Consider the following 48,681-nt stretch of genomic DNA (forward strand, 5'->3'; position numbering starts at 1 on the left):
TGTCAACGATGACCCGACGCAGCTGTCAACGATCACCCGGTGGGTCCCACAGCCAACACTGTCAACGATCTCCTGACGCTAGACACCCCCGTCTCCGCAAAATGTCGAGGGCCCCACACGTCATGTGGGGCCCTCGTTCGTGTCGGGGGTACCCCCGCGATATTTACATTGGTAAAGTCCGTGGCACTCGCAGTCCGGTGCTCCCGCCCACGGGCGTCAGCCACCTCGATCCGGTGCTGATCCCGCCTCCGCGAGCTGATTCCCGAGGGGGACATCATGCCACGACGCTCCGCACGAACACTTCTCACGTTGTCCGTCTCCGCGCTGTTGCTGGCCACGGCCGCACCCGCGGCGGCCGCACCCCCGGAGGGACCCACCCCGGAACAACAGGCCCAGACGAAACCCCCGACCGTGGGCGGCGTCGAATCCCTCGGAAGGGGAACGGGCGCCCAGGGCAAGGTCCTGGCGGAAACCGACCGGATCGTGGTGAAGTTCAAGGACCACGTCCCCGAGGCGCAGAAGGAAGAGGTCCTGACCGAGGTGGAGACGGCCACCGAGATCGAGGACCCGGAGATCGTCAAGACCACGGGCAACGCCGAGCAGGTCGTGGAATCCGACACGATGCTCGACAAGGCGGAGCAGCAGGCGGTGGTCGAGACCCTCGAGAAGGACCCTGCCGTCGAGTCGGCGGAGCCGGACCTGATCGTGGTCAACGGGCTCGCGGCGCACGCGGCGTCCGCCCCGAACGATCGCTACTGGAACTACCAGTGGGGTCCCCGCAACATCGGCGTGCCCTCCGCGTGGTCGCACGGTACCGGTAACGGTGTGGTGATCGGGATCGCGGACACGGGCCAGATCAACCACCCGGATCTCAATCAGCGCACGGTGCGCGGGTACGACTTCCTCTCGGACCTGTACCACTCGCGGGACGGCAACGGGCGGGACGGCAACCCCCAGGACGAGGGCGACTGGAGCCCCGGGCGGCCCAACTGGTGGCACGGTTCGCACGTGGCCGGGATCGCCGCGGCCCACACCAACAACCGCACGGGTATCGCCGGGGTGGCCCCGGACGCCCGGATCCAGCACGCCCGCGTCCTGGGCGCGGACGGTCGCGGGTATGTCTCGGACATCGCGGACGGCGTGATGTGGTCCGCGGGCATCGCCATCCCGGGGGTCCCGCGCAACACGACCCCCGCCAAGGTCGTGAACCTCTCCGAGGCCTGGGACGCCCCCACGTGCGCGCCGGTCATGCAGAACGCAGTCAACCGGATGCACAAGATCGGGGTCCCGCTCGTGGTCGCGGCCGGTAACGCGGGCAAGAGCGCCAATCTCGCCGCCCCCGCCAACTGTGGCGGCGCGATCGTGGTCGCCGCGACGTCGTCCCACAACAGGATCACCGGCTATTCGAACTGGGGGCCCATGGTGGACGTCGCGGCCCCGGGCGGGGACACCAACGCGCCCATCTGGTCCACGGTCAACACGGGGAAGTTCAGCCTGGGCGCGCCTTCGTACGGGGACCTGAGCGGGACGTCCATGGCGGCGCCGCACGTGTCCGGGGTGATCGCGCTGATGAAGGAGCGCAACCCGAACATCGGCGTGGAGGCCATCCGCAAGACCCTGCGGGACACCGGCGTGAACGTGAACGGTTACCGCAAGGTGGACGCGGTGCGCGCCGCCCGCGCGGTGGCGCCCACCACGCGCGGGGCGATCGCCACGTACTACAAGTCCAAGGGAGGGGCGGGGGTCTACGGCAATCCGACCACCGGGGAGCGGGACACGGGCGTGGGTGGCGTCGTGCAGCACTTCGTGAAGAACGGGCGCACCACCAAGCTCTACTGGTCCTCCCGCACCGGGGTGCGCGAGGTCCGCACGTGGACGGGCATCGGCTCGCGCCACGAGGGCCTGGGCGGTGCCCGCGCGGTGGGCATCCCGTTCAACAACGAGCAGCGCACCGCCACCGGAGGCTATTACCAGAGCTTCGTGGACCCGCGTTCGGGCAAGACCACCAAGATCCTGTGGAGCGCTCGCACCGGTGCGCAGCCGATCGTCGAGAGCTCGGGCATCGGGCGGGTCTGGGTCCGCAACGGGTACGAGACCAAGGCGGGGTACCCGATCACCCCGGAGGTCCGCACGTCCACCGGCGCCTACCAGCGGTTCCAGAACATCAGGACGGGCGAGCGCACGCAGTACACCTGGACCCCGCGCGGGGGTGTCAAGGTCACCCGCATCAAGTGACCGCCCGGCGGTGAACCACCCGCTGCATTCCTGGCCCGAAAAGGCACGCCACCGACCGGCAGCGTGCCTTTTCGGGCCTCGGATGTTCTCGGGCGGTTCGTGTGCGGGGTACGACGGCGCTGCGGTACCCGCGCGCGGACGTCACCGAGCGGCGTCGTCCCCCACGCGGGTCAGTTCCGTGGGGGTGGAGCGGCGCATGAAGCACGTGAGCACGAGGACGATCGCCGCGATCACCGTGGCGGTGACGAAGGCCGCGTGGACGCCGGGGATGGAATCGGTCACGGTGGTGCCGTCCGCCCGCTGGTGGATCACGGTGCCGGCCTGCAGGACTCCCACGAGCAACGCCGTGCCCGCGCCGCCGGCCACCTGTTGCAACGTGGACAGCGTCGCGGAACCGTGCGAGTACAACTGCGGCGGCAGCGGGTTCAACCCGGAGGTGAACGCGGGCGTGAAGATCAGCGCGAGCCCCACGGACATGGAGATCTGCAGGGTCACGATCCACCACACGGGGGTGTCGGACTGCAACCGGGAGAAGCCGAACATCACGAGGGTCAGCAGTGCGGCGCCGGGAACGGCCAGGGGGCGGGGGCCGAACGCGTCGAACAACCGGCCCACGAGCGGGCCCAGCAGACCCATGACGAGCCCACCGGGCAGCAGGATCAGACCGGTCTGCAGTGTGTCCAGACCGCGGCCGGTCTGCAGGTACAGGGGCAGCACGATCACACCGCCGAACAACGCCATCATGCCGAGCGCGAGCACCGCCACGGAGACCGTGAAGTCCCGGTGCCGGAACGTGCGCAGGTCCAGGAACGGCTGGTCCTTGCGCTGCAACCGGATCTGTCGCCACACGAACAGGGCCACGAGGACCACGCCCAGCGCGAGCACGGTGGCACCGCCGGCGGTCGTGGAAAGCCAGCCGGACTCGGCGCCGCCGTGGGAACCGGCGGCCCCCACCACGGACAGGCCCTGGACCAGGGAACCGAAGCCCAGCACGGACAGCACCACGGACAGCAGGTCCAGTGTGAGGCTCCCGCGCTCGCTCACGTCCCGCAACCGCAGCAGGCCGATCACCAGGGCCAGCAGGACGATGGGCAGTACGAACCAGAACACCGTGCGCCACGGGAAGTGCGCCAGGATCAACCCGGATAGCGTGGGACCCAGGGCGGGGGCCACCGAGATCACGATGGACACGTTGCCCATCACCACCCCGCGGCGCTGCTGGGGGACGAGCATGAGGATGGTGGTCATCAGCAGCGGGAGCATGATCGCCGAGCCGAAGGCCTGAATCACGCGCGCGGCGATCAGCACCCCGAAACTCGGGGACAGTGCGGCCAGCAGGGTCCCGGCCGCGAAACTGCCCATGGCCAGGGCGAAGACCGCGCGGGTACTGAAGCGTTGTAGCAGGAACCCGGTGGTGGGGATCACCACGGCCATCGTGAGCATGAAGGACGTGGTCACCCACTGCACTGTGGCGGCGTCCACGTGCAGGTCTCCCATGATGTGGGGCAGCGCCACGTTCAGGACGGTCTCGTTGAGGATCACCACGAACGCGGCCACGAGCAGCACCGCAATGGTCCCGGTGGTGCCCTGGGGGGCGAGCGTGCGTGGTTCGGCCGGAGCGGCAGAGGACATGGAGAGGTTCCCAGCGTTGGAGCGGACGGGGTCGGGCGGGCCTTCCGGGGCCGGGCCCCTGTAAGGGTAACGGTCACAGACGAGCGCGTGCACATGGGCATCGGGAGCGCTCCGCCAGGCCCGCGGCACGCCCGCGGGTGGTGTACTGGTCGGTCCGTCGAGCACTCGAGCGCGACACCGGCCGGACGTCCACGTCGGATTCATGCCCGGCCCGAACGGGGGTCACCCTTCGTTATCCTGAAGGACGTGGTGATTCAGCAACGCGTGGTGGTGGTGGGAGCGGGCCCCAGAGGCCTGTCCGTGGTGGAACGACTCGCGGCGCACTCCGCGGCCCACGGGATCCGCGTCCACGTGGACCTGGTGGATCCCTTCCCTCCCGGACCGGGGCACGTGTGGCGCACCGACCAGTCGGAGCTGTTCCTCATGAACACCCCTTCTCTTTTCCCCACCGTGATCGCCGCCGACGGCGCGTTGGCCGTCCCCGCGCTGGAGCCCCTGCGTGGGATGAGCTTCGAGCGGTGGCGCCGCGGCGTCGTCGCCGGGGAGATCACCCCGGTGAGCCCGCTCACGGACGAGCAACGCGATGAACTCGCGCGGCTGACCCCGCAGGGGTACCCGCCGCGCGCCACGTACGGGCGCTACCTCGCGTGGGTCTTCGCGACCCTGCGGGAGAACCTGCCGCGCACCGTGGAGCTCACGGTGCACCGCGGCGAGGCCGTGGACGCGTGGGTCAGGACGGACGGGCGTCACCGCTACGCCGTGGAACTCGCGGGCGGTGTGGTGCTGCCCGCGGACGCTGTCGTGCTTGCGCTCGGCCACCTGGACGCGCACCTGCGTCCGTCCCAGAAGGAACTCGTGGACGGCGCCGCCGAACACGGGCTCACGTACTGGCCGCCCACCGTGCCCGCGGACGCCGCGTGGCCCGATCTACCGCACGGCGAGACGGTGCTCGTGCGGGGCATGGGCCTGAACTTCTGCGACGCGCTCGCCCAGCTCACCGAGGGGCGGGGAGGCCGCTTCACGCCCGATCTGGACAACCCTGAACGGTTGGTGTACCACCCCTCCGGACGGGAACCGAAGATCGTGGCGGGCTCGCGTCGCGGAACGCCGTACCGGGCGAAGCCGCGGCTCCGGGGGTACTACGCGGCGTCGTTGCAGACCCGCTTCTTCACCGTGGACGCGGTGCGCGAACTCGCGGCCACGAGCCCCGGCGAGCTGTCCTTCGACCGGCAACTCGGACCCCTGATCCGCAAGGACGCCGTGTGGAACTACTACGTGGTGCTCGCGCGCACGGCACCGGACGCGTTCCTGGGGAACCCGCGGGCCTTCCTGGACCGGCTGGACGAGATCCTCACGGATCGCACGGACGTGAACTGGGCGCGCAAGAGCGATGCGCTGATCTCGGACTCGGTGGTCCCCGGGCGGCAACTGCAGCAGGCCCGGCTCGCTCGGCCCTTCGAGGACGTGAGCTTCGCGAGCCACGACGAGTACGCGGCCGCCGTGGTGCACTACCTGGACCGGGACGTCCACGGGTCCCTGCAGGGTGAGGACGATCCCGTCAAAATGGCGATCGCGTCCCTCAATGCCGCGCGCAGCGTGCTCAAGTGCGTCCTTGCGGAGATCGGCATCTCGGACTCGTCCTGGGTCCACGAGCTGCAGCGCGAGTTCGAACCCTTCGTGGAGGGGCTGGCCTCCGGACCGCCCGTGCTGCGGATCCAGCAGCTCGCCGCGCTGACCCGCGCAGGGATCGTGCGGTTCCTGGGCCCCGAACCCCGCTTCGTCGTGGACCGCTCCGAGGGTTACTTCGTGGCCGCGTCCCCGTGGGTCGAGGCGGCACCCGTGCGCTCACGGTGGATGATCGAGGCCATGTCCCCGAGCAACGACGTCCACCGCAACATCTCCCCGCTGCTCACGCACATGCACGAGCGCGGCCTGGTGCGCGCGAAACTCATGGAGACGCGCGACGGCGCGAGCCCCGAGACGAGCACGGGTCTGGACGTCTCGCGCGAGCGTCCGCGGGGTGCCCACGACGACGACGCCGCGGCCGGCTCGTTCGTCTACCGCGCCGTGGGGGACAAGGACGCGGTGGAACCCGGCATCCACGTGATCGGTCTGCAACTGTCCTCGGTGCAGTGGGGTGTGTCGATCGCGGCCGAGGCCGGTGCACCGGCCCACCTGGGTGCCCGGACCATCGCGGACGCGGACGCCATCGCCCGGGAGATCCTGGGGGAGCCGCGCGCGCGGCAGTGATCCGGTCCGGGCGCGAGCGGCTCAGCCCAGGACCGTGCGGGCGGTGCGTTCGTCGGTGACGAGGTGGGACACGTACCCGGCCCGCAGTGCCGCGCGTAGGACCGGGGTCTTCGCCGCGCCGCCGGCCACGCAGATCCGGATCTCCTTGTGCCGCAGGGAGTCCAGGGGGATGGCCACGGTGCGGGCGTCGAGCTCGGGCACGGCGGGGTTGCCGGCGTCGTCAATGAAGTGCGAACACAGGTCACCCACCGCGCGCTGCGCGACCCCTTCCCGCTCCTCGGTGGTCAGGTAGTCGCGTGCGAGCAGGGGTGCGTCCCGTCCGGCGGAGCCCACGGTGAACACCGCCACCCGGGCGCTGCGGCCCAGGTCCAGGACGTACTCGATGTGCCGGTCCTGCGCCACGAGGCGTTTGACCTCGGGGCTGTCGAAGAGCGCCGGGAGGGGCAGCGTGTGGGGGTAGGCGTTGAACGCGGTGCAGAACATCCGCACGGTCTCGAAGTGCCCCGCCGCCGGTGAGGCCAGGCTGCTGCCGCCTTTGAGCTGGACCATGTGCACGCCGCTACGCGGTTGGGGGGTCAGCGCCTGGGCCACGGCGCGCATGGTGCGACCCCACGTGATCCCCACGAGATCGCCGTCGGCCACATTCTCCTCGAGCATGCGCGCCCCGGCGACACCCAGGTTGTGCAGCAACTCGTGCTCGGTCTCCGCATCGGCCACCACGGTGGCCTGGGCGAGCCCGAACGCGGAGCACAGCTCGCGCCCCACGTCCGTGGACACCGTGCGGGGGTCCCGGATCTCGATGCTCACGAACCCGCGCTCGCGCGCGTGCTGCAGCAGTTTGGACACCGTGGGGCGAGACATGGCCAGTGTCCGGGCCACCTCCGCCTGGGACAGGCCGCGTTCGTGGTAGAGCCGGGCCGCCTCCAGGGACTGGACGTCCCGCGCGGTCAGGTCCACGACGGCGCTCCGGTCACCGGCCGTGCAGCCACGTCACAGCCCCATGATCACGCCGACGAGCGCGGCGTTGAGCATGTTCGTGAGGAACCCACCGAGCAGGGCGAACAAGCCCAGCTGGGCCACGTCCGCGCGTCGGTCCGGGGCCAGCCCGCCGATGGAACCGATCTGGATCGCGATCGAGGACAGGTTGGCGAAGCCCGCGAGCGCGAACGTGGTGATCAGCACGGACTGGGGATCCAGGTTGGGGATCTCCGGGCCGAACGCGGTGTAGCCCACGAACTCGTTGAGGATGGTCTTCTGGCCGATGAAGTTGCCCACCTGTGCGGCGTCGTGCCACGGCACGCCCAGGGCCCACGCGAGCGGCGCGAAGATGATCCCGAAGAGCCCCTCGAGGGACCAGCCCTCGAAACCGAAGAGTGAGCCGACCCAGCCGAGCACGGCGGAGACCAAGGCGATCAGCGCGATGAACGCGATCAGCAGGCAGCCCACGATCACGGCGATCCGGCCGCCGCTGATGGCGCCGTTGCCGATCGCGTCGATCAGGTTCTTGGACTCGGTGTCCCGGACCTTCAGCGTGTTCACGGAGGCCACGGAGGTCTCGGTCTCGGGCATGAGGGCCTTGGCCACGAGCAGGGAACCGGGGGCGTTCATCACAGACGCGGCGAGCAAATAGGGCAGCGGTGCGCCCAGCAGGGAGTACCCCACGAGGGTCGATCCGGCCACGGCGGCGAACCCACCGGTCATACAAGCGAACAGTTCGGAGCGGGTGAGCTTGCTCAGGTACGGCTTGATCATGAGCGGTGCCTCGCTCTGGCCCAGGAAGATCACGGTGGACGCGAACACGGACTCGATCTTGGACGTGCCCATGATCTTGTTCAGCGTCGTGCCCAACACGTGCACGAAGATCTGGATGACCCGCAGGTAGTACAACGCACCGATCACAGCACCCAGGAAGATGATCACGGGCAGCACACTGAGCGCGAACACGAACCCGTTGTTGTCACTGAGCAGCCCGCCGAAAACGAACTGCGTGCCCTCGTTCGTGAATCCGATCAGTCCCTGGACCAGACCGGAGAACCATTTCAGGGCCTCGTAGCCCGGACCCCACTTGAGGATCAGCAGCGCCACGCCCACCTGCAACAGCAGTCCCACCGCCAGGGTGCGCCACTTGATCGCGGTGCGGTGGCGGGATAGGAGAATGATGATGCCCAGGATGAGGACGATCCCCACCAGGCCCTGGAAACGGTCCACGGTGACCCCAGCTTTCGACTTCCGGCGCCGCGACGGGATCCGCCGCGGCGCGAACATTTGTCAAAACTATAATTGACAAATTTTCCGATACGCCGCCTAGGATTGCAGGACAGGTCGTGTCCTGGGACGCCCGGCGCCGACACGACACCGTGCCGCAGCTACACGAGGGAGTGATCACGGTGGTTGAAGCGTTCGACGCCGTCGACGTCATCCGCATGAAACGGAACCGCGAGACGCTGTCCCCCGAGGCCATCGACTGGGTGATCGACGCCTACACGCGCGGCGTGGTCGCGGACGAGCAGATGTCCGCGCTGGCCATGGCGATCTTCCTCAACGGGATGGACCGAACGGAGATCTCGCACTGGACCCAGGCCATGATCGATTCGGGCGAGCGCATGAACTTCGGGGAGCTGTCCCGCCCCACGGCGGACAAGCACTCCACGGGTGGCGTGGGGGACAAGATCACGCTGCCGCTCGCCCCGCTCGTCGCGAGCTTCGGGGTGGCCGTCCCGCAGCTGTCCGGGCGGGGGCTCGGGCACACCGGTGGGACCCTGGACAAGATGGAGGCCATCCCCGGGTGGCGTGCGGATCTGAGCAACGCCGAGATGATGGACATCCTGGACACCGTGGGCGCGGTGATCTGCGCCGCCGGAACCGGCCTGGCCCCCGCGGACAAGAAGCTCTACGCGCTGCGTGACACCACCTCCACCGTGGAGTGCATCCCGCTGATCGCCTCCTCGATCATGTCCAAGAAGATCGCCGAGGGCACCGGAGCCCTGGTCCTGGACGTCAAGACCGGCCCGGGCGCATTCATGAAGGCGGAGGAGGACGCCCGCGAACTCGCGCGCACCATGGTTGAGCTCGGCAAGGACCACGGCGTGGACACCGTGGCCCTGCTCACCGACATGTCCCGCCCGCTGGGGCGCACCGTGGGCAACGCCCTGGAGGTGCGCGAATCGGTCGAGGTGCTGGCCGGGGGTGGCCCGAGCGACGTCGTGCGCCTGACCGTGGCGTTGGCCCGCGAGATGCTCGCGGCGGCCGGCGTGCACGACGCGGACGTCGAGGAGGCCCTGCGCGACGGCCGCGCGATGGACACGTGGAAGCGCATGGTCGCCGCCCAGGGCGGGGACCCGGACGCCCAGCTGCCGCAGGCGGAGCACACGCAGGACGTGCTGGCCGAGACCTCGGGCGTGCTCATCGAGATGGACGCGATGTCCGTGGGCGTGGCGTCCTGGCGACTGGGTGCTGGCCGCGCCCGGCAGGGCGACCCCGTCCAGGCCGGCGCCGGCGTGGAGATCCACGCGGTGCCCGGCGAGCGCGTGAGTAAGGGCCAGAAGCTGTTCACCCTGCACACCGACACCCCCGACCGCTTCGAGCGCGCGCTCGAGTCCCTCCACGGCGGCGCCACGATCGACCCCGATGCCGCCGAGGGCACAGGGGCGCGCGACGACGTCGTGCTGGACCGCATCGCCTGACCCACCGTCCGACCGCAACGACGACGCTCGGGGACCGGGCGTCGTCGCCCCACCGTGGTGCATTGTCACCGCGCCGCACCACCCCCGCGAGGAGAACCGCATGATCACCCGTGAAGAACTTGCCGCCATGGTCGACCACACCCTGCTCAAGCCCGAGTCCACGGCCGATCAGGTCGCCGAGCTCGCCCGGGAGGCGGGTGAACTCGGGACGTACTCCATCTGTGTCTCCCCGTCCCGGCTGGACGTGGACCTGCCCGAGGGGGTCAAGCTCGCGACCGTGTGCGGCTTCCCGTCCGGCGCGCACCCCGCCCAGGTCAAGGCCGCGGAGGCAGCCGTGTCCGTGGCGAACGGCGCGGACGAGGTGGACATGGTCATCAACCTGGGCCTCGCCGTCGCGGGGGACTGGGACGGCGTGCGCGACGACATCGAGGCCGTGCGCGCGGCGTGCCCCGCGCCCGCGGTGCTCAAGGTGATCATCGAGTCCGCGGCCCTGACCGACGATCAGATCGTGGCCGCGTGCCGCGAGGCCGAGGCCGCCGGCGCGGACTTCGTCAAGACGTCCACGGGCTTCCACCCCGCGGGCGGGGCGTCGGTCGAGGCGGTGCGCCTCATGGCCGAGACCGTGGGCGGGCGCCTGGGCGTGAAGGCCTCCGGCGGGATCCGCACGACCGAGGCCGCGCTGGCCATGATCGACGCCGGCGCCACGCGCCTCGGGCTGTCCGGGACCCGTGCGGTGCTCGAGGGGCTCGATTCCTGATGAGCGACCAGCTGCTCGCGCGGGTGCGGCAGTGGGTCGAGCACGACCCCGATCCCGCGACCCGCGACGAACTCACCGAGCTGTCGAACGCCGCCGCCTCCGGTGACGAGCCCGCGCTCGCCGAGCTTGACTCGCGCTTCTCCGGACCGCTCGTGTTCGGCACCGCCGGGCTGCGCGCTGCCGTGGGCGCGGGGGAATCGCGGATGAACCGCGCGGTCGTGATCCGCGCGAGCGCAGGGCTCGCCTCCTTCCTCACGGAGCGCGTGGGGCCCGCGCCCCTGGTCGTGGTCGGGTGCGATGCGCGCCACGGTTCCGAGGACTTCGCCGCCGACGCCGCTGCGGTCTTCTCCGCCGCCGGATGCCGGGCCGTGCGGTTGCCGTCCCGGCTGCCCACCCCGCTCGTGGCCTACGCCGTGCGACAACTGGGCGCGGACGCCGGCGTCATGGTCACCGCGTCCCACAACCCGCCCGCGGACAACGGGTACAAGGTCTACCTGGGTGGTCGCGCGGTGGGCTCCGACGACGAGCGCGGCGTGCAGATCGTGCCCCCGGACGACGCCCTGATCGCTGAGCACATGGCTGCCGCCCCTCCTGCAGATCGCGTTCCCCGGGACTCCTCGCGTGTTTCAGCCGCCGACGCCGATCTGGTCGCCAGCTACATCGAACGCGCCGGGTGCCTGCGCGACCCCGAGGCCCGTTCCGAGATCTCCATCGCGCTGACCCCCATGCACGGCGTGGGCCTGGACACCGCGCTCGCCGTACTGCGTGGCGCCGGTTTCGAGCGGGTCTCCGTGGTGGCCGAACAGGCCGAGCCGGATCCCGACTTCCCGACCGTGGCCTTTCCCAATCCGGAAGAACCCGGGGCCATGGACCTGCTCGTGGCACTCGCAGCGGACCAGGACGCGGACGTCGCGATCGCCCTGGACCCGGACGCGGACCGCTGCGCCGTCGCCATCCCCACGGGCGCGGGCACGGGCGATCCCGCACGTGACTGGCGGCGACTGAGCGGCGACGAGCTCGGCGCGTTGCTGGGGGAGAACGCCGCAGCGGATCCCGATCGCGCGGGGGACACCCTCGCGTGCTCGATCGTCTCCGGGCGGTTGCTCGGGCGGATCGCCGAGCACCACGGGCTCTCGTTCCGTCAGACCCTCACGGGGTTCAAGTGGATCGCCCGCACCCCCGGGCTGCGTTTCGGGTACGAGGAAGCCATCGGCTATTGCACCGATCCCAGCGCCGTGCGTGACAAGGACGGGATTTCCACGGCCGTGCGGGTGGCCTCCTACGTGGCCGCTCTCAAGGACCGGGGCGCCACGGTGCAGCAGGAACTGGACCGGCTCGCCACGCTCCACGGGCTCTACGCGACCGCGCCGTTGACGTTCCGGGTGGCGGATCTCTCGCTCATCACCCGCGGGCTGGACCGGTTGCGGGAGAACCCGCCGCGGGAGATCGCGGGCTCGTCCGTGGTCGAGTACACGGATCTGTCCAAGGGCGGGCCCGAGATGCTGCCCACCGAGGGGATCCTCATCCGCACCGAGGCCGATGACCGCGTGATCGTACGGCCCTCCGGGACCGAGCCCAAGCTCAAGTGCTACCTGGAGGTCGTGCTCCCGGTTCCGGAGGGCGGCTCGGTGCCCCGCGAGGAGGCCGCGGCGCGGCTCGCCCGGATCAGTGAGCAGCTGCGGGAGGTCGTGGGGCTCTAGGTCACGCGCCGGGTGCTCACCTGGTGACGAGGGTCGCGTAGACCACGAGGTTCTCGTCGAAGGTGCCGGTGGCGGGGTCGTAGCCGTCGCACGTGATGAGCCGCAGTTGCGGGTCCGTCGTGTTGCCGTAGACGCGCATCGTGGGGAAGGCGTTCTTGGCGTAGCGTTCCGCGTGCGTGACCCGGAACTGGGCCTGCGTTCCATCTGCACGTTGCACGCCGATCTCGTCCCCCGGCGTCAGGACGTGCAGGTCCGCGAAGACCCCTGGCCCACCGCCCGAGGCGTTCACGTGGCCCAACACCACTGCCGGTCCCGACTGTCCCGGTGCCGGTGAACCCCGGTACCACCCGGCCGGCGAGCCGGGTCCTTCCGGGGGTACCTCGAGGGTGTGATCGGGGCGCAGGCCGAGCTGCATGAGGTCCTGGTCGAGCCCGATCCGTTCCACGACGAGTCGTGACGGCGGGGAGACCGGAGCACCGGCCGGAGGTGATGTGGCCGGGCCCGAGGACCGGGGCGAGTGCGTCGGAATGAGTGATGCGCTGGGTTCGCGCGCCCCGGAGGCCGGGGAAGCGGCGTGGTCCGGGGCGGCCGCCCGGGCAGTGGGGGCCGCGGCGTCGTCAGGCGCGCGGGATTCAGACCCCTGCGCATCGGGGATCCGTGCTTCGAGGCCGGGTGCGTCCGAGACATGCGTGGTCGCCCCTGCTGTGGGCGCTGCCGGAGTACCGGCGGTGTCACCGGAGCACCACAGGGCCAACACCACGGCGAGTCCCGCCACCCCCAGGGAGAGGTGACGGGACTCGCTGCGGTGCTTGCCCATGCAGGCGTCTACCGGTCAGCTGCGCTGGGTCGCACGACGCCGCAGGCCCAGGGCCGCGGCTCCGGCCGCGAGCAGGCCGAGCACACCCACTCCCGCGACCGCATTGAGATCGGCATTCTCGGCCGGGGTCGTGACCCCGGTGTCGGCGGGGCCTTCGGGCATCGCCATCTGCGAGGACACGAACTGGCCGCACGCGATCGGTACGTCCGTGGCCAGGGGCAGCGCCGGGTTCATCGGGTTGACAGCGCTCGTCGCCGCGGGCGAGAGGGCTGCGGGATCGGCGCCGTGCACGTTGATCACCGCGTTGCCCGACTGCAAGGCCTGCAACGTGGCGGGGTCGAGGGTCACCGTGCGCTGGTAGTTGTACGCGTCCCCGGTCGGGTAGCGGTCGGCGACGGCGCCCGACGCCGGGCTGACATCCCCGGCGGTGGTCAGTGAGACGGCGATACCCCCGGCGAAGGGCTTGCCCTCCATGGAGTCCACCACACCGTCGCCGTTGGCGTCCGCGGTGGGCGGTGCGCAGACGCCCTGGCTGCCGGTGTGGATGTGCTGGGCGTGACCGTAGGGCATCCCCTGCAGCAGGGCGGGCGCGCCGGCCACGTTGACGGTGATCGTGGCCTGGTCACCGGTCACGTCCACCATGGCGGTACCGGCCGCCGTGCTGTTGTTGACCGGAGCCAGTTGCGCTTGGAAGGACCAGGAATCGGCCGCGGTGGCGGGGCCTGCGGCGAGCGCCAGTGCCCCCAGGGTGAGAGTGGGAAGGGCGAGGAGAGCGGACTTCTTCATGACGATGGCCTTTCGGCTGGATGGGTGCGGGGCCGAACTGTGAGGCAATTCACAGCCTACTGTCCATTTCGGGGGCCGACCAGGATCCATGCAAAGGGCAGAAGTTTGTCTGACCTGGGGCGACCGTGATGGACCGCCGTGTACCCCGCCACGCTCGCCATGAGCCCGAGGGCGGATGGGGCGACTGATCCGTGCCAGTGTGGCCGGACATGCGAAGGCCCCGGGCTCCTGTCGAGACAGGGACCCGGGACCTTCGACCTGGGCGGAAGGTAAGGGATTTGAACCCTTGGTACGGGGTTACCGCACACTGGTTTTCAAGACCAGCTCCTTAGGCCGCTCGGACAACCTTCCAGTGTCGCGCGCTCCCGTGGGGCGCGGGCGAACGAGTCGCCATTATTCCATGCGCCGCGCCTAGGGGGCCAATGCCCTCGGCGCGGTGCGGGGAGGGGGGCGGTGGTGCGCCCCTGGTGCGGGTGATGCCGCTGCGGGAGGATGGGGCACAACGTCGTCGTCACGGAAGGAAGTGCCATGCGAGCAGTACGCGATGTCCGATCCGGAGGCCCGGAGGTCCTCGAGGCCGCGGAGACCGCCGAGCCGCGGCTGACCCCGGAGGGGGTCCTGATCGCCGTGACCGCCGCCGGGCTCAACCGCGCGGACGTCCTGCAGCGCAACGGCAACTACCCCGTCCCGCCGGACGCCACGGACATCTTCGGCCTGGAGGTGTCGGGCACGGTCGTGGAACTCGGGGCGGACGTCCCGGAGGCGGCGGGGCTCGCGGTGGGGGACAGCGTCGTCGCCCTCGTGGACTCGGGCGGCTACGCCGAACGCGTGGTCGTGCCGTGGCGGCAGGTCCTCCCGCTGCCCGACGGCGTGGATCCGGTCGCCGCGGCGGGGCTGCCCGAGGTGGCCGCGACCGTGTTCTCCAACGTGTTCATGGCCGCCGCGGCCCGGGAGGGGGAAACCCTGCTCGTGCACGGCGGAGCGGGCGGGATCGGGACGCATGCGATCCAGGTGGCTCGCGCCCTGGGGCTCACGGTGCTGGCGACCGTGGGCAGTGACGAGAAGATGCGCGTCGTGAGCGAGCTCGGGGCCACGCCCATCAACTACAAGGACGAGGACTTCGTGGAACGGGTCCGCGAGCTCACGGACGGCCACGGCGCGGACGTGATCCTGGACGTCGTCGGCGCCAAGTACCTCGAGCCCAACCTCCAGGCCGTGGCGACGAACGGGCGCATCGTCATCATCGGGATGCAGGGTGGGATCAAGGGCGAACTCAACGTGGGGCGGTTGCTCAACAAGCGAGCCGCGGTGATCGGTACGACTCTGCGGGCACGCCCGGCGGACGAGAAGGCGCGGATCATGGCGGCGGTGCGCGAATACGTGTGGCCGCTCGTGGCGTCCGGGCAGGTGCGTCCCCTGGTCGCGCGCACGTTCCCGCTCGACCAGGTGCGTGAAGCGCACGAGTACTTCGACAGCGGATCGCACGTGGGCAAGGTGCTGCTGACCGTGTGATCGGGGTGCCCGCGACAGGGTGCCAATGCCGGGGCAATGTGGTCCCGCTCGCATACACTCGTGCCAACAATCACACGCTTCTGCCAGCGTGTTGGCACGAGATTCGGAGTCTTCCCCATGAGCACCACACATCAGCAATCGGCGGGCGCACCCCGGCCCGCGGGGGAGGGTCGCACCGACCTACCCCCCAACCACGTGGACCCCGACGTCCTGGAACATGAGCAGACTCGCTGGACCCCGCTGCGGATCGTGATCTGGGTGGGCATCGCCCTGCTGGGGGCGGTCGCGTGGGCCATGATCGCGTTCGTGCGCGGTGAGTCCATCAACGCCATCTGGTTCGTCTTCGCGGCGGTGTGCAGCTACTTCATCGCGTACCGCTTCTACTCCAAGTTCATCGAGCGCAAGCTGACCCGCCCGGACGACCGGCGCGCTACGCCGGCGGAGTACAACGCCAACGGCAAGGACTTCATGCCCACCGACCGGCGGGTGCTCTACGGTCACCACTTCGCGGCGATCGCAGGCGCGGGCCCGCTGGTGGGACCGGTGCTGGCCGCCCAGATGGGGTATCTCCCCGGGACCATCTGGATCATCGTGGGTGTGATCCTGGCCGGTGCGGTCCAGGACTACCTGGTGCTGTTCTTCTCGATGCGCCGCGGTGGCCGTTCCCTGGGTCAGATGGCCCGTGAGGAGCTCGGCGTGGTGGGCGGGTACGCCGCGATCATCGCGACCCTGGCGATCATGATCATCATCGTGGCCATCCTCGCGCTCGTGGTGGTGAACGCCCTGGGCGAGTCGCCGTGGGGTGTGTTCTCCGTGGGGATGACGATCCCCATCGCGCTGTTCATGGGTGTCTACCTGCGGTACCTGCGCCCGGGCAAGGTCATGGAGGTCTCGATCATCGGGTTCGTCCTGCTCATGGCCGCGATCGTGGCCGGTGGCTGGGTCGCGGGCACGGACCTCGGCGCCCAATTGTTCACCCTGGACCGCGTGACCCTCGCGTGGTGCGTGATCGTCTACGGGTTCATCGCGGCCGTGCTGCCCGTGTGGTTGCTGCTGTCCCCGCGCGACTACCTCTCCACGTTCATGAAGGTGGGCACCATCGTGCTGCTCGCGGCCGCCATCGTGGTGGTGCGCCCGGAGATCACGGTCCCCGCGGTCAGTGAGTTCGCGGGCCGCTCGGACGGGCCCGTGTTCTCCGGTTCCCTCTTCCCGTTCCTGTTCGTGACCATCGCGTGCGGTGCGCTCTCCGGGTTCCACGCCCTGATCGCATCAGGAACCACGCCCAAGATGGTCGAGAAGGAACGCCAGACCCGCTTCATCGGGTACGGCGGCATGCTCATGGAGTCCTTCGTGGCCATCATGGCGCTCGTGGCGGCGGTGTCGATCGACCGCGGCATCTACTTCGCCATGAACTCCTCCCCGGCGGCCACCATGGGCACCGTGGAGGGCGCCGCGGCGTTCGTGAACTCTCTGGGTCTCTCCGGCGTGCACGTGACCCCGGAACTGCTGCAGGGCACCGCGGACGCCGTGGGCGAGGAGACCATCATCTCCCGCACCGGCGGCGCACCCACCCTCGCGCTCGGGCTGTCGCACATCATGCACCAGTGGCTCGGCGGGGCCTCCATGATGAGCTTCTGGTACCACTTCGCGATCATGTTCGAGGCCCTGTTCATCCTCACCGCGGTGGACGCCGGCACGCGCGTGGCCCGCTTCATGCTCACCGACACCCTGGGCAACTTCATCCCCAAGTTCCGCGACGCCGATTGGCGCGCGGGTGCGTGGCTCACCACGGCCATCATGGTCGCCGGCTGGGGATCCATCCTGATCCTGGGCGTCACGGACCCGCTGGGCGGGATCAACACGTTCTTCCCGCTGTTCGGCATCGCCAACCAGCTGCTCGCGGCCATCGCGCTCGCGGTGTGTCTGGCCATCGCGGCCAACCTGCACCGCTTCAAGTACCTGTGGATCATCCTGCTGCCGCTCGCCTTCGACGTCCTGGTTACCGTCACGGGGTCCTGGCAGAAGATCTTCTCCCCGGATCCCAAGGTGGGCTATTGGGCCAATCACTTCGCGTTCAAGGACGCACTGGCCCAGGGGCAAACGAGCTTCGGGACCGCCAAGAACGTGGAGGCCATGGAAGCGGTCGTGCGCAACACGTTCGTGCAGGGCACCCTGTCCATCCTCTTCGTGGTGCTCACGATCATCGTGGTGATCATGGCCGTCGTGGAGGCCGTCAAGGCGTTGCGCGGGCACGAGCGCCGCACGCACGAGGACCCCTACGTGGAGTCCCGCTTCTACGCGCCGTCGGGCCTGGGCGCCACACCGTCCGAGAAGGCCCTGGCCAAGCAATGGGACGCGCTGCCGATCGAGCAGCGCACCCCCACCGGCGGAGGACACCACTGATGTCGGGCGCGGCGCAGATCCCGGTGCTCGCCCGCGTCGGCTCGTGGTGGCGCGGCGCGTTGCGATTCGGCAACGGGGTGCTCGGCGCGGACAAGTACGAGCGTTACGTGCAGTACCACCGGGCCTCGGGGTGCGGGACGCCGCTCATGACGGAACGCGAATTCTGGCGGGACTACCAGGACTGGCAGGAGGCGCACCCCGAGGGCCGGTGCTGCTGAAGCGGTACCATGGACCGCTGCCCGCGGGTGGCGGATCGGAAAGGGGTATCGGTGGGTTTCTTCAGCGACTACAGGGCCACGCGCCGCGACGAACGTGAACTGGGCGAGGGCGTCTGGCGCCGGGCCCACGACCGCTTCAAGCGCGGCCTGGACCGCTACCACCAGATCCTGGAATCCGTGCGCGACCCCGAGCTGCGCGCCGCCGCCGTGCCGGTGGCCAATGACCTCGCGGACCTCCTGCCCAGGGTGCGCGCCGTGTGCATGGAAGCGCACGTGCGCGCCCCCTCGCGCTCGCAGGACATCCCGCACTCCACGGACGGCTACCTCTCGGACGTGCACCGACAGCTCTCCCGGGCCGGGAATTCCATGGCCCAGGCCGCGGAGGCCCTCACGATGGCGCGGTTCGCCGCGGGTTCCCACGCCCGTCCTGTCGCGTCGGGTCTGGCGGGGGAGGGGACGCCGGGTCTCGCGGGTGACGGGGCGTCGGGCCTCGCGGGTGAGCCCGGTTCCGGGGGCGACGCCGCTGGGTCCCCCGAGCAGCTCTCGGCACCGTCGCAGGGTGTGAGCGCCATCCAACGCCGCTCGGCGGTCGTGACGGAGTACGTGACTGCGGCGGAGCGACTGCTCGGTGAGCATGCGGAGCACTCGCCGGAGGATTGAGGGGTCCGCCGGGTGACGGGTGTGTAACCGGACCCGTGACGTCTCGCGGAATGATTGACGTTTCCCTGGATGGGTGGCGGTCACGCCGGATGAGCGGTGTCTCAGAGGTATTGCACGCTCGGCGCACCCGATGCCCGCAGGCAACAAATGTGGGGGTGGACGGTGGCGTCTCAGGCTCGGGAGGGGCTCCGGGGGTTCCCCTTGCCCGTCGGTCGTGGATCTCGGCCGATCGAAGGAACCCCCGGGGCGCCATTGTGTCCCCTGTCCTGGATCATTGGGCAGCCAGAGCCACAACGTCCTGAGACATATGTTATGGAACAGCGTTGTGTTTAGGAAGTGTTGCGCGAAATCGTTGCCAATATGTCACCGACCTAAGGACCCACAGGTCTGGGGTCATGGATGCCCGGCGGCCGGCGGGGGGCGAGTGACCGGGGCCGGCCGCACCAGACAGGGAGCGAGCCCGGAAATGACGATCCCCGCCCTCTTCGCGGCAGGTCCTGCCGGGGAGAGGGCGGGGATGGTCCGTGGAGCCGCCTGCCGGAATCGAACCGGCGACCTATTCATTACGAGTGAATCGCTCTACCGACTGAGCTAAGGCGGCGTGACCGGGACCGTTGCGGCCCAGATGCACCCGGAAACAGTATCAGATCGGGCCGGAACACCACCAATCACGGATCACCCGCGGATACGGGCGAGTGGCCGCGTGGATGGCACCCGGCGTCGGGCCTCAGTCATCGCACGTGGCGCCCTCGTCCGGCAACGTGCCGTCCAGGAGGTAGTCGTCCACGGCGCGGGTCACGCAGGGGTCGCCGGAGGTGTAGGCGGTGTGCCCGTACCCCTCGTGGGTGAGCAGACGGGCGTCGCCCATCTGCTGCTGTAGGGCCTGGGCCCACGGATACGGTGTGGCGGGATCGTGGGTCGTGCCGATCACCAGGGCGGGGGTCTCCAGATCCGCGCGGTAGTTGTCCAGCGGCTTGACGGGCTTGTCCGGCCAGCCCTGGCACGCGGCCGCACCGTAACCCAGGTAGGGACCGAACGTGGGGGCCTGCTGCGTCATCTCACGGGCCGCCTGGGCCATCTGTTCGTCCGTGACGTCGTTGGACACCGTGTCCAGGCAGGAGACCGCCGTGAAGGCCATGGACACGTTGGACGTGTACTTCCCGGAGGGTTCACGCCCGTGGTTGGAGTCGGAGAACGCCATGAGCGCGTCCAGGTTGCCGTCCAACGCCTGCTGCAGGGCGGAGTTCAGCTGCGGGTACGAGGCGGTCGAGTAGAGGGGGACCAGGATCCCCTCGATCGCGTTGGTCGGTGTGACGGTGCGTCCGTCCGAGACCGTGGGGCGGTCCTGGGCCACGGAGCGCAACATGCGCTGGATGGTGGCCATCCCCGCGTCCACGTCTGCGCCGGCCACGGCGCAGTCGTTGTTCGTCTCCTGGCAGTCGGCCACGAAGTGGCGCAGGTTGTCCTCGAAGCCCTTGGCCTGCGCGAGCGTGGTGGCGCGGTCGTCGAGGGCGGGGTCCACGGCGCCGTCCAGCACCATGCGCCCTGCACGCTGGGGGAACAGGTGCGCGTACGTGGCGCCGATCTCGGTGCCGTAGGAGAACCCCAGGTAGTGGGTCGTGGGCTGGTCCAGGACGGCGCGCAGGACGTCCAGGTCCCGGGCCACGCTCTGGGTGTCCATGTGGGAGACCACGGCCGAGGAGTGCTCGTGGCACTTCTCGCCGATCTCCCGGGAGCTCTGCCGTACCTCGTCCAGGGACTGCCGGCGCGGGTCGAAAGCCGGTTCGGAACGCCACTGGTCCATCTCCCGGTCCGTGAGGCAGCGGATCCCGTCCGAACGGTCCACACCGCGGGGGTCGAATCCCACGAGGTCGTAGTTCTTGCGCACCTCCTTGGCCGTGAAGTAGTCCGCGGAGCCCATCATGTCCACACCGGAGCCGCCCGGCCCGCCGGGGTTGAGGAACAGGGCGCCCACGGGGGAAGAACCGGTGGCCTTCAACCGGGCGATCTCCACGGTGGTGCCACCGGCGGAGGGGTTCGCGTAGTCCACCGGGACCGTGATGCCCGCGCACTCCAGACCGCTCGGGAACTGTTGCCGTTCGGAGGTCTTGGTGCACTCCCGCCACTGCGGCGTCTGGGTGTAGTAGGACGTCAGCGCGGAGTCCACGCCGGAGGTGACGTCCGGGTCCGCGCTGCCCCGGGCGTCGGTCTCCCGGGAGGGATCGGCGCACGCGGTCAGGGCCAGCGCGGCGGTGCACAGCAGGACGGCCAGGCGGCGGGGGAGGGAACGGTTCACGGGGTCCTCTCGGGTCAGACGATGGCCACCATCATGGCCTCGAACGCGAGTTGTGCGCTGACGTTGGTGCGGATGCGGCGCCGGGTCTCGCTGATCACGTCGATCTTGTGCAGGGTGTGCTCGGCGGTGGTATTGGTCGCGTACCCGTGGATCTGCTCACCCAGGTGCTGGTTGATCAGGGCCGTCCCGGTGTCGAGCTGCACGCTCAGCACGTCCCGGTAGAACGTGGTGAGGTCGATCAGGAAGCGGTCCAGGGTGTCGGTCTGGATGCGCCGGGAACGCCGCTTCTGATCCGCTTCGAGCCGGTTCAGGGCACCCCGGATGGCGGGTGGCACGCGGCCGGTCTCGGGGGCACCCATGGCCACGAGCAACTGCGCGCGTTCCTCGTCGTTGCGGGCTTCGGCGTCCGCGGTGGACTCGTCCACGGCGAGGCGGTGCAAGCGGTCCGCGGCCTTGACCGCCCGGGTCACCCCGTGCATGGACAGCGGCAGGGAGACGACCTCCTGGCGGCGGGTGCGGGCGTCGTCGTACAGGGCGAGTCGCGTGGCCACACCCACGTGGCACTGGGACAACCGCGCGCACTCGATGGCGCGCTGCTCCGGGACCCCGTGCCGGGCCACGAGCAACCGGGCGACGTCCTCGGGGGACGGGACCTTGAGGGTCACGGCGCGGCAGCGTGAACGGATGGTGACGAGCACGTCCATGGGGGACGGGGCGCACAACAACCAGATGGTGTGCGGCGGGGGTTCCTCGATGCTCTTGAGCATCACGTTGGAGGTGCGCTCGGTCATCCGATCGGCGTCCTCGACGATCATGATCCGCCACGAGCCCACGGACGGCCGGTCCTGCGCCTTGACCACGAGCTCGCGGGCTTCCTCGATGCTGATCTGCGGGTTCTCCGTGACGAAATGGGTCACGTCCGCGTGGGTCCCGGCGAACGCCGTGCGGCACGCGTGGCACGTGCCGCAGCCCGTGCCGTGCTCGCACAACAGTGCGGCGGCCAGGGCGCGCGCGGCCGTGGAGCGACCGGAGCCCGGGGGCCCTGTGAACAACCACGCGTGGGTCGGGTCGTTGTCGCGGGCCGCGCGTTGCAGCTGCCCCACCACGCGGGGCTGACCGACGACCTCGTCCCACACGCTCACGCGGAGACCTCCGTGCGCTCGGCGAGGATCCCGGTGACCCGGTCCACGATCGCGTCCGTGAGCTCGGCCGCGGGCGCGGACGCGTCCAGGACAAGGTAGCGGGAGGGTGCCTGCGCGGCGAGCTCGCGGAAGGCCGCGTTGACGGCGTCGTGGAACGCCCGCGCCTCGGATTCCATGCGGTCCGTGACCAGGGCGCGCTCGCGGCGTCGGGCCTCGGCGGTGGTCTGGTCCACGTCCAACAGCACGGTGAGCTCCGGGACGAGACCCTGGACGGCCCACCTGTTCAGTTCGAGCACGCGTTCGGTCCCCAGACCGCGCCCCGCCCCCTGGTAGGCCACGGAGGAGTCCACGAACCGGTCGCAGATCACGACCTCCCCGCGCTCGAGGGCGGGGCGGATCCTGCGCGCCACGTGGTCCGCGCGCGCGGACGCGAACAACAGCGCCTCGGTCACCGCGGACACCGGCGCGTGGGAGGGATCGAGCACGAGCGAGCGCACCGATTCCGCGAGGGGTGTGCCCCCGGGCTCGCGCGTGAGCGTCACGGTGCGACCTTCGCGGCGCAGAGCGGCCGCGAGCGCCGTGGCCTGGGTGGACTTCCCGGCGCCGTCACCGCCTTCGAACACGATGAGGGCCCCGCGCGCTGATTGCTTCACGCCCCCACTGTAGCGATCGCAACCGACAGTCACAGCGCTGCCGTGGGCGTCCACAGGACGGGCCGCACGGTGGCGCGGGATTAGGCTGGAGCAATGCGTAAAGACACCGTGGTGGTCGCCGGAGGCCGCCCCGATCACGAACACGACGCGCCCGTGAACCCGCCCGTGGTGCTGACCTCCACCTACCGGGGCATCGGGGAGCTCGACCCCGCGGACCGCACCTACGCGCGGTTGACCAACCCCACGTGGGAGGCGTTCGAGGACGTCCTGGCCCAGCTCGAGGAGGCCCCGAGCCCCGCGCTGTCCTACGCGTCCGGGCTCGCCGCGATCACCGCGGTGCTCACCCTCGTGCCCGTGGGCGGCACGCTCGTGCTGCCGCGCCACAGCTACCAGGGCAGCGTGGCACTCGCGCACACGTGGCAGGAACGCGGCATCTTCACGGTGCGCACCGTGGACATCGCGGACACCGAGGCCACCCTCGCGGCACTCGACGGCGCGGACATGCTCTGGATCGAGAGCCCCACCAACCCGATGCTCGAGATCGCGGACGTGCCCGCACTCGTGCGCGCCGCGCGGGAGAAGGGGGTGCTCACGTGCGTGGACAACACGTTCGCCACGCCCCTGCTGCAGCGTCCCCTGGGCGTGGGGGCGGATCTGGTGGTGCATTCCGCGACCAAGTACATCGCCGGTCACTCGGACGTGTTGATGGGTGCGGTGCTGTGCGCCACGCCCGAGCTGCGGCAACGCCTGCATTCCCAGCGATCTCTCGAGGGCGGGATCCCCGGGCCCTTCGAGGCGTGGCTCGCGCTGCGCGGCGTGCGTACCCTCGCGGTGCGCGTGGAGCGTTCCATGGCCAACGCCGCGGAACTGGCCCGCCGGCTCGAGGCCCACCCCGCCGTGGCCCACGTGCGCTACCCGGGCCTCGCGTCCGATCCCGGCCACGAGCGCGCTGCCGCGCAATTGCAGGGCGGTTTCGGTTCGGTGATCTCGGTGGTCCCCCACGGCGACGTCGCTGCGGCCGAACGTCTCCTGACGGGCCTTCGCGTGTGGACCCCCGCCACGTCCCTGGGCGGGGTGGAGTCCTTGATCGAGCGGCGTCGTCGCCACCACGACGAACCGGAGACCGTCCCCGAGAACCTGCTGCGCCTGTCCGTGGGGATCGAGAACGTGGAGGACCTCTGGGAGGACCTCCGGGCCGGACTCGACGCGCTCGCGGATCGGTAGACTGACCCCGTGACTTCCATCCCTTGGGCCATCGTTCTGGCGAACTACCTGGACTACGCCATCACCCTGGTGGTGGCCGTCCTCGCGCTGCTCGCGGTGTTCGACTGCCTGCGGCGTTCGGCGGTGCAGTTCGAACGCGCGTGGAAGCGGACCAAGACGTTCTGGCTCGCCCTGACCGGTGGTGCCGCGGTGGTGTCCGTGTTCAGCGCGGTCTTCTCCACCCTCACGCTGCTGGCCGTGGGTGTCCCGGGGACCGGCTCGTTGATCCTGATGCTGATCGCCGCGACGATCGCGGGGGTGTACCTCGCGGATGTGCGCCCCGCCGTCTCGGGCGAGTCCAAGAACCCCGGGTACTGGTGACCTGTACCCCCGCTCGGGGCCACTGATCGAACACCCATAGGGCCATCCCGCAACTGCTCCGCGGCTCAGCCGTCGACGCGCCATCCCGGCTCGTCCGGTGCGACCGCGGACCACGGCACCGTGAGTTCCCCGAGCCGCCACCGGTGGGGCCCGTGCAGTACGGGCCACCCGGCGGCGCGCAGGTCCCGGCACATCGCCGTCCAGCGCTGCCGATGACCGAACGGTGACAGGGCCGCGTTGGCCAGCCACGCGGCGTCGGCGGCCGCGAGGAACGCGTGGACCCGCTCGCCCGGCACGTTGCGGTGGATCAATGCCTTGGGCAGTCGCGCGGCCACGTCCGAGGGCACGGCGAACGCCCCCGGACGCATGCTCACGGTGAAGGTGCGCGGGCCCTCTACCGTGCAACACAACCACGTGGCCAGGCGCCCGATCTCGTCGCACGTGCCGTCCATCAGGACCCCGCCCGGTGCGAGCCGCCAGCACGCGAGGTGCCACGCGGCCGGGACCTCTTCCACCGGGTACTGCCGCAGCACGTTGAACGCGCGCACGAAGACCGGGGAGCGGGAACCGGTCGGGATCTCGAAGCCCCCGCGCCGGAAGGACAAACCCGGGCGGGCGTGCTGCTGGGCAGCCGCCACGCGGTCCGGGTCGATCTCGATGCCCATGACCTCCACATCCGGGCGCACCGTGCGCGCCCGCTGCCACAGCTCGACCGCGGTGATCGGGGCCGCCCCGAACCCCAGGTCCACGAGCAGCGGATCATGCGCGCGGCGCACGAGCGGGGCCAGGACCCCGGTCAGGTAACGGTCCGCGCGCCGGAGGCGGTTCGGGTTCGTGGTCCCGCGGGTGATCGATCCCACGGGGCGGGGCTGGGCTGACACACCCACACTGTAGTGCGCACGCCACGACACGCGTTCCCTCGGTGGCCCCGGGGTGGGACAATGGCCCCATGGCTAACGATTCCGCTACCCACAAGCTCATCCTGCTGCGCCACGGTCAGTCCGACTGGAACGAGAAGAACCTGTTCACGGGCTGGGTGGACGTCCCGCTCACGGACAAGGGCCGCGCCGAGGCCACCCGCGGCGGTGAACTGATCGCCGAGAACCAGCTGCTGCCGGACGTGGTGCACACCTCCCTGTTGCGCCGCGCCATGAACACCGCCAACCTCGCGCTCGACGCCGCGGACCGCCTCTGGATCCCCGTCAAGCGGTCCTGGCGGCTCAACGAGCGCCACTACGGTGCCCTGCAGGGCAAGAACAAGGCGGAGATCCGCGAGGAGTACGGCGAGGAACAGTTCATGGTCTGGCGCCGTTCCTACGACACCCCGCCGCCCGCCCTGGACGATTCGTCCGAGTGGTCGCAGGCCGGGGACCCCCGCTACGCGGACGTCGCCGAGCTGCCCCGCACCGAGTGCCTCAAGGACGTCCTGGAGCGGTTCCTGCCGTACTGGGAGGAGCAGATCGTCCCCGATCTCAAGAGCGGCAGGACGGTCCTCGTGGCCGCGCACGGCAACTCGCTGCGTGCGCTCGTCAAGCACCTGGACGGCATCTCGGACGACGACATCGCCGGGCTGAACATCCCCACGGGCATCCCGCTGTACTACGAGCTGGACCAGAACCTCAAGCCCGTGACCCCGGGTGGGCGCTACCTGGACCCGGACGCCGCCGCCGAGTCCATCAAGGCCGTGGCCAACCAGGGCAAGAAGTAACCCTTCCGGCACCGTGAAGAATCCCCGGCACCCTTCGGTGCCGGGGATTCTTCTTGTCGCCGTGTCGCGCGGGGCCGCATGGACGGCACCGCTCGGAGCGATCGGACGACGCCGCTCGGGTCGGTTCCCGGATGATCCCACCCGGGGTGCGCCGTCACGGGTCCCGGCGGCTCACGCCACCGGGACCCGCACCGCTCACTCGCCGGCGTCGGTGCCGATGTGGCCGTGGCCGGTGGGGTGGCTGTCGGTCGCGGGGGCCCAGTCGCCGGTCACGAGGTAGGAGACCTTGCGGGCCACGGAGACGCCGTGGTCACCGATGCGTTCGAGGTAGCGGGAAGCGAGCGTGACGTCCACCGCGGTGGGCACGGAGGAATCCCAGTCGGGATCCGCGAGCATCTCGAACACCTGCTGGTGCTTGAGGTTCAGCTCGGACTTCAACGCGAAGATCTGGTCCGCCTCGGAGATGTCCCGGTCCTCGAGCACGGAGATCACGCGCTCGACCAGACGCGCGTCGATGTCGAACATCTCCTCGAAGTGCCCGCGCATGGCCTCGGGCAGGACGGGCTCGGGGAAGCGCAACCGGGCCAGCTGGGCCAGGTGACGGGCCAGGTCGCCCATGCGCTCGAGCGAGGCACTCATACGCAACGCGCCCACGATCATGCGCAGGTCGGAGGCCACGGGGGACTGCAGGGCCAGGATGTCGATGGAACGCTCATCGAGATCGTTCTGCAGGAAGTCGATGCGAGCGTCGTTGGAGATGACCTCTTCGGCCACCTGGATGTCGGCGTCGAGGAATGCGGTGCGGGCGCTGCCCAATGCCTGCTGCACGAGCGTGGCGATCTGAATCAGCTCCTCACCGACCTGGTGGAGCTCAGCCTGGAAAACCTTACGCACAGGGGGCGTCCTTTCGTTCATGGCAAGTCCTGGTCCGTAGCCTACGCGGGTTGAGTGGGCCGGGTGCCATCGGGATGTCATCGGGGGAGCGGCACGACGAATTCGCACGCGCCCGACCAGGTTCACAGGCTGCCGTGAACGAATCGTCATCCCCAGGTGAACGTTCGTTGAACCGGCCCCCACGGGGCGCGGATCACCGGGGCGCGTCCGGGCGGGCCGTCTAAGCTGACACCGTGAGCGATACGTCGATTGCCCTGCTGGCCGGTTTCATCGGCTTCCTGCTCGGCATCAGCGGGGTGATCGCCGTGCGGGTGAGCCAGCGGCGTCGTCATTCGCTGGCGGACGTCCAGGAACCCACGCTGCCCGAGGGCACCGCGGAGATCCTCGCGGCACTGGGCCTCGCGTACGTCGTGGTCGACGGCGTGGACGGCGTCGTGCGCGCCTCGCCCGCGTCCTACGCGTACGGGATCGTGCGCGGGCACACGGTGGTGCACCAGGACCTGCTGGAGATGATCCGCAGTACGCGCCGCAACGGCGTCGTGGAGGAGAAGCGCCTGGAGCTGACCCGCGGGCAGTTCCAGCACGGGTCGATCGTGCTGGACGTGCGGGTCGTGACCATCGCGGACGAGTACATCCTGTTGCTCGCGGACGACCAGACCGAGATCGTGCGCGCCCAGTCCATCCGCACCGACTTCGTGGCCAACGTCTCCCACGAGTTGAAGACGCCCGTGGGCGCCATCAGTCTGTTGTCCGAGGCCATCGAGGACGCCGCGGAGGACCAGGACGCGGTGCGGCACTTCGCGGCGAGCCTGCAGCGCGAGTCCATGAGGCTGAGCGCGCTCGTGCAGGACATCATCGAACTGTCCCGGTTGCAGGCCACGGACGTGGTGGCCAAGGGCACCGCCGTGGATCTCAACCGTGCGGTGCGCGAGGCCGTGGACCGTAACAAACTGGCCGCGGAGGCCAAGAACATCAGCATCAAGGTGGGCGGGCGGATCGAGACCCCCGTGTTCGGGGACCCGGACATGCTCGTGACCGCGGTGCGCAACCTGATCGACAACGCCGTGCGGTACTCCCCGGAGAACACCCGCGTGGGCATCGGCCTGCGGGAGCGGGAGGGGATGGCGCACATCACCGTCACGGATCAGGGCCCCGGCATCACGGAGACCGAGCAGGACAGGATCTTCGAACGTTTCTACCGGGTGGACAGTGCTCGGTCCCGCCAGACCGGGGGTACCGGTCTGGGACTGAGCATCGTCAAACACGTCATGGCGCAGCACGGCGGGGAGGTCTCCGTGTGGTCCCAGCCGGGCCGGGGGTCCACGTTCACCCTCGTGCTGCCGCCCATGGAGGAACCCGAGGACCAGGCGGAGCCCCCGCGCGGAGGGCTGCGTAAACAGCGAGTGGAGGAGCGCGCGTGACCCAGATTCTCATAGTCGAGGACGAGGAATCCCTGAGCGACCCGTTGGCGTACCTGCTGGGCCGTGAGGGGTTCGAGGTCACCGTGGTCGCGGACGGGCTCGAGGCCGTGGCGCAGTTCGACCGCACCGGCGCGGACCTCGTCCTGTTGGACCTCATGCTGCCCGGCCAGTCGGGGACCGAGGTCTGCAAACAGATCCGGCAGCGTTCCACCGTCCCGATCATCATGCTCACCGCCAAGGACGCGGAGATCGACAAGGTGCTCGGGTTGGAGCTCGGCGCGGACGACTACGTGACCAAGCCGTACTCGTCCCGCGAACTCGTGGCGCGGATCCGGGCGGTGCTGCGGCGTCGTTCCGAACCGGAGGAACTGATCACGGCCACGGTGGCCGCGGGTCCCGTGCGGATGGACGTGGAACGTCACGTGGTCCACGTGGGTGGGGAGCCGGTGGCCATGCCGCTCAAGGAGTTCGAGCTGCTGGAGATGCTGCTGCGCAACGCGGGCCGCGTGCTCACCCGGGGCCAGCTCATCGACCGGGTGTGGGGTTCCGACTACGTGGGGGACACCAAGACCCTGGACGTGCACATCAAGCGGCTGCGTTCCAAGGTGGAGCCGGAGCCGTCCGCGCCGCAGCACATCGTGACCGTGCGCGGTCTCGGGTACAAGTTCGAGCCCTGATCCCGACGCCTCCACCGAGCGGCACCCGTACGACGTAAGGACCGCACCCTGAGCAGGGTGCGGTCCTTACGTCTGTACACCGGTCAGAGAAAGCGAGCGCCCGGACCCTCGTGTTCGGGGCCCGGGCGCTCACTCGGTCGCGCCGGTCGGCGCGGGGGGAAGGGTCAGTGCCCGCCGTGCGCCTCGCCCTCGGGGGCCGGGGTGTTGGAGGGGTTGGCCGGGGTGGACGGTGCGCCACCGGGCACGAAGGATGCGTAGCGCGGGTAGGTGTGGTCCAGGACGGGGACCTGGATGGTCTGGTCCTGGTCGTCCGCGGTGAACGTGGTGTCCACCATCAGGCCGGGGTTCGCGCCGGCGCGGTCCAGCAGCACGGGCCGGGACTTCTCGAGCACGACCTCCTGGTTGGCGGGGACCTCCACGCTCGCGCGGGCGCCGTTCGCGTCCATGGTGACGGTCTCGGGCTGGTCGCCGGTGTTGATCAGGGTGCCCAGCACGCGGCCCTCGGAGTTCTCGTCCTCGGCGACGACCAGGATGTTGCGCAGCTGGACGTCACCCAGGTCCATCTGGATCCCGTCCGCCGGGGCGTAGCTGTCCATGGTGGCCTGCGGGCTGATGTACGCGCACCCGCTCACACCGGTCAGGACGGCGAGTGCCGCCGCACCCATTCCGAGGTGCTGCAACTTCTTGTGGGCGGCGTTCTTCACGGCACGAACTCCTCGGGCTCTCTGACAGCGGGTGCAAAATCTGCAGTCAGTCTATCGGTTTGGCCACGGATCGTCTGCATCCGCGCCCCGTTCGTGGCGCGTCCGCGGGCCCGAGGTGCGCGCGCTATGGAGTGTCGACGACGCCGCGCGGCCGGGTCACGCACACCGGCCCGGGCGCTCCCCGGGTGGCCTCCGTAAGGCCCCGTCACGCGGTCCGTGGGGCGGCCCCGGAAGGGGGCTCGCGGGAAAGTGGGCAATCATACACCGTGGTAGACTTGGCGGGCTGAAAGGGGTTTGTGCATGGTTTTTGAGGTTGGCGAAACGGTTGTTTATCCGCACCACGGTGCCGCAACCATCGAGGAGATCAAGACTCGCACCATCAAGGGCGAGGAGAAGATGTATCTCCGGTTGAAGGTCACCCAGGGCGATCTCATGATCGAGGTCCCGGCGGAGAACGTCGATCTCGTGGGTGTGCGGGACGTCGTGGACGAGGACGGCCTCAAGGAGGTCATCGCGGTCCTGCAGGCCCAGGACGCCGAGGAAGCCTCCAACTGGTCGCGCCGCTACAAGGCCAACCTCGAGAAGCTCGCCTCCGGTGACGTCCTCAAGGTCGCGGAGGTCGTGCGTGATCTGTGGCGCCGCGATCGCGGCAAGGGTCTGTCCGCCGGCGAGAAGCGCATGCTTACCAAGGCCCGCCAGATCCTCACCTCCGAGCTGGCCCTCGCCAAGAAGATCGACGAGGAAGAAGCGGAGAAGCGCCTGGACGACATCCTGTCCGCGGCCTGATTCCCGCAGCACGTCGTCGTGTCCCAGAACTATGACCTCGCGAGCCCGTCCGCCATGGACGGGCTCGCCGTCATTGTGGTGGCCGCCGGTTCCGGCACGCGGCTCGGGTACGGGATGCCCAAGGCGCTCGTCCCCGTGGCCGGTCGACCGATCCTGGAGCACGCGCTCGCCACGGTGCGCGGGACCTTGCCCGGTGCCGCGGTGATCGTGACCGTACCCGCCGGGGACACGGACCTCACGGCCGTCGCGCGCGCCGCGGGGGCCGTGGCCGTGACCGGAGGTGCCACACGCGCCCAGTCGGTCGCGGCGGCACTGACCGCGCTGCCCGCGGGTGTCACCCACGTCCTGGTGCACGACGCCGCTCGCTGTCTCACTCCGCCCGCCGTCCTCGAGCGCGTGGTCACCGCCCTGCAGGCGGGCGCGCAGGCCGTGGTTCCCGTGACCCCGGTGACCGACACCGTGCGCGGGGTGGACACCCACGGGCGCAGTACCGGGACGGTGGACCGGGCGGGGCTGCGCAGCGTCCAGACACCCCAGGGTTTCGACCGTGCACTGCTCGAACGGGTGAACCGCGCGGCCGGTCTGCTCCCGGACGGCCCACTGGACGCCACGGGGGAGGACCCCCAGCTCGGGCACAGCGTTCGAACGGCAGAGGCGGCCGCCACGGCGACGGGTTCCGCAGGGGATCCCGAAGGCATCACGGACGATGCGAGTCTCGTGGAACTGTTCGCCCCCGAACACCCCGTGGAATTCGTGGCCGGGGACGAGGAGTCCTTCAAGATCACCCGTCCCCTGGACCTGGTACTCGCCCTCGCGATTCTGCGCGAGCGGGAGCCGGCCCGTCCGGCACAATGGCCGCATGACTGACGCAACCCCGGGCCCCACCGACCGACCGGCCCCCGCAGAGGAACCCGCGCCGTACCCCGTCCCGCTCGTGGGGATCGGGGTGGACGTGCACGCGTTCGGCCCGGAGGACACCCCGCTGTGGATCGCGGGACTCATGTGGCCCGGCGAGCGGGGACTGAGCGGGCACTCGGACGGGGACGTCGTGGCACACGCCGCGGCGGACGCGCTGTTCTCCGCGGCCGGCGTGGGGGACCTGGGTGCGCACTTCGGAACGGACCGCCCGGAGTTCGCGGGGGCCTCGGGATGTCGGATCCTCTCGGAGGCAGTGCGGATCGTGACCAAGGCAGGCTTCCGGGTGGGCAATGTCTCCGTCCAGCTCGTGGGCAACCGACCCAAGTTCTCCCCGCGGCGGGACGAGGCCGCGGCCGTGCTGACGGAGGCGGCCGGCGCGCCGGTGCACCTGAGCGCGACCACCACGGACGCCCTGGGACTCACGGGCCGGGGCGAGGGCCTCGCGGCGATCGCCACCGCGATCGTGTTCCCGCGCGGCTGAGCCCAGACGGACGACGCCCCTGCCCACCCGGCCGCGACCCAGTAGACGGGGGAGTCTGCCCGGGGAGCCCGCCAGTAGTGCCGGCTGACCGGACTCACCCGCCGCGAGCGTGCAGCGCCGCGCCGTTAGACTGGCACGGTGACTTTGCGCTTCTACGACACCGCTTCCGCGACCGTCAAGGACTTCGTCCCCGTGCGACCCGGCGAGGCGGGCCTCTACTACTGCGGTGCCACAGTGCAGGGCGCACCGCACATCGGCCACGTGCGTTCCGCGCTCGTGTTCGACATCCTGGCCCGCTGGCTGCGCTTCCGCGGCTACGAGGTCACCACGGTGCGCAACGTGACGGACATCGACGACAAGATCCTGGCCAACGCGCACGCCTCGTTCGAGAACGATTACCAGGGTGACCACCCGCGCGAACCGTGGTGGGCGCTGGCCTACCGGTTCGAGGGTGTGTTTGGGCGGGCCTACGCCGCGCTCGGTATCGAGGCCCCCACGTACGAACCCCGGGCCACGGGTCACGTCCCGGAGATGCACTCGCTGATCCAGGAGCTGATCGACGCCGGGCACGCGTACCCCGCCCTCGATGATTCCGGCGACGTCTACTTCGACGTCCGCTCGTGGCCCCGCTACGGCGAGCTCACTCGCCAGCGCGTGGAGGACATGCAGGACGCCCCGGACGCCGACCCCCGCGGCAAGCGCGATCCCCGCGACTTCGCGCTGTGGAAGGGACACAAGGAGGGGGAGCCCGACACGGCGTCGTGGGATTCCCCGTGGGGCCGTGGCCGCCCCGGCTGGCACCTGGAGTGCTCGGCCATGGCCCACAAGTACCTGGGCGCGCACTTCGACATCCATGGCGGCGGCCTGGATTTGCGCTTCCCGCACCACGAGAACGAGCTCGCCCAGTCCACCGCGGCGGGCCGCCCGTTCGCGAACTTCTGGTTGCACAACGGGCTCGTGACGTACGAGGGCGAGAAGATGTCCAAGTCCATCGGCAACACGGTCTCCCCGGCGAGCATGCTCGAGGAAGCACGGCCGCTCGCCGTGCGCTACTACCTGGGCCAGGCCCACTACCGTTCCGTGCTGGACTACCGGCCCACGTCCCTGCGGGAGGCCACCGCCGCCGTCGAGCGCGTGGAGGCCGTCCTCGCGGCCGCGCAGCGTTCCGGACTCAGCGTGTCCTGGGAGCACACGGACGTGCCCGAGGAGTTCGTCGCGGTCATGGACGACGACCTCAACGTGCCCCGCGCGCTCGCGGTGCTGCACGAGACGGTGCGCGCGGCCAACACGGCCCTCGCGGGCCCGGAGGCCGCGACCGCCCAGCCGCTCGTCTCCGCGATCGCGGGCATGTCCGACGTCCTGGGATTGCTCCCCTTGATGAGTCTCGACGGCGCTCGGGACGCCGACGGCGCGGAGCACCGCGCGCTCGACTCCCTCGTCCAGGACCTGCTGGCCCAGCGCGCCGCTGCGCGTGAGGCGAAGGACTGGGCGCTCGCGGACCGAATCCGGGACCAGCTGGCCGCTGCCGGCGTCGTCGTGAAGGACGGCGCCCGGGGGTCCGAGTGGTCCGTGGGGGAATGAGCCTGGCCTAAACTGGAGCCAGATCGCCGACCACCCCGGGGCGGCCCGCGGGCCGTGACCCGTGACAGACACGGAGTACTGACCATGGCCCAGAAGAACCGACCCGGAGCCACGCGCAAGAAGAAGGGTCCGGTCGTGGGTAGCGGCGGCCAGCGCCGCAAGGGCCTGGAGGGCCGCGGCCCCACGCCCAAGGCCGAGGACCGCGTCTACCACAAGGCGTACAAGGCCAAGCAGGCGGCCGCACGCAAGCAGCAGAACCTGCACCGGCGTCCGTCCCGCACGGGGGCCGGGCCCATCAAGGAGGACCTCGTCACGGGGCGCAACGCCGTGCTGGAGGCCCTGCGCGCCGGGGTGCCCGCCAAGACGTTGTTCGTGGCCACCAAGATCGAGATGGACGACCGCGTCAAGGACATCCTGCAGTTGTGCGCCGAGGCCCAGGTGCCCACGCTCGAGGCCTCGCGCGGCGAGCTGGACCGGCTCTCCGCGGACGCGATCCACCAGGGTGTGGTGCTGCAGGTCCCGCCGTACGACTACCAGGACGCGGACGAGCTCGCGGCCTCCCTCATGGCCGACCAGGGTGAGGATTCCCGCCCGCCCCTGCTCATCGCGGCGGACGGGATCACCGATCCCCGCAACCTGGGTGCGATCATCCGCAGTGTCTCCGCGTTCGCCGGGGACGGGGTCATCCTGCCCGAGCGCCGCTCCGCCGGGGTCACGGCGACGGCGTGGAAGACGAGTTCGGGTGCTGCGGCGCGCGTCCCCGTGGCCAAGGCCACGAACCTCACGCGCACGCTCGAGAACTGCAAGAAGCAGGGCTACTTCGTGGTCGGGCTCGACGGCGGCGGGGACGTGGACCTGCCGCAGCTCGAGTTGGCCACCGAGCCCCTCGTGGTGGTCGTGGGTTCCGAGGGCAAGGGCCTGTCCCGCCTGGTGACCGAGCATTGCGACGCGATCGTGTCGATCCCCATCGAATCCGCGATGGAGTCCCTCAACGCGTCCATGGCGGTGGGGATCACGCTGTACGAGATCGCGCGCCGGCGTGCAAGCGCGTAGTCATCCGCTGGGCGTCCACCCCTCCCCGTCCGGGGACGGGACCGCCAACGTCGCGGTGTACGCTCCGGGACTGACCGAGGTGGACCTCGTGTTCCGGCGCCCCGGTGAATCGTGGCAGCGACTGCGGCTCGCGGGGGAGAACCACGGGATCCACTACGCGACCGTCCCGCTCCCGCGGAATGCGCCGGACACGGAACTCACCCCGGACCAGCTCGCACGGGACGTGTGTCCCGCGATGCCCGAGGGAACCGAGTACGGATTCGTGACTGCCCGACCCGCGGGCACTCCCGTGCCGGACCCGGCGCACGAACCGGTCCTGCTGGACCCCTACGGGCGGGGACTCACGCGCGTGGCACCACCGAGCGGCGTCGTCAATCCCGGCGCGGACGCCTACGGCGGGGAGTACGTCTCCGTGGTGGTCGCCCAGGACCACGAGTGGCGCGACCACGACCGGCCCCGGCCGGCGTGGCGGGAGACCGTGATCTACGAGGCCCACGTGAAGGGCCTCACCATGCTGCACCCGGGGATCCCTCACGAGCTGCGCGGCACGTACGCGGGACTCGCGCACCCCGTGATGCTCGAGTACCTGCGCAGCCTGGGGATCACCGCGGTGGAGCTGTTGCCCGTGCACGCCCACCTGGACGAGGCCCACCTGACCGCGAACGGGCTCACCAACTACTGGGGGTACAACACCCTCGGGTTCTTCGCACCCCACGCGGGGTACGCGACCAAGGCCGCCCAGGAGGCCGGGCCCACCGCGGTGCTCAACGAGTTCAAGGCCGCCGTGGACGCCCTGCACGGCGCGGGGCTGCAGGTGTTCCTGGACGTCGTGTACAACCACACCGCAGAAGGCGGACCCACGCAGCGCCCGTACTGCTGGCGCGGGCTCGGGGACCGGGAGTACTACCGCCACGACGAGCACGGCAACTACGTGGACGTGACCGGGTGCGGGAACTCCATGGACTTCGGCACCCCGCAGGTCGTGCGCATGGCGCTGGACTCCCTGCGCTACTGGGTCACGCAGTGCCACGTGGACGGCTTCCGCTTCGACCTGGCCCCCGAACTGGGCCGCGACGAGCACCACCACTTCACGCGCAACCACCCGTTCTTCGTGGCGATCGCCGCGGATCCGGTGCTGCAGGGCGTGCGGATGATCTCCGAACCCTGGGACGTGGGCGCCGGTGGCTGGCAGACCGGGCGCTTCCCCACCGGCTGGGCGGACTGGAACGACCACTACCGGGACACCGTGCGGGACTTCTGGCTCTCGGGTCAGCGCACCATGCGCCGCGGGGGCGGCGGGGGCACCGCCGGTCGGCTCGCCGGGGCGATCTCCGGGTCCGCGGACCTGTTCGCCCCGCACGGGCGCACCACGCTGGCCTCGGTCAACTTCATCACCGCGCACGACGGTTTCACGCTCTACGACCTCACGGCGTACGACGCCAAGCACAACGAGGCCAACCGCGAGAACAACGCGGACGGCACCAACGACAACCACTCGTGGAACCACGACCACGAGGGCTTCTCCCCGGACGTGCGCGTGCGGGCGGCCCGCGCTGCCACAGCACGGAACATGATGGCCACGCTGTTGTTCTCACAGGGCATCCCCATGATCACCGCGGGGGACGAGCTGTTGCGCTCCCAGGACGGCAACAACAACGCCTACTGCCAGGACAACCGGCTCTCGTGGGTGGACTGGCGACTCACACCCCTGGACCGGTCCATGCTGCGCACGACCCAGCGGCTCATCCGGATCCGCCGGGCCTTCCTGGCGAGCCAACCCCGTGACTTCCCCACGCGCCCCCGGGACGTGGTGCTCAACTGGTACGCGAGTTCCGGGGAACCCATGAGCGACGACCTGTGGCAGACGGACGGGGTCCGTGCACTGCAAGTCGTGCTCGGCGCGCGCGGGGGTGACCTCGCGGGACTGTTCGTGCTCAACGGCACCGCATCGCCCGTGGCCGCGGTGCTGCCGCGCTTCGAGAATCCGGCCGGCTCGGACGTGGCGGGGGCCTCGTACCGGCTCGTGCTCGCCACGGACCCTCAGCTCGACGAGCTGACCGGCAACCGGTGGCGTGCGGGGGAGGAGCTCACCGTCCCGGCGCAGAGCATCGCGATGTTCGCGATCGCGTGAACCGGGCGGGCCGCCCGTGGGTGGCCCGCTCGGCGGCGCCCGGTCCGCTCGTGGGCGGGCCGGACGTCAGTCCCCGGCGTTGCGCACGAGAGCGAGCTCGGCCGGTGAGGCCAGCTCGTCGTGGCGCGGCAACACCCGCACGGTGTACCCGAACGGGCCCGAGCGGTCGATCGTGATGGGCCCGGAGAACGTCATGCGCCCCTCGCCCAGCTCGGTCACGTCCTCGAGCGTGGCGTAGGACCGTTCGTGGATGTGGTCGGTTTCCGAGACGCGCCCGTAGCCGACCTGCACGGTCACGTCCTCGGGGGTGAGCTCACCCAGATCCACGTACGCGTTGACCGTGAGCTCGTCACCGATCTGCGGTTCCTGGCGCACACCGTGTGCGTCCACGTGCTCGATCCGCAGTTGCGGCCACGCGCCACGCACGCGCTCGACCCAGTGGGCCGTGCTGCGGGCCAGGGCGCCGTCGTCCGTGGTCACGCGCCGGCCGGCTACGCACGCGGGGACGTACAACTCGTTGACGTAGTCGGTGAGCATCCGCCGGGCGGAGACCTTGGGCCCGAGGGTCGCGAGCGTGTGGCGCACCATGGCAAGCCACTGGTGGGGCACGGTGCTCGCTCGCGACGGCGCGGTGTCGGGCCCGGCCGCGGTCGAGGTGTCCTCGGAACCGTCACCGTAGAACCGCGGTGCCACGTGGCTCTCGATGAGTTCGTAGAGCGCGGCGGCCTCGATGTCGTCGCGCTCGTCCGTGCCGGCCTTGTTGTCCGCGGTGGGGATGGCCCAGCCGTTCTGCCCGTCGTACATCTCGTCCCACCACCCGTCCAGGACGGAGAGGTTGAGACCGCCGTTGATCGCGGCCTTCATCCCGGAGGTCCCGCACGCCTCGAGCGGACGCAGCGGGTTGTTGAGCCACACGTCGCACCCCGGGAACAGGACGCGCGCCATGGCGATGTCGTAGTTCGGCAGGAACACGATCCGGTGGCGGACCTCCGGATCGTCCGTGAACCGCACGAGGTCCTGGATCATCCGCTTACCCATCTCGTCCGCGGGGTGGGACTTGCCCGCGACCACCAACTGCACGGGTCGGCGCGGGTCCAGCAGGATCCGCTTGAGCCGCTCGGGATCGCGCAACATGAGCGTGAGCCGCTTGTACGTGGGAACGCGGCGTGCGAAACCGATGGTCAACACGTCCGGGTCCAGCACGGACTCGGTCCAGCCCAGTTCCGCGTCCGCGGCACCGCGGCGCTTCCACGAGGCCCGCAGGCGCTCGCGGACGTCGTGCACGAGGCGTTCCCGCAGGGCGCGGCGAGTGGCCCACAGCTCGGCGTCGGACACGTCGTAGATCCGGCGCCAGCGCGCGGCCGGGTTGCGGTCGTTCTCCTCCGGGTCCACGGCCATGCGCCACACGGCGGGGTCGATCCAGGAGGGGACGTGCACCCCGTTGGTCACCGAGGTGATCGGGACCTCCTCGGTGTCGAAGCCCTCCCACAGCCCGTGGAACATGGACCGGGACACGGCGCCGTGGAGCTCGGCCACGCCGTTGGCGCGCTGGGCGAGCCGCAGCCCCATGACCGCCATGTTGAACTTGCTCGGGTCACCACCCGGCATGGTCTCCGCACCCAGCTCGAGCACCCGCTCGGAGGGCACGTCCGGGGCGAGTCCCGCGGCGAGGACGTGGGCGATCTGATCGCGTTCGAACCGGTCGATGCCGGCGGGGACCGGGGTGTGGGTCGTGAACACGGTCGCGGCGCGCACCGCGGTGAGCGCTTCCTCCCACGTCATGGCCTCGGCGTCGACCCCGGGGTTCATGAGTTCCTGGATCCGCTCGACGCCCAGGAAACCCGCGTGGCCCTCGTTGCAGTGGTAGACCTCCGGCGTGGGTGCACCCGTGATCCGGCTGTGCGCGCGCAGCGCTCGGATCCCTCCCATGCCCAGGAGTAGTTCCTGGTACAACCGGTGGTCGCTGCCCCCGCCGTACAACCGGTCGGTGACGTTACGCGCGGCGTCGTCGTTCTCGCTGATGTTGGAGTCCAGCAGCAGCAGCGGCACGCGGCCCACGTCCGCCCGCCAGATCTGCGCGGACAGCGTGCGGCCCTCGGGCAGCGGCAGGACCACGCGAGCGGGCGTACCGTCCGCCTCGCGCAGCAGGGTGAGGGGCAGTTCGTCCGGGTCCAGCACCGGGTAGGTCTCCTGCTGCCAGCCGTCGCGGGACAGGGACTGCTTGAAGTAACCCGCCTGGTACAGCAGCCCCACGCCCACCACGGGCACGCCCATGTCGGACGCGGTCTTCAAGTGGTCCCCGGCGAGGATGCCGAGTCCGCCCGAGTACTGCGGCAGCGCGGACGTGATGCCGTACTCGGCGCTGAAGTACGCCACGGCCGCCGGGGCGTCCTCGCCCTGCGTGCGCTGGTACCACTGGGGTTCGGTGAGGTAGGTGTCCAGATCGGCGTCGAGGTCGCGGATGCGCGCCACGAGCTCGGGGTCCGCGGCGATCTGCTGGATCTCCTCGCGTGTGAGCGAGCCCAGAAGCTTGACGGGGTCGCCGTGGACCGCGTCCCACGCGTGCGGGTTGAGTTCGGCGAAGAGGTCCTCGGTGGGCTGATGCCACGTCCACCGGAGGTTCTTGGCCAATCGTGAGAGTGCGGCGATCGACTCGGGCAGGACGGTGCGGACGGTGAACCTGTGGATGGCCTTCACGGTCCCCAGCCTAGCGGCTGTGGCCCCGCCGCTCCACGGGGCCCGACGTGTGACACGAGTGCGCCGCCGTTGCGGTTCGGGGACCGCGGTCACGGCCTTAAGAATCGGGGCGTTTGTCGCTAACGTTGGTCTCGTGTCGCAGCAGAACTCACAGCCCCAGGGCCGCCGTCCGTCCTCAGATCCCGTGCCGGATCCCCACGCGGGCGATGCCCACCCGGACGTCGGGTCCCGCTTGACCCCGCCGGTCCCGGCCACGGGCGTTCCCGACGTCGCCCCCTCGGTACGCCGAGCGGAGGCCCACGACGCCGCTCGCGTCCCGTCCGCGCCGGAGGCGACCGCAGCGGCGTCGTCCGCCGGTGCCGGGCAGCCGGACGCCCACGCATATGCGGAACCGGGCGCGGCCGAGGAGGTCGCCGCGGTCGTAACACCTACCGAGGACACCGAATCCGAGGCGCAGCCCGCATCCGACCAACAGTCCGCACCCGGAGCGCAGCGCGAGCCCGACACGCAGTACGAGCCCGACACTCAGTCCGCACCTGATCCGCACGCCGAAGCCGCGGCGCAGGCCCCGGCCGAGCAGGACACCGATTCCGGGGACGACGAGCACCTGGCGGACTTCCCGTCGGACGATCTCGTGTACGGGCGGATCCCCGTGACGGACGTGAGCCCCGTGATCGAGGGTGGGCGTTTCCCCGCCACGGCCGTCCCCGGTGAGGACATCCGGGTGAGCGCGACCGTGTTCCGCGAGGGCCACGACTCCCTCGGCGTGACCGCGGTGCTGTACGACCCGCAGGGCCGTGAGACCCAGCGCCGACTCATGACGCTCGTGGCCCCCGGGACGGACCGCTACGAGGCGTGGCTGCGTCCCGAGTACGAGGGCCCCTGGAGTTTCGCGGTGGAGGGCTGGTCGGATCTCTACGACACGTGGCACCACGCCGCGCAGATCAAGTTGGGGGTCGGCCAGGACGTCGAGCTCATGTTCCAGGAAGCGGCCCTGCTCTTCGACGCCGCCTCCAAGGAGTCCGATCGCTCGACCGATGAGGCCCGGGTCTTCGAGGACGCCGCCGAAGCGATGGCGGACACCGACCGCACGCCGGAACAGCGGTGGGAGATCGCCACGTCCCCGCAGCTCCTGGACTATGTCCGTGAGCGGCCGCTGCGCGATCTGCTCAGCTCGTCCCCGCGCTACCCGCTCGGCGTCGAGCGCGAGGCCGCGGGTCGTGGTGCGTGGTACGAGTTCTTCCCGCGCTCCGAGGGCGCCACGTACGACCCCGAGACGGGCGAGTGGACCTCGGGCACGTTCCGCACGGCCATCGCGGCCCTGGACCGGGCCGCGGCCATGGGCTTCGACGTCGCGTACCTCCCGCCCATCCACCCGATCGGGCGCAACCACCGCAAGGGGCCGAACAACACCCTCACGGCCGGACCCCAGGACCCCGGTTCCCCGTGGGCCATCGGTGGGCCGGAGGGCGGTCACGACACGATCCACCCGGACCTCGGGAGCTTCGAGGACTTCGACGCGTTCGTCGCGCACGCCCATGATCTCGGTCTCGAGGTCGCGCTGGACCTCGCGCTGCAGGCGTCCCCGGATCACCCGTGGGTCGCCGAGCACCCGCAGTGGTTCACGACCCGCGCGGACGGCAGCATTGCCTACGCCGAGAACCCGCCCAAGAAGTACCAGGACATCTACCCCCTGAACTTCGACAACGACCCCGAGGGCCTCGCCGCCGAGGTACTGCGGGTCGTGGAGCTGTGGATCGGTCACGGCGTGAACATCTTCCGCGTGGACAACCCGCACACCAAGCCCCTGTGGTTCTGGGAGTGGCTGATCGCCAGGGTGCGTAAGAACCACCCGGACACGGTGTTCCTCGCGGAGGCGTTCACTCGTCCGGCCATGATGCATGGGCTGGCCAAGGCCGGGTTCCAGCAGTCCTACTCGTACTTCACGTGGCGCAACACCAAGGAGGAGATCGAGGAGTACCTCCAGGAGATCTCCCACGAGACCTCCGGGTTCTACCGGCCCAACTTCTTCGTGAGCACCCCGGACATCCTCACCGAGTACCTGCAGTTCGGTGGCCCGGCCGCGTTCAAGGTGCGCGCGGCCCTGGCGGCCACCGCGTCCCCGCTGTGGGGCGTGTACGCCGGCTTCGAGTTGTTCGAGCACGTCGCTCGTCCCGGGGCGGAGGAGTACATGGACAACGAGAAGTTCCAGTTGCGCCCGCGTGACTTCGACGCCGCCGTGGAACGCGGCGAGTCGCTCGCGCCGTACATCACGCGCCTGAACCGGATCCGCAAGGACCATCCCGCACTCGGGGACCTGCAGAACCTCACGCTGCAGAATTCCACGGACGACGCCATCGTGGCCTACAGCAAGACCAAGACCGTGGAACGGGACGGCGAGCAGGTCCGGGACACCGTGATCGTGGTGCTCAACACGGACCCGCACAGCGCGCGGGAGGCCACCGTGTGGCTGGACCTCGACTCCCTGGACCTGCGGGACCAGGACTTCAACGTGGACGGCTCCTTCTGGGTGGACGACCTGATCTCCGGCGCGAGCTGGAAGTGGGGCACCCACAACTACGTGCGCCTGGATCCGTACGTGGAACCCGCGCACGTGCTCAGCGTCCGCCGCGGGGTCAAGTGAGCGAGCGCCGTCGCGATGCGCCCCGACCGCTGAGCGCGGCGCACCACGGCGGCCCGCACCCCGCACCCGTCATGACCGACACGCACGTTTCTCCGAGAGGGCAGTCCCGCCGACCATGAGCATCACTCCTTTCCAACTCAACGCTCCCGGGCTCGCGCACGACCCGGACTGGTTCCGCAAGGCCGTGTTCTACGAGGTGCTCGTGCGAGCCTTCTCGGACGCCAACGGTGACGGCTCCGGCGACTTCTCGGGTCTGATCGACAAACTCGACTACCTGCAGTGGCTCGGGATCGACTGCTTGTGGCTGCCCCCGTTCTACGAGTCCCCGCTGCGGGACGGCGGCTACGACATCTCCGACTACTACTCAGTGCTGGACGAGTTCGGCACCGTGAGCGACTTCAAGCGACTGGTCGCGGAGGCCCACGCGCGGGGTCTGCGGGTCATCACCGACCTGCCGCTGAACCACACCTCGGACCAGCACCCGTGGTTCCAGGCCTCGCGGGAGGACCCGGAGGGGCCGTACGGCGATTTCTACGTGTGGTCGGACACGGACGAGAAGTACCAGGACGCGCGGATCATCTTCGTGGACACGGAGGTCTCCAACTGGACCTTCGACCCCGTGCGGCGGCAGTTCTTCTGGCACCGGTTCTTCTCCCACCAGCCGGACCTGAACTTCGAGAACCCCAAGGTCGTCGAGGCCGTGTTCGACGTCGTGAAGTTCTGGCTGGACATGGGCATCGACGGCTTCCGCGCGGACGCCATCCCCTACCTCATCGAGGAGGAGGGGACCAACTGCGAGAACCTGCCCGGGACCCACGACTTCCTCGTGCGGCTGCGCGAGATGGTGGACCGCGAGTACCCCGGCCGCGTGATCATCGCGGAGGCCAACCAGATGCCGCACGAGGTCGTGGAGTACTTCGGCACGGAGCAGGCGCCCGAGTGCCACATGTGCTTCCACTTCCCGATCATGCCGCGGATCTACTACTCGCTGCGCGATCAGAAGGCCGCGCCCATCGTCTCCACCATGGAGCACACGCCGCAGATCCCGCGGGGCACGCAGTGGGGCACGTTCCTGCGCAACCACGACGAGTTGACGCTCGAGATGGTCACGAGTGAGGAACGCCAGGCCATGCTCGGGTGGTACGCCCCGGACTCGCGCATGCGCGCGAACATCGGTATCCGACGCCGCTTGGCACCCCTGCTCGACAACTCCCGCGCGGAGCTCGAACTCGCGCACGCGCTGTTGTTGTCCCTGCCCGGGTCGCCGTTCCTGTACTACGGGGACGAGATCGGCATGGGGGACAACATCTGGCTCGACGACCGCGATGCATCCCGCACACCCATGCAGTGGACCCCCGACCGCAACGCCGGCTTCTCCACCGCGGATCCGGGCAAGCTCTATCTCCCGGTCGTGCAGTCGCTCGTCTACAACTACACGCAGACGAACGTGGAGACGCAGCTCGCGTCGTCCTCCTCCCTGCTGCACTGGATCCGGCAGATGCTCATGGTGCGCAAGGCGCACCCGGCGTTCGGTCTGGGGGACTACGTCAACGTGAGCACGGACCACGAATCCGTCCTGGCGTTCCTGCGCCGCTTGAGCCCGCAGGACGCGGACGACGGCGTGGGGGAGACCTTGCTGTGCGTGTTCAACCTTTCCCACGTCCCCGCGAGCTGCAGCGTGCACCTGGCCGAGTACGCGGGCCGGGGCACCCGGGAACTGTTCGGCGGTGAACCGTTCGGCTCCTTCTCGGAACAGGGCGACTACCGCATCACGCTCGGTTCGCAGGACTTCTTCTGGCTCCGGTTGCGCATGACCCCCGGCACGGACGGTTCCCACCCCGAGACGGTGGCCATGCCCATCATCAAGCCCGCGCGCAACGAGTGAGCGCGCGCGGGTACGGCCCGCGCGCGAAGCAGTGATTATCCAGACGAAGGCGGGGGACCCTCCATGACGGATCAGCAATTTCTCGACAGGTTGCGCGACTGGTTGCCGCGGCAGCGGTGGTTCCCGTTCACGGCCACCCCGGACCAGTTGCGCTTGAGCGTCGTGGGCCGCGCGACCCTGGATTCCGGCACCGGATCGCATCGCGGCACGGAACGCATCATGTTCCTGGTCCAGGTCACGGTGGGCGAGCGCAGCGAATTGCTCAACGTACCGGTCGTGCGCAGCACCGAAGCCCTGCCCGAGCTCGAGCGCTTCACGATCGGCAGCTATTGCTCCGGCGGCCCGGACCGTCCCCTGCCCGAGCAGCTGATCGCGGGTGCGGAGGCCTCGGCCTCGTTCCTGCGCCGCGCCATCTCGCACGCGGGTTCCCTCCTCGAACGACGCCGCTCGGAGCGCTCGCAGACCGCCCAGCCCACCACCTCGGAGGACTCCCCGGAGGCCGGTCAGACCGCCGGCGCCCAGGAGAAAGCCGGCGCGTCCGGTCGTAGTGAGGCCCGCGCCGATGCACAGGGCAGCCAGAGCACCACTGCGGACGAGACGGTCACGTTCCACCTCTACGACGCCGTGGGGGACCCAGGTTTCATGGACCGGGTGCTGCGGATCATGGATGCGCAGCTGACCGAGGGCGGGGTGCTGCGCCACGGGATGGGCCTGCACGGGCGCTACACCGGGGCCATGAACACGGATTATCGGATTGCCTCCGCGGATCAGGTGCGGGTGATCTCCTCAGAGCAGTCCAACACGTCCGTGATCCTCACCCCGCAGGACGCGGAGGACTCGGTTCCCGCGCTGGGCGGCGACGCGGTGATCGTGAAGTTCTTCCGCGTGGTGGGGGAGGGGCGCAACCCGGACGTGGAGGTGGGCGTCAAACTCACGTCGCACGGTTCCACCGCGGTCCCGGCCACGGCCGGATGGCTTGACGCCCAGTGGCGCCAGGGTCTGGTCACCACGTCCGGTCAGCTCGCGGTGGCCGCCCAGTTCCTGGCCGATTCGCAGGACGCGTGGGCCATGGCCCTGGACGCGGCGAGCCATGCCCGGGACTTCTCCGAGCTCGCGGCCGAGCTGGGTGTCACGACCGCGCGCGTCCACGCCGACCTCCTCGGCGCCTTCGACCCCGTCACCGCGGACGACGATGCTCGGCGCCGGTTCCTGGACGACCTCGCCTCGCGGATCCGCTGGGCGTGGGAGTCCTGCGGGGACTACTTCGATTCCTACCGGGCCGAGGTCGAGGACCTGCTCGAGCAGCTGTCCCGGATCCGGGAGATCCCCGCCCTGCAACGGATCCACGGTGATTACCACCTGGGCCAGGTGCTGCACAACGACGCCCAGGGGTTCCGGATCCTGGACTTCGAGGGTGAGCCCCTACGACCCATTAAGGAGCGTGTCCGCCCGGACGTGGCCCTGCGCGACGTCGTCGGCATGCTGCGCTCGTTCGACTATGCGGGCGCCATGGCCGCGCGTGAGCGGGACGAGGACATGAGCGCCTGGACTGACGCGGTCTCGGACGCGTTCCTCGAGGGGTACGCCCGCACGAGCGGTTCTGGCGTGGACCGGGATTCGGTGCTCTTCCGCGCCCTGTGGCTCGACAAGGCCCTGTACGAAGTGGTCTACGAGCAGCGCAACCGCCCGGACTGGGTCGCGGTCCCGGCCGGTGCCGTGGTGCGTTCGCTTGAACGTGCGCGCTCCCGTAACGTGAGGCGTGAAACACACGAGAGCCACACACCTGCGTCCAGAACCGAGGATTTCGTGACCCCTGAACACCCCGAGAACACCGGCCCCGCGGCGTCGTCGACCCCCACGGGCCCCGAATCCACGCCGACCTCGGCAGCCGAGTCCGCGCAGCCCACCGGCGGCCGGGCGCCGTCGGCGGAACCGCGCAACGCGCAGGGTGCTGCGTCGGAGGCGACCGGGACGAACGACGCGTCGGCACGGACCACTGACGGTGGTGACGTGGCGGCTCGGGCCGTCGACAGCGATGACGTGACGGCTCCGGCGGAGACCGCGGGCGGGAACGACGCGTCGACTCGGGCCGGGACCTCAAAGGACAGCGTCGCAGCGGCGTCGAAACGGGATCACCCCGCGGGCGGGCCCGTGCCCGTGAGCGAGGACGTGCTCGCAGCGGTGGCCGAGGGGCGCTACCACGATCCCCACGCGGTGCTCGGGGCGCACTTCAACCCGGACGGTTCGGTGACCATCCGGACCCTGCGACGCTTCGCGACACACGTCTCGGTGCGCACGCTCAACGGGACGTTCCCCCTCGAGCATGAGTGGGGTGGGATCTTCACCGGGGTGGTGCCCGCGCACGACGAGGGCAAGATCCCCGACTACCGCGTCCTGGTGACCTACGCGGGCAAGGAGCCCGCCGAGGTCGACGACCCCTACCGGTTCGCGCCCACCCTGGGCGAGCTGGACCTGCACCTGATCGGCGAGGGCCGGCACGAGACCCTGTGGACCGTGCTCGGTGCCCACGTGCACCACTACCCGTCCTCCATGGGGGACGTCTCCGGCGTGAGCTTCGCGGTGTGGGCCCCCAATGCCCGGGCCGTGCGCGTGATCGGTGACTTCAACGGGTGGGACGGTTCCGAGCACGCCATGCGCTCGCTGGGTTCCAGCGGTGTGTGGGAAGTGTTCGTGCCCGGCATGGGCTCGGGGGACACCTACAAGTTCCGGATCCGTGCGGCGGACGGTTCGTGGCGGGACAAGGCGGACCCCATGGCCTTCGGCACCGAGATCCCGCCGTCCACCGCGTCGCGCGTGTTCGAGTCCTCGTACGAGTTCCGGGACGACGCGTGGATGCGGGCCCGCGCGGCCAAGGATCCCCACAACGCACCCATGAGCGTGTACGAGATGCACATCGGCTCGTGGCGCATGGGTCTCGGCTACGTGGATCTCGCCCGCGAACTCGTGGAGTACCTCACGTGGCAGGGCTTCACCCACGTGGAGTTCATGCCCGTCGCGGAGCACCCGTTCGGTGGTTCGTGGGGTTACCAGGTCACCGGTTACTACGCGCCGTCGTCGCGCTTCGGTTCCCCGGACGAGTTCCGCTACCTCGTGGACCAGCTGCACCAGGCCGGCATCGGTGTGCTCGTGGACTGGGTCCCCGGCCACTTCCCCAAGGACGAGTGGGCGCTCGCCAAGTTCGACGGACAACCGCTCTACGAGCACCCGGACCCCCGCCGCGGCGAGCACAAGGACTGGGGCACGCTGATCTTCGACTACGGCCGCCGGGAGGTGCGCAACTTCCTCGTGGCCAACGCGAACTACTGGCTCGAGGAGTTCCACGTGGACGGGCTGCGCGTGGACGCCGTGGCCTCCATGCTCTACCTGGACTACTCGCGCAACGACGGCGAGTGGGAGCCCAACCAGTACGGCGGACGCGAGAACCTCGAGGCCATCGCGTTCCTCCAGGAGGCGAACGCCACCGCGTACCGGCGCAATCCCGGGATCGTCATGGTCGCGGAGGAGTCCACGTCCTTCCCCGGGGTCACCAAACCCACGAGCGCCGGCGGTCTCGGCTTCGGGATCAAGTGGAACATGGGGTGGATGCACGACAGCCTCGAGTACATGGCCGAGGATCCCGTCAACCGGCACTACCACCACAACAAGGCCACGTTCTCCATGGTCTACGCCTACTCGGAGAACTTCATCCTTCCCATCTCCCACGACGAGGTCGTGTACGGCAAGGGCTCCCTGCTGCGCAAGATGCCGGGTGACCGGTGGCAGCAGCTCGCCAACGTGCGGGCCTACCTCGCGTACATGTGGGCGCACCCGGGCAAGCAGCTGATCTTCATGGGCACCGAGTACGCCCAGGAGTCGGAGTGGTCCCAGGAGCACGGGCTGGACTGGTGGCTCTCGGAGACCCCGCCGCACCACGGCGTGCAGGAGCTGGTGAAGAGCCTCAACGAGATCTACCGCGAGACCCCGGCCCTGTACGCACGGGATAACGACCCGTCCGGTTTCGAGTGGATCGACGCCAACGACGCCAAGCGCAACACGCTGTCCTTCACCCGATGGGACGACCAGGGCAACCCGCTCGTGTGCGTGGCCAACTTCGCGGGCAACACCCACGAGCGTTTCCGGCTGGGTCTGCCGTGGGCCGGTGAGTGGGACGAGGTGCTCAACACGGACTCCGAGATCTTCGGTGGTTCCGGCGTGGGCAACCTGGGCCGGGTCACCGCGACCGAGGGTGCGTACAACGGGAAGCCGGCGTCCGCCGAGGTCACCGTCCCGCCGCTCGCGGTGTTGTTCCTGAAGCCGGCCAAGGGTGCGGCCACCAGCCCGACGGCGCGCGACCGGGACTGACCGGGTCACGCATCAACGAACGGAGAACCCGCGGGAGCACGAGCTCCCGCGGGTTCTCCGTCTCCGGAGGGTTCGCCGGCTCGGGTTTGCCGTCTCCGGTGGTGGCGTGTAATGTCTTCCGAGTTGCCACGGCAGCGGCCGCGAAGGCCGAACGGGGCAACGAATCGGAGTCGATCCCACCGCTAACGAGCCGTGCACAACGGCGAGAAGGTGTGCTAGGATGATTCCCCGCAAGCCGCTGATGAGCGGTGACAGCAGGAAGCAATCGAGAGTTCATCTCGAGTTGCAGGCCGGGTCACCCGCAGCTAAGCTTGCAGATCGCAACCGACCGTTGTGGCCCTGGTGAGGGGTTGTGTGGTGTGGTTTGTTGTTTGTCAACTCAATAGTGTGTCTAGTTTGTTGATACCAAAG

General features: G+C 69.9%; 35 protein-coding genes and 2 tRNA genes. 23 read left to right on the top strand and 14 right to left on the bottom strand.

Annotated elements, in window-relative coordinates; all coding sequences use genetic code 11:
• The first annotated feature begins 276 nt into the window (after window positions 1-276).
• Window positions 277-2,235, top strand: coding sequence for a S8 family serine peptidase (locus AS25_RS01475; RefSeq protein ID WP_035960542.1), 1,959 nt, complete (start codon window positions 277-279; stop codon window positions 2,233-2,235).
• 141 nt (window positions 2,236-2,376) lie between these two features.
• On the opposite strand, the gene AS25_RS01480 is transcribed toward AS25_RS01475, so the two are convergent.
• Window positions 2,377-3,867 (bottom strand): MDR family MFS transporter, encoded by a 1,491-nt coding sequence (locus tag AS25_RS01480; RefSeq protein ID WP_035960548.1) that lies wholly within the window; start codon window positions 3,865-3,867, stop codon window positions 2,377-2,379.
• Between the two features lie 246 nt (window positions 3,868-4,113).
• Between AS25_RS01480 and AS25_RS01485 the strand changes: the two genes are divergently transcribed.
• Window positions 4,114-6,117: an FAD/NAD(P)-binding protein gene (locus AS25_RS01485; RefSeq protein WP_035960555.1), complete on the top strand. Its 2,004-nt coding sequence runs from the start codon at window positions 4,114-4,116 to the stop codon at window positions 6,115-6,117.
• Window positions 6,118-6,138: 21 nt separating this feature from the next.
• Here AS25_RS01485 and AS25_RS01490 read toward each other — a convergent pair whose 3' ends face one another.
• Together AS25_RS01490 and AS25_RS01495 are read right to left on the bottom strand one after the other, a co-directional pair.
• Window positions 6,139-7,074, bottom strand: a complete 936-nt coding sequence (locus tag AS25_RS01490) for a sugar-binding transcriptional regulator (RefSeq protein WP_035960564.1) — start codon at window positions 7,072-7,074, stop codon at window positions 6,139-6,141.
• Window positions 7,075-7,107: 33 nt separating this feature from the next.
• Window positions 7,108-8,325, bottom strand: coding sequence for a NupC/NupG family nucleoside CNT transporter (locus tag AS25_RS01495; protein ID WP_035960572.1), 1,218 nt, complete (start codon window positions 8,323-8,325; stop codon window positions 7,108-7,110).
• Between the two features lie 179 nt (window positions 8,326-8,504).
• Here AS25_RS01495 and AS25_RS01500 point away from each other — a divergent pair, with 179 nt between their 5' ends.
• The 3 genes from AS25_RS01500 to AS25_RS01510 all read left to right on the top strand — a co-directional run bounded on the left by AS25_RS01500 (window position 8,505) and on the right by AS25_RS01510 (window position 12,257).
• Complete coding sequence (locus AS25_RS01500) at window positions 8,505-9,800, top strand: thymidine phosphorylase (RefSeq protein WP_035960741.1); 1,296 nt, start codon at window positions 8,505-8,507, stop codon at window positions 9,798-9,800.
• Window positions 9,801-9,900: 100 nt separating this feature from the next.
• Window positions 9,901-10,557 carry a deoxyribose-phosphate aldolase gene (gene deoC / locus AS25_RS01505; protein ID WP_035960579.1) on the top strand — a complete coding sequence of 219 codons (657 nt, stop codon included), beginning with the start codon at window positions 9,901-9,903 and terminating at the stop codon, window positions 10,555-10,557.
• A complete protein-coding gene (locus AS25_RS01510; protein ID WP_035960589.1) occupies window positions 10,557-12,257 on the top strand; it encodes a phospho-sugar mutase in 1,701 nt (566 codons plus the stop codon). Before deoC ends, AS25_RS01510 begins: the two co-directional genes overlap by 1 nt.
• A 16-nt stretch (window positions 12,258-12,273) precedes the next feature.
• Here AS25_RS01510 and AS25_RS14485 read toward each other — a convergent pair whose 3' ends face one another.
• The 3 genes from AS25_RS14485 to AS25_RS01525 form a co-directional block, all read right to left on the bottom strand.
• Entirely contained in the window at window positions 12,274-13,074 is an 801-nt protein-coding gene (locus tag AS25_RS14485; protein WP_156960862.1) for a class F sortase, read from the bottom strand.
• A 15-nt stretch (window positions 13,075-13,089) separates the two neighbouring features.
• A complete protein-coding gene (locus tag AS25_RS01520; RefSeq protein ID WP_035960604.1) occupies window positions 13,090-13,860 on the bottom strand; it encodes a CHRD domain-containing protein in 771 nt (256 codons plus the stop codon).
• A gap of 263 nt (window positions 13,861-14,123) precedes the next feature.
• Window positions 14,124-14,211: transfer RNA gene (locus tag AS25_RS01525), tRNA-Ser, on the bottom strand.
• Between the two features lie 177 nt (window positions 14,212-14,388).
• On the opposite strand from AS25_RS01525, the gene AS25_RS01530 reads away from it, so the two are divergent.
• The 4 genes from AS25_RS01530 to AS25_RS01545 all read left to right on the top strand — a co-directional run bounded on the left by AS25_RS01530 (window position 14,389) and on the right by AS25_RS01545 (window position 18,653).
• Window positions 14,389-15,372, top strand: coding sequence for an NAD(P)H-quinone oxidoreductase (locus AS25_RS01530; RefSeq protein ID WP_035960615.1), 984 nt, complete (start codon window positions 14,389-14,391; stop codon window positions 15,370-15,372).
• Window positions 15,373-15,489: 117 nt separating this feature from the next.
• Entirely contained in the window at window positions 15,490-17,775 is a 2,286-nt protein-coding gene (locus tag AS25_RS01535) for a carbon starvation CstA family protein (RefSeq protein ID WP_035960622.1), read from the top strand.
• The gene (locus AS25_RS01540; protein ID WP_035960627.1) at window positions 17,775-17,993 is read left to right on the top strand and encodes a YbdD/YjiX family protein; all 219 of its coding nucleotides are present in this window, start codon (window positions 17,775-17,777) and stop codon (window positions 17,991-17,993) included. Before AS25_RS01535 ends, AS25_RS01540 begins: the two co-directional genes overlap by 1 nt.
• A 51-nt stretch (window positions 17,994-18,044) precedes the next feature.
• Window positions 18,045-18,653, top strand: coding sequence for a hypothetical protein (locus AS25_RS01545; RefSeq protein WP_035960633.1), 609 nt, complete (start codon window positions 18,045-18,047; stop codon window positions 18,651-18,653).
• Between the two features lie 525 nt (window positions 18,654-19,178).
• On the opposite strand, the gene AS25_RS01550 is transcribed toward AS25_RS01545, so the two are convergent.
• From AS25_RS01550 to tmk, 4 genes are all read right to left on the bottom strand, one after another.
• Window positions 19,179-19,254, bottom strand: a tRNA-Thr gene (locus AS25_RS01550).
• A 126-nt stretch (window positions 19,255-19,380) separates the two neighbouring features.
• Window positions 19,381-20,949, bottom strand: a complete 1,569-nt coding sequence (locus AS25_RS01555) for an alpha/beta hydrolase (protein ID WP_035960640.1) — start codon at window positions 20,947-20,949, stop codon at window positions 19,381-19,383.
• A 14-nt stretch (window positions 20,950-20,963) separates the two neighbouring features.
• Complete coding sequence (locus AS25_RS01560) at window positions 20,964-22,091, bottom strand: DNA polymerase III subunit delta' (RefSeq protein WP_035960648.1); 1,128 nt, start codon at window positions 22,089-22,091, stop codon at window positions 20,964-20,966.
• Window positions 22,088-22,744 carry a dTMP kinase gene (tmk, locus tag AS25_RS01565; protein ID WP_035960657.1) on the bottom strand — a complete coding sequence of 219 codons (657 nt, stop codon included), beginning with the start codon at window positions 22,742-22,744 and terminating at the stop codon, window positions 22,088-22,090. The genes AS25_RS01560 and tmk overlap by 4 nt, the downstream gene beginning before the upstream one ends.
• Before the next feature lie 93 nt (window positions 22,745-22,837).
• Between tmk and AS25_RS01570 the strand changes: the two genes are divergently transcribed.
• Window positions 22,838-23,968 (top strand): trans-sulfuration enzyme family protein, encoded by a 1,131-nt coding sequence (locus AS25_RS01570; RefSeq protein WP_035960668.1) that lies wholly within the window; start codon window positions 22,838-22,840, stop codon window positions 23,966-23,968.
• Between the two features lie 9 nt (window positions 23,969-23,977).
• A complete protein-coding gene (locus tag AS25_RS01575; protein WP_052160615.1) occupies window positions 23,978-24,328 on the top strand; it encodes a DUF2516 family protein in 351 nt (116 codons plus the stop codon).
• A 65-nt stretch (window positions 24,329-24,393) separates the two neighbouring features.
• On the opposite strand, the gene AS25_RS01580 is transcribed toward AS25_RS01575, so the two are convergent.
• Entirely contained in the window at window positions 24,394-25,209 is an 816-nt protein-coding gene (locus tag AS25_RS01580) for a class I SAM-dependent methyltransferase (RefSeq protein WP_156960863.1), read from the bottom strand.
• A 68-nt stretch (window positions 25,210-25,277) separates the two neighbouring features.
• On the opposite strand from AS25_RS01580, the gene AS25_RS01585 reads away from it, so the two are divergent.
• Entirely contained in the window at window positions 25,278-26,036 is a 759-nt protein-coding gene (locus AS25_RS01585) for a phosphoglyceromutase (protein WP_035960676.1), read from the top strand.
• A gap of 195 nt (window positions 26,037-26,231) precedes the next feature.
• Here AS25_RS01585 and phoU read toward each other — a convergent pair whose 3' ends face one another.
• On the bottom strand, window positions 26,232-26,930 hold the full coding sequence (gene phoU / locus AS25_RS01590; RefSeq protein ID WP_035960683.1) for a phosphate signaling complex protein PhoU: 699 nt from the start codon (window positions 26,928-26,930) through the stop codon (window positions 26,232-26,234).
• A gap of 233 nt (window positions 26,931-27,163) precedes the next feature.
• Between phoU and AS25_RS01595 the strand changes: the two genes are divergently transcribed.
• Entirely contained in the window at window positions 27,164-28,351 is a 1,188-nt protein-coding gene (locus AS25_RS01595; RefSeq protein WP_035960690.1) for a sensor histidine kinase, read from the top strand.
• A complete protein-coding gene (locus AS25_RS01600) occupies window positions 28,348-29,028 on the top strand; it encodes a winged helix-turn-helix domain-containing protein (protein WP_035960698.1) in 681 nt (226 codons plus the stop codon). Before AS25_RS01595 ends, AS25_RS01600 begins: the two co-directional genes overlap by 4 nt.
• A gap of 164 nt (window positions 29,029-29,192) precedes the next feature.
• On the opposite strand, the gene AS25_RS01605 is transcribed toward AS25_RS01600, so the two are convergent.
• On the bottom strand, window positions 29,193-29,732 hold the full coding sequence (locus tag AS25_RS01605; protein ID WP_052160617.1) for a hypothetical protein: 540 nt from the start codon (window positions 29,730-29,732) through the stop codon (window positions 29,193-29,195).
• A gap of 300 nt (window positions 29,733-30,032) precedes the next feature.
• On the opposite strand from AS25_RS01605, the gene AS25_RS01610 reads away from it, so the two are divergent.
• From AS25_RS01610 to glgX, 6 genes are all read left to right on the top strand, one after another.
• A complete protein-coding gene (locus AS25_RS01610; protein ID WP_035960700.1) occupies window positions 30,033-30,518 on the top strand; it encodes a CarD family transcriptional regulator in 486 nt (161 codons plus the stop codon).
• Window positions 30,519-30,536: 18 nt separating this feature from the next.
• Window positions 30,537-31,385: an IspD/TarI family cytidylyltransferase gene (locus AS25_RS01615; protein ID WP_253270432.1), complete on the top strand. Its 849-nt coding sequence runs from the start codon at window positions 30,537-30,539 to the stop codon at window positions 31,383-31,385.
• Window positions 31,378-31,917 (top strand): 2-C-methyl-D-erythritol 2,4-cyclodiphosphate synthase, encoded by a 540-nt coding sequence (ispF, locus tag AS25_RS01620; RefSeq protein WP_035960710.1) that lies wholly within the window; start codon window positions 31,378-31,380, stop codon window positions 31,915-31,917. Before AS25_RS01615 ends, ispF begins: the two co-directional genes overlap by 8 nt.
• 138 nt (window positions 31,918-32,055) lie before the next feature.
• Window positions 32,056-33,498, top strand: coding sequence for a cysteine--tRNA ligase (gene cysS / locus AS25_RS01625; protein ID WP_035960712.1), 1,443 nt, complete (start codon window positions 32,056-32,058; stop codon window positions 33,496-33,498).
• Window positions 33,499-33,582: 84 nt separating this feature from the next.
• Window positions 33,583-34,551 (top strand): 23S rRNA (guanosine(2251)-2'-O)-methyltransferase RlmB, encoded by a 969-nt coding sequence (gene rlmB / locus AS25_RS01630; protein WP_035960715.1) that lies wholly within the window; start codon window positions 33,583-33,585, stop codon window positions 34,549-34,551.
• Window positions 34,538-36,682, top strand: coding sequence for a glycogen debranching protein GlgX (gene glgX, locus AS25_RS01635; RefSeq protein ID WP_035960718.1), 2,145 nt, complete (start codon window positions 34,538-34,540; stop codon window positions 36,680-36,682). The genes rlmB and glgX overlap by 14 nt, the downstream gene beginning before the upstream one ends.
• A gap of 66 nt (window positions 36,683-36,748) precedes the next feature.
• Here glgX and glgP read toward each other — a convergent pair whose 3' ends face one another.
• Window positions 36,749-39,379 (bottom strand): alpha-glucan family phosphorylase, encoded by a 2,631-nt coding sequence (gene glgP / locus AS25_RS01640; protein WP_035960721.1) that lies wholly within the window; start codon window positions 39,377-39,379, stop codon window positions 36,749-36,751.
• Window positions 39,380-39,512: 133 nt separating this feature from the next.
• Here glgP and AS25_RS01645 point away from each other — a divergent pair, with 133 nt between their 5' ends.
• The 3 genes from AS25_RS01645 to glgB all read left to right on the top strand — a co-directional run bounded on the left by AS25_RS01645 (window position 39,513) and on the right by glgB (window position 48,270).
• Window positions 39,513-42,023 (top strand): alpha-1,4-glucan--maltose-1-phosphate maltosyltransferase, encoded by a 2,511-nt coding sequence (locus AS25_RS01645; RefSeq protein WP_437123702.1) that lies wholly within the window; start codon window positions 39,513-39,515, stop codon window positions 42,021-42,023.
• Between the two features lie 115 nt (window positions 42,024-42,138).
• Entirely contained in the window at window positions 42,139-43,908 is a 1,770-nt protein-coding gene (gene treS / locus AS25_RS01650; RefSeq protein WP_035960730.1) for a maltose alpha-D-glucosyltransferase, read from the top strand.
• 63 nt (window positions 43,909-43,971) lie between these two features.
• Window positions 43,972-48,270 (top strand): 1,4-alpha-glucan branching protein GlgB, encoded by a 4,299-nt coding sequence (glgB, locus tag AS25_RS01655; protein WP_035960733.1) that lies wholly within the window; start codon window positions 43,972-43,974, stop codon window positions 48,268-48,270.
• The last annotated feature ends 411 nt before the right edge of the window (window positions 48,271-48,681 follow it).

This window comes from Kocuria marina, assembly GCF_000786655.1.
GTDB classification, from domain to species: domain Bacteria; phylum Actinomycetota; class Actinomycetes; order Actinomycetales; family Micrococcaceae; genus Kocuria; species Kocuria marina_A.

What these genes read in the sequence shown, in the direction of transcription:
- AS25_RS01475 (WP_035960542.1), top strand. Translation starts at nt 277, where the DNA reads ATGCCACGACGCTCCGCACGAACACTTCTCACGTTGTCCGTCTCCGCG.
- AS25_RS01480 (WP_035960548.1), bottom strand. Translation starts at nt 3,867, where the DNA reads ATGTCCTCTGCCGCTCCGGCCGAACCACGCACGCTCGCCCCCCAGGGC.
- deoC (WP_035960579.1), top strand. Translation starts at nt 9,901, where the DNA reads ATGATCACCCGTGAAGAACTTGCCGCCATGGTCGACCACACCCTGCTC.
- AS25_RS01510 (WP_035960589.1), top strand. Translation starts at nt 10,557, where the DNA reads ATGAGCGACCAGCTGCTCGCGCGGGTGCGGCAGTGGGTCGAGCACGAC.
- AS25_RS14485 (WP_156960862.1), bottom strand. Translation starts at nt 13,074, where the DNA reads ATGGGCAAGCACCGCAGCGAGTCCCGTCACCTCTCCCTGGGGGTGGCG.
- AS25_RS01520 (WP_035960604.1), bottom strand. Translation starts at nt 13,860, where the DNA reads ATGAAGAAGTCCGCTCTCCTCGCCCTTCCCACTCTCACCCTGGGGGCA.
- AS25_RS01530 (WP_035960615.1), top strand. Translation starts at nt 14,389, where the DNA reads ATGCGAGCAGTACGCGATGTCCGATCCGGAGGCCCGGAGGTCCTCGAG.
- AS25_RS01535 (WP_035960622.1), top strand. Translation starts at nt 15,490, where the DNA reads ATGAGCACCACACATCAGCAATCGGCGGGCGCACCCCGGCCCGCGGGG.
- AS25_RS01540 (WP_035960627.1), top strand. Translation starts at nt 17,775, where the DNA reads ATGTCGGGCGCGGCGCAGATCCCGGTGCTCGCCCGCGTCGGCTCGTGG.
- AS25_RS01570 (WP_035960668.1), top strand. Translation starts at nt 22,838, where the DNA reads ATGCGTAAAGACACCGTGGTGGTCGCCGGAGGCCGCCCCGATCACGAA.
- AS25_RS01585 (WP_035960676.1), top strand. Translation starts at nt 25,278, where the DNA reads ATGGCTAACGATTCCGCTACCCACAAGCTCATCCTGCTGCGCCACGGT.
- AS25_RS01610 (WP_035960700.1), top strand. Translation starts at nt 30,033, where the DNA reads ATGGTTTTTGAGGTTGGCGAAACGGTTGTTTATCCGCACCACGGTGCC.
- ispF (WP_035960710.1), top strand. Translation starts at nt 31,378, where the DNA reads ATGACTGACGCAACCCCGGGCCCCACCGACCGACCGGCCCCCGCAGAG.
- rlmB (WP_035960715.1), top strand. Translation starts at nt 33,583, where the DNA reads ATGGCCCAGAAGAACCGACCCGGAGCCACGCGCAAGAAGAAGGGTCCG.
- treS (WP_035960730.1), top strand. Translation starts at nt 42,139, where the DNA reads ATGAGCATCACTCCTTTCCAACTCAACGCTCCCGGGCTCGCGCACGAC.
- glgB (WP_035960733.1), top strand. Translation starts at nt 43,972, where the DNA reads ATGACGGATCAGCAATTTCTCGACAGGTTGCGCGACTGGTTGCCGCGG.